This is a genomic window from Halobacillus sp. AWM4_238 (assembly GCF_056158265.1).
The window spans coordinates 122843-180513 of the sequence record NZ_JBSWSY010000002.1 but is presented as its reverse complement, the minus strand read 5'-3'; the positions used below and the strand labels follow the sequence as shown (position 1 = coordinate 180513).

Annotated in this window: 59 protein-coding genes (1 of these 59 cut by a window edge); 19 read left to right on the top strand and 40 right to left on the bottom strand. The window is 42.7% G+C overall.

Annotated features, from left to right (window positions below):
* The 3 genes from addB to ACXACN_RS00950 form a co-directional block, all read right to left on the bottom strand.
* Positions 1-2483, bottom strand: the 5' portion of a protein-coding gene (addB, locus tag ACXACN_RS00960; RefSeq protein WP_474961586.1) for a helicase-exonuclease AddAB subunit AddB. Its footprint begins 1018 nt before the window's first position; 2483 of the gene's 3501 nt are visible here — the first part of the coding sequence; it begins with the start codon at positions 2481-2483; its stop codon lies beyond the left edge, outside the window.
* A 372-nt stretch (positions 2484-2855) separates the two neighbouring features.
* On the bottom strand, positions 2856-3392 hold the full coding sequence (gene lepB, locus ACXACN_RS00955) for a signal peptidase I (RefSeq protein ID WP_474961584.1): 537 nt from the start codon (positions 3390-3392) through the stop codon (positions 2856-2858).
* Positions 3393-3446: 54 nt separating this feature from the next.
* Positions 3447-4094 carry a TVP38/TMEM64 family protein gene (locus tag ACXACN_RS00950; protein ID WP_474961582.1) on the bottom strand — a complete coding sequence of 216 codons (648 nt, stop codon included), beginning with the start codon at positions 4092-4094 and terminating at the stop codon, positions 3447-3449.
* A gap of 212 nt (positions 4095-4306) precedes the next feature.
* On the opposite strand from ACXACN_RS00950, the gene ACXACN_RS00945 reads away from it, so the two are divergent.
* Positions 4307-4723, top strand: a complete 417-nt coding sequence (locus ACXACN_RS00945; protein WP_474961580.1) for a YhjD family protein — start codon at positions 4307-4309, stop codon at positions 4721-4723.
* Here the strand turns inward: ACXACN_RS00945 and ACXACN_RS00940 are convergent.
* On the bottom strand, positions 4644-5171 hold the full coding sequence (locus tag ACXACN_RS00940; RefSeq protein WP_474961578.1) for a competence protein ComK: 528 nt from the start codon (positions 5169-5171) through the stop codon (positions 4644-4646). The two genes, ACXACN_RS00945 and ACXACN_RS00940, sit on opposite strands and share 80 nt — an antisense overlap.
* 306 nt (positions 5172-5477) lie before the next feature.
* On the opposite strand from ACXACN_RS00940, the gene ACXACN_RS00935 reads away from it, so the two are divergent.
* Positions 5478-5924, top strand: a complete 447-nt coding sequence (locus tag ACXACN_RS00935; RefSeq protein WP_474961577.1) for a DUF3939 domain-containing protein — start codon at positions 5478-5480, stop codon at positions 5922-5924.
* Here the strand turns inward: ACXACN_RS00935 and ACXACN_RS00930 are convergent, their stop codons facing one another.
* From ACXACN_RS00930 to ACXACN_RS00910, 5 genes are all read right to left on the bottom strand, one after another.
* Positions 5925-6671, bottom strand: coding sequence for an SDR family NAD(P)-dependent oxidoreductase (locus ACXACN_RS00930; protein WP_474961575.1), 747 nt, complete (start codon positions 6669-6671; stop codon positions 5925-5927). It abuts the gene before it with no gap.
* Positions 6672-7768: 1097 nt separating this feature from the next.
* Positions 7769-8704, bottom strand: a complete 936-nt coding sequence (locus ACXACN_RS00925) for a hypothetical protein (protein WP_474961573.1) — start codon at positions 8702-8704, stop codon at positions 7769-7771.
* A 376-nt stretch (positions 8705-9080) separates the two neighbouring features.
* Positions 9081-10622 (bottom strand): fatty acid--CoA ligase family protein, encoded by a 1542-nt coding sequence (locus ACXACN_RS00920; protein WP_474961572.1) that lies wholly within the window; start codon positions 10620-10622, stop codon positions 9081-9083.
* A gap of 162 nt (positions 10623-10784) precedes the next feature.
* A complete protein-coding gene (locus ACXACN_RS00915; RefSeq protein WP_474961570.1) occupies positions 10785-11786 on the bottom strand; it encodes a lipoate--protein ligase in 1002 nt (333 codons plus the stop codon).
* Between the two features lie 66 nt (positions 11787-11852).
* The gene (locus ACXACN_RS00910; RefSeq protein WP_474961569.1) at positions 11853-12584 is read right to left on the bottom strand and encodes an MBL fold metallo-hydrolase; all 732 of its coding nucleotides are present in this window, start codon (positions 12582-12584) and stop codon (positions 11853-11855) included.
* 118 nt (positions 12585-12702) lie between these two features.
* Here ACXACN_RS00910 and yhfH point away from each other — a divergent pair, with 118 nt between their 5' ends.
* Positions 12703-12831 carry a protein YhfH gene (gene yhfH, locus ACXACN_RS00905; protein WP_474961567.1) on the top strand — a complete coding sequence of 43 codons (129 nt, stop codon included), beginning with the start codon at positions 12703-12705 and terminating at the stop codon, positions 12829-12831.
* Positions 12832-13678: 847 nt separating this feature from the next.
* Here the strand turns inward: yhfH and ACXACN_RS00900 are convergent.
* The gene (locus ACXACN_RS00900; protein ID WP_474961566.1) at positions 13679-14695 is read right to left on the bottom strand and encodes a LacI family DNA-binding transcriptional regulator; all 1017 of its coding nucleotides are present in this window, start codon (positions 14693-14695) and stop codon (positions 13679-13681) included.
* A 195-nt stretch (positions 14696-14890) separates the two neighbouring features.
* Here ACXACN_RS00900 and ACXACN_RS00895 point away from each other — a divergent pair, with 195 nt between their 5' ends.
* Complete coding sequence (locus ACXACN_RS00895; RefSeq protein ID WP_474961564.1) at positions 14891-15829, top strand: nucleoside hydrolase; 939 nt, start codon at positions 14891-14893, stop codon at positions 15827-15829.
* A gap of 216 nt (positions 15830-16045) precedes the next feature.
* On the opposite strand, the gene hemY is transcribed toward ACXACN_RS00895, so the two are convergent.
* From hemY to ACXACN_RS00875, 4 genes are all read right to left on the bottom strand, one after another.
* A complete protein-coding gene (gene hemY, locus ACXACN_RS00890) occupies positions 16046-17452 on the bottom strand; it encodes a protoporphyrinogen oxidase (RefSeq protein ID WP_474961563.1) in 1407 nt (468 codons plus the stop codon).
* 5 nt (positions 17453-17457) lie between these two features.
* Positions 17458-18387 (bottom strand): ferrochelatase, encoded by a 930-nt coding sequence (gene hemH, locus ACXACN_RS00885; protein WP_474961561.1) that lies wholly within the window; start codon positions 18385-18387, stop codon positions 17458-17460.
* A gap of 34 nt (positions 18388-18421) precedes the next feature.
* A complete protein-coding gene (gene hemE, locus ACXACN_RS00880; protein ID WP_474961559.1) occupies positions 18422-19459 on the bottom strand; it encodes a uroporphyrinogen decarboxylase in 1038 nt (345 codons plus the stop codon).
* Positions 19460-19566: 107 nt separating this feature from the next.
* Positions 19567-21717, bottom strand: a complete 2151-nt coding sequence (locus ACXACN_RS00875; RefSeq protein ID WP_474961557.1) for a transglycosylase domain-containing protein — start codon at positions 21715-21717, stop codon at positions 19567-19569.
* A 94-nt stretch (positions 21718-21811) separates the two neighbouring features.
* Here ACXACN_RS00875 and ACXACN_RS00870 point away from each other — a divergent pair, with 94 nt between their 5' ends.
* Complete coding sequence (locus ACXACN_RS00870) at positions 21812-22318, top strand: antibiotic biosynthesis monooxygenase family protein (RefSeq protein WP_474961556.1); 507 nt, start codon at positions 21812-21814, stop codon at positions 22316-22318.
* 35 nt (positions 22319-22353) lie between these two features.
* Here ACXACN_RS00870 and ACXACN_RS00865 read toward each other — a convergent pair whose 3' ends face one another.
* From ACXACN_RS00865 to liaF, 5 genes are all read right to left on the bottom strand, one after another.
* Positions 22354-22851 carry a thioredoxin family protein gene (locus ACXACN_RS00865; RefSeq protein WP_474961555.1) on the bottom strand — a complete coding sequence of 166 codons (498 nt, stop codon included), beginning with the start codon at positions 22849-22851 and terminating at the stop codon, positions 22354-22356.
* Between the two features lie 3 nt (positions 22852-22854).
* Positions 22855-23274 carry a disulfide oxidoreductase gene (locus tag ACXACN_RS00860; RefSeq protein WP_474961553.1) on the bottom strand — a complete coding sequence of 140 codons (420 nt, stop codon included), beginning with the start codon at positions 23272-23274 and terminating at the stop codon, positions 22855-22857.
* 169 nt (positions 23275-23443) lie between these two features.
* Positions 23444-24070 carry a response regulator gene (locus ACXACN_RS00855; protein ID WP_474961552.1) on the bottom strand — a complete coding sequence of 209 codons (627 nt, stop codon included), beginning with the start codon at positions 24068-24070 and terminating at the stop codon, positions 23444-23446.
* Complete coding sequence (locus ACXACN_RS00850) at positions 24067-25131, bottom strand: sensor histidine kinase (RefSeq protein ID WP_474961551.1); 1065 nt, start codon at positions 25129-25131, stop codon at positions 24067-24069. The genes ACXACN_RS00855 and ACXACN_RS00850 overlap by 4 nt, the downstream gene beginning before the upstream one ends.
* A 13-nt stretch (positions 25132-25144) precedes the next feature.
* A complete protein-coding gene (gene liaF / locus ACXACN_RS00845) occupies positions 25145-25900 on the bottom strand; it encodes a cell wall-active antibiotics response protein LiaF (protein WP_474961549.1) in 756 nt (251 codons plus the stop codon).
* 247 nt (positions 25901-26147) lie between these two features.
* Between liaF and ACXACN_RS00840 the strand changes: the two genes are divergently transcribed.
* Together ACXACN_RS00840 and ACXACN_RS00835 are read left to right on the top strand one after the other, a co-directional pair.
* Positions 26148-26585, top strand: a complete 438-nt coding sequence (locus tag ACXACN_RS00840; protein ID WP_474961548.1) for a ferritin-like domain-containing protein — start codon at positions 26148-26150, stop codon at positions 26583-26585.
* A gap of 124 nt (positions 26586-26709) precedes the next feature.
* Positions 26710-27879: a M20 metallopeptidase family protein gene (locus tag ACXACN_RS00835; protein WP_474961546.1), complete on the top strand. Its 1170-nt coding sequence runs from the start codon at positions 26710-26712 to the stop codon at positions 27877-27879.
* On the opposite strand, the gene ACXACN_RS00830 is transcribed toward ACXACN_RS00835, so the two are convergent.
* The 3 genes from ACXACN_RS00830 to ACXACN_RS00820 form a co-directional block, all read right to left on the bottom strand.
* Entirely contained in the window at positions 27876-28577 is a 702-nt protein-coding gene (locus ACXACN_RS00830; RefSeq protein ID WP_474961545.1) for an EcsC family protein, read from the bottom strand. The two genes, ACXACN_RS00835 and ACXACN_RS00830, sit on opposite strands and share 4 nt — an antisense overlap.
* A 151-nt stretch (positions 28578-28728) precedes the next feature.
* The gene (locus tag ACXACN_RS00825) at positions 28729-29943 is read right to left on the bottom strand and encodes an ABC transporter permease (RefSeq protein ID WP_474961544.1); all 1215 of its coding nucleotides are present in this window, start codon (positions 29941-29943) and stop codon (positions 28729-28731) included.
* Entirely contained in the window at positions 29936-30679 is a 744-nt protein-coding gene (locus ACXACN_RS00820) for an ABC transporter ATP-binding protein (RefSeq protein ID WP_474961542.1), read from the bottom strand. Before ACXACN_RS00820 ends, ACXACN_RS00825 begins: the two co-directional genes overlap by 8 nt.
* Positions 30680-30818: 139 nt before the next feature.
* Between ACXACN_RS00820 and ACXACN_RS00815 the strand changes: the two genes are divergently transcribed.
* From ACXACN_RS00815 to ACXACN_RS00805, 3 genes are all read left to right on the top strand, one after another.
* Positions 30819-31256: an HIT family protein gene (locus ACXACN_RS00815; RefSeq protein WP_474961540.1), complete on the top strand. Its 438-nt coding sequence runs from the start codon at positions 30819-30821 to the stop codon at positions 31254-31256.
* Positions 31257-31368: 112 nt separating this feature from the next.
* A complete protein-coding gene (locus ACXACN_RS00810) occupies positions 31369-31902 on the top strand; it encodes a tryptophan transporter (protein ID WP_474961539.1) in 534 nt (177 codons plus the stop codon).
* Positions 31903-32073: 171 nt separating this feature from the next.
* On the top strand, positions 32074-32481 hold the full coding sequence (locus tag ACXACN_RS00805; protein WP_474961537.1) for a YtxH domain-containing protein: 408 nt from the start codon (positions 32074-32076) through the stop codon (positions 32479-32481).
* A gap of 240 nt (positions 32482-32721) precedes the next feature.
* Here the strand turns inward: ACXACN_RS00805 and ACXACN_RS00800 are convergent, their stop codons facing one another.
* The 3 genes from ACXACN_RS00800 to proV all read right to left on the bottom strand — a co-directional run bounded on the left by ACXACN_RS00800 (position 32722) and on the right by proV (position 35759).
* On the bottom strand, positions 32722-33657 hold the full coding sequence (locus tag ACXACN_RS00800; RefSeq protein ID WP_474961536.1) for a glycine betaine ABC transporter substrate-binding protein: 936 nt from the start codon (positions 33655-33657) through the stop codon (positions 32722-32724).
* Positions 33658-33727: 70 nt separating this feature from the next.
* The gene (locus tag ACXACN_RS00795) at positions 33728-34573 is read right to left on the bottom strand and encodes an ABC transporter permease (RefSeq protein ID WP_474961534.1); all 846 of its coding nucleotides are present in this window, start codon (positions 34571-34573) and stop codon (positions 33728-33730) included.
* On the bottom strand, positions 34557-35759 hold the full coding sequence (proV, locus tag ACXACN_RS00790) for a glycine betaine/L-proline ABC transporter ATP-binding protein ProV (protein WP_474961532.1): 1203 nt from the start codon (positions 35757-35759) through the stop codon (positions 34557-34559). The genes ACXACN_RS00795 and proV overlap by 17 nt, the downstream gene beginning before the upstream one ends.
* Before the next feature lie 286 nt (positions 35760-36045).
* Between proV and ACXACN_RS00785 the strand changes: the two genes are divergently transcribed.
* Positions 36046-36567 carry a GbsR/MarR family transcriptional regulator gene (locus ACXACN_RS00785; RefSeq protein ID WP_474961530.1) on the top strand — a complete coding sequence of 174 codons (522 nt, stop codon included), beginning with the start codon at positions 36046-36048 and terminating at the stop codon, positions 36565-36567.
* Between the two features lie 181 nt (positions 36568-36748).
* The gene (locus ACXACN_RS00780) at positions 36749-37321 is read left to right on the top strand and encodes an HTH-type transcriptional regulator Hpr (protein ID WP_474961529.1); all 573 of its coding nucleotides are present in this window, start codon (positions 36749-36751) and stop codon (positions 37319-37321) included.
* Between the two features lie 52 nt (positions 37322-37373).
* Here ACXACN_RS00780 and ACXACN_RS00775 read toward each other — a convergent pair whose 3' ends face one another.
* Positions 37374-37706 carry a DUF1878 family protein gene (locus tag ACXACN_RS00775; protein WP_474961527.1) on the bottom strand — a complete coding sequence of 111 codons (333 nt, stop codon included), beginning with the start codon at positions 37704-37706 and terminating at the stop codon, positions 37374-37376.
* 231 nt (positions 37707-37937) lie between these two features.
* On the opposite strand from ACXACN_RS00775, the gene ACXACN_RS00770 reads away from it, so the two are divergent.
* The 3 genes from ACXACN_RS00770 (at position 37938) to ACXACN_RS00760 (ending at position 40482) form a co-directional block, all read left to right on the top strand.
* The gene (locus ACXACN_RS00770) at positions 37938-38486 is read left to right on the top strand and encodes a DUF3267 domain-containing protein (protein WP_474961526.1); all 549 of its coding nucleotides are present in this window, start codon (positions 37938-37940) and stop codon (positions 38484-38486) included.
* Positions 38487-39194: 708 nt separating this feature from the next.
* Positions 39195-39377, top strand: a complete 183-nt coding sequence (locus ACXACN_RS00765) for a hypothetical protein (protein WP_035510066.1) — start codon at positions 39195-39197, stop codon at positions 39375-39377.
* A gap of 163 nt (positions 39378-39540) precedes the next feature.
* Positions 39541-40482 carry a peptidylprolyl isomerase gene (locus tag ACXACN_RS00760; RefSeq protein ID WP_474961525.1) on the top strand — a complete coding sequence of 314 codons (942 nt, stop codon included), beginning with the start codon at positions 39541-39543 and terminating at the stop codon, positions 40480-40482.
* 34 nt (positions 40483-40516) lie between these two features.
* Here ACXACN_RS00760 and ACXACN_RS00755 read toward each other — a convergent pair whose 3' ends face one another.
* From ACXACN_RS00755 to ACXACN_RS00730, 6 genes are all read right to left on the bottom strand, one after another.
* Positions 40517-40714 carry a sporulation YhaL family protein gene (locus ACXACN_RS00755; protein WP_474961523.1) on the bottom strand — a complete coding sequence of 66 codons (198 nt, stop codon included), beginning with the start codon at positions 40712-40714 and terminating at the stop codon, positions 40517-40519.
* A 143-nt stretch (positions 40715-40857) separates the two neighbouring features.
* The gene (locus tag ACXACN_RS00750; RefSeq protein ID WP_474961522.1) at positions 40858-41418 is read right to left on the bottom strand and encodes a GbsR/MarR family transcriptional regulator; all 561 of its coding nucleotides are present in this window, start codon (positions 41416-41418) and stop codon (positions 40858-40860) included.
* A gap of 84 nt (positions 41419-41502) precedes the next feature.
* The gene (locus tag ACXACN_RS00745) at positions 41503-44385 is read right to left on the bottom strand and encodes an ATP-binding protein (RefSeq protein ID WP_474961521.1); all 2883 of its coding nucleotides are present in this window, start codon (positions 44383-44385) and stop codon (positions 41503-41505) included.
* Positions 44382-45617 (bottom strand): metallophosphoesterase family protein, encoded by a 1236-nt coding sequence (locus tag ACXACN_RS00740; RefSeq protein WP_474961519.1) that lies wholly within the window; start codon positions 45615-45617, stop codon positions 44382-44384. Before ACXACN_RS00740 ends, ACXACN_RS00745 begins: the two co-directional genes overlap by 4 nt.
* 201 nt (positions 45618-45818) lie before the next feature.
* Positions 45819-47072, bottom strand: a complete 1254-nt coding sequence (locus tag ACXACN_RS00735; protein ID WP_474961518.1) for an ABC transporter permease — start codon at positions 47070-47072, stop codon at positions 45819-45821.
* Positions 47065-47964, bottom strand: coding sequence for an ABC transporter ATP-binding protein (locus tag ACXACN_RS00730; protein WP_474961516.1), 900 nt, complete (start codon positions 47962-47964; stop codon positions 47065-47067). The genes ACXACN_RS00735 and ACXACN_RS00730 overlap by 8 nt, the downstream gene beginning before the upstream one ends.
* Before the next feature lie 743 nt (positions 47965-48707).
* Between ACXACN_RS00730 and ACXACN_RS00725 the strand changes: the two genes are divergently transcribed.
* Positions 48708-48893, top strand: coding sequence for a YhzD family protein (locus ACXACN_RS00725; RefSeq protein WP_474961515.1), 186 nt, complete (start codon positions 48708-48710; stop codon positions 48891-48893).
* A 51-nt stretch (positions 48894-48944) separates the two neighbouring features.
* Here ACXACN_RS00725 and ACXACN_RS00720 read toward each other — a convergent pair whose 3' ends face one another.
* The 4 genes from ACXACN_RS00720 to ACXACN_RS00705 all read right to left on the bottom strand — a co-directional run bounded on the left by ACXACN_RS00720 (position 48945) and on the right by ACXACN_RS00705 (position 52186).
* Positions 48945-49715, bottom strand: a complete 771-nt coding sequence (locus ACXACN_RS00720) for an enoyl-CoA hydratase (RefSeq protein ID WP_474961513.1) — start codon at positions 49713-49715, stop codon at positions 48945-48947.
* 196 nt (positions 49716-49911) lie between these two features.
* Positions 49912-50271 carry a YlbF/YmcA family competence regulator gene (locus tag ACXACN_RS00715; RefSeq protein ID WP_474961511.1) on the bottom strand — a complete coding sequence of 120 codons (360 nt, stop codon included), beginning with the start codon at positions 50269-50271 and terminating at the stop codon, positions 49912-49914.
* Between the two features lie 84 nt (positions 50272-50355).
* Positions 50356-51492 carry a DUF445 domain-containing protein gene (locus ACXACN_RS00710; protein ID WP_474961510.1) on the bottom strand — a complete coding sequence of 379 codons (1137 nt, stop codon included), beginning with the start codon at positions 51490-51492 and terminating at the stop codon, positions 50356-50358.
* Between the two features lie 280 nt (positions 51493-51772).
* Positions 51773-52186: a hypothetical protein gene (locus ACXACN_RS00705; protein ID WP_474961508.1), complete on the bottom strand. Its 414-nt coding sequence runs from the start codon at positions 52184-52186 to the stop codon at positions 51773-51775.
* A 109-nt stretch (positions 52187-52295) separates the two neighbouring features.
* Here ACXACN_RS00705 and ACXACN_RS00700 point away from each other — a divergent pair, with 109 nt between their 5' ends.
* Positions 52296-52463, top strand: a complete 168-nt coding sequence (locus ACXACN_RS00700; protein ID WP_474961507.1) for a hypothetical protein — start codon at positions 52296-52298, stop codon at positions 52461-52463.
* Between the two features lie 60 nt (positions 52464-52523).
* Here the strand turns inward: ACXACN_RS00700 and ACXACN_RS00695 are convergent, their stop codons facing one another.
* Positions 52524-52805 carry a metal-sensitive transcriptional regulator gene (locus ACXACN_RS00695; RefSeq protein WP_474961505.1) on the bottom strand — a complete coding sequence of 94 codons (282 nt, stop codon included), beginning with the start codon at positions 52803-52805 and terminating at the stop codon, positions 52524-52526.
* A gap of 109 nt (positions 52806-52914) precedes the next feature.
* Between ACXACN_RS00695 and ACXACN_RS00690 the strand changes: the two genes are divergently transcribed.
* Positions 52915-53808, top strand: a complete 894-nt coding sequence (locus ACXACN_RS00690; RefSeq protein ID WP_474961504.1) for a PucR family transcriptional regulator — start codon at positions 52915-52917, stop codon at positions 53806-53808.
* Between the two features lie 127 nt (positions 53809-53935).
* Complete coding sequence (locus tag ACXACN_RS00685; protein WP_474961503.1) at positions 53936-55033, top strand: ABC transporter ATP-binding protein; 1098 nt, start codon at positions 53936-53938, stop codon at positions 55031-55033.
* Between the two features lie 35 nt (positions 55034-55068).
* Here ACXACN_RS00685 and ACXACN_RS00680 read toward each other — a convergent pair whose 3' ends face one another.
* The 3 genes from ACXACN_RS00680 to fumC form a co-directional block, all read right to left on the bottom strand.
* Entirely contained in the window at positions 55069-55305 is a 237-nt protein-coding gene (locus ACXACN_RS00680) for a hypothetical protein (protein WP_474961501.1), read from the bottom strand.
* 120 nt (positions 55306-55425) lie between these two features.
* Positions 55426-55632, bottom strand: coding sequence for a small, acid-soluble spore protein, alpha/beta type (locus tag ACXACN_RS00675; protein WP_474961500.1), 207 nt, complete (start codon positions 55630-55632; stop codon positions 55426-55428).
* A gap of 124 nt (positions 55633-55756) precedes the next feature.
* Complete coding sequence (gene fumC, locus ACXACN_RS00670; RefSeq protein ID WP_474961498.1) at positions 55757-57148, bottom strand: class II fumarate hydratase; 1392 nt, start codon at positions 57146-57148, stop codon at positions 55757-55759.
* Between the last annotated feature and the right edge of the window lie 523 nt (positions 57149-57671).

Sequence of the window (57671 nt, the reverse complement as noted above, 5' to 3'; positions counted from 1 at the left end):
CCGATGTCAGGGGCATCCAATTTATAAGTCCTGCGTTCTTCAAGCCCTAGACTATGCTGGGCGAAATATTGATACGAACAGCGGTGATACGTTTCCAGTCGTGAAACGCTCGTCTTCACCTGTTGATCAAACAACTGGCCTGTCGTTTCTTTTGAAAGGGAGACCGGCTTGTTTTTGTAAAAAAGACTCTGCAATACCCGGTTCGTCAAACCATGAGACGGCTCGTGGTCGATGTACCAGTTCAGCAATTCCCACCAGACCGGTTGCATCAAGTAACCCTTCAGATACCTTGCAAATTGAGACGTGAGTGCTGACCTTGTCTTTTGCGGGTTCGTAATGAACCGCTCCGCATCGTACAAATCATCAGGATCCTGCAATAGTACATGGTCCTGCGTTGAAGGGAACAATTCCTCGATCCTTTGAATGAGGGTCGCAGGAACCTTAGACTTCCCTTCCTCGTTACTGAGCGGATAGCTGATCCACAGTTTATCTGCCGCCATCGTCAGAGCCAAGTACACATAAAACCGATCATCGAGAAGCTGGCGATTGCTGCCATCGGCAAGTCGAATCCCGTGCTCCGCAAGCAATGAACGTTCCTGTTCAGAAATCATGCCATCGCTCGGCGGCTTCATCGGCCACATCCCATCGGTAACTCCGAGAAGAAATGACGCTTTGATGCCTGTCATCCTTGAACGGTCCACACTCCCTACGATGACGTGGTCCATACTTGGCGGAACGTGGGCAAATGTCAGAGATTCCAAGCCACTGTCTATGGTACTGCGAAACACTTGAAGGGACATCTTTTCATCGCCGGCCATTTCCACCATTTCATCGAGCAATTGAAGGAAATCATCCCACACTTGCGCCTGTTCACGTCCGCGCTCGATGTCCCCCTTTTCATCGTAAAATGTCCGCCAGGCCTCGAGCTGATCCGGAACACGCAATCCTTCCAACCATAAATAAATCACTCGTGCACGCTCTTCAATTGTTTTAGCTGTTCTTAGGTCTTCATCAAACGGCTGGAGCGCTTGGCGCACTTGTTCACGGTACGCATTGATCCGCGTTTGTTTTGCTTTTTCTTCATCCGTCTGTGCAGACTGTTCAAACCCACGAAAACGCTGGTAAACCCAGGGTTCTTCTGAAAACCATTGACTACGCGCACGTATCCCATACTCAAGCACGTAATTTTCCAGTTCATCGATCGCATCTTCGTTCAAGGGATGCTTGCGGTTTGTCGCTGGGATAAAACCGGTTTTCAACAGTCGAAAAACAGCATCATAACGGAAGTTCCCTTCTACGACATCAAGACCTGAGCGGACGAGTTCAATCATCGGATGGTTAAGCATCGTCCTTTTTTCATCGATGAATACCGGAATATCATAGTCATCAAAGAGAGTTTCTATTAGACTATGGTAAACGTCCGGTTCACGCATTAAAATGGCCATATCTTTATAACGGTAGCCTTGATCACGAACGAGATGGAGGATCTCCTGCGCAACCCCTTCGACTTCTGCACGAGGATGAACCGCTTCTGCAATTTGGATCGGCACTTCTCCTTCAAACGGATCCGCCGGTCGTACATCATAGTATTTTTCTAAATGAAGAAAGGCTGGCTTGTCTTTCATTCGTCCTGATGTATGGTCAAGCTCGACGATATCTTCCAGAGAAACACCTGCTTCCTCTGCCACCTTTTTCAAGTCAAGATACGTTTGTTTCGTTTCATGAAACAAATCAAGCTCAGGATTCTCTTCTCCTACCGGTTCCTCTGTCGTCAACGTGACATGAACCCTCTTCACCTTCCTCAACAAGGTTTCAATGACCTGATACTCCTGTGGCGTGAAACTGTGGAATCCGTCAATGTAAACTTCTGCTCCTTCCAAAAAGGAAGCCTCCGGAATTTTGCTGGCAAGGAGTTGGAGCTGATCTTCACTATCTATGTATTGGTCTTTCAGCGCATCCACTAGTCGGTCATAAATGTAGGTCATATCATCCAACTTGTCTCTCAAACCTTGTTCCTGACTCGTGGAATGAACGAACTGATCAAGCGCGTCCATTTGTGCTTGAAGATCCTCCGGTGTAATCCGGTAACGCTTGAATTCGGTAATCATTCCCTCCAGTTGTTCAATGAACCCCTGCTTTTCCACCGCTTTTTGAAAAACACGCCAGTCGGACGTCCGCTCCTCAACAATTTTGCGCAGCATCATCTGAACACCTGTTGATGTGATGAACTTCTTCGTACCACCGCCCGTTTCCTGAAGCACTCTCCAAGCCAGGCGTGAAAAACTGAAGACTTGGGCACGGATTGAGCCCTCCACTCCCTCTCGTTTGAGAAGGCCATATTCCTGTTGGAAAGTCATCTGGTCCGGAACGATGTAGATAATTGACGGCCCTCGTGGGTCATCTTTTAGTTTTGCTTCTATTTCATTTAAGCAACGTGTGCTTTTTCCTGCTCCTGAACGACCGAGCAAAAAACGCAGCCCCATAACGACCGCTCCTTTCTTTCTCATTCTGTTTATATTTTATCATTTTTACACACTTTATGATGCCCTCCCGCACTTACACAATCGCTCCCTTTTCTTGAACACTCAGTTTCGAGATGTTTGTTGAGTGGATGGGGGCTGCGGGGAATAGCTCGCTTTCCGCGGGAATGGATTGGCTGGCGAGACCCCGCAGAGCTTTAGCTCGAGGAGGCTTGCCGTCATCCCCGCAGGAAAGCGAGTAGCTTCCCAACCACCCCTGACGCTTAACGCAGCAAACGAACCCAGGAACATCTCGAAATCGAGTCTTCAACAATCCTGCCATATCGTTGAATAACGTTGGGCACAAAAAAAACCGCCCTTTTAGGACGGTTGGCTTTAAAATTGCACGCCGAGTTGGTTCATGGGCCAGTAGCGTACATCGACTTTACCGACGACGGTATCAGCGGGGACAAACCCGAAATATCTACTATCCAGACTGTCCCGTCTGTTATCACCCATAACGAACAAGTGGCCTTCAGGGACCTTTTGATGCCCCGTTACCTCTTCTAACGTGAAATCTCTCGTAAAAGGCAGACCATCATTTGGACGGAGGGGGTCGAGGTAACGTTCATCGACACGCTCACCGTTAATGTATAACTGATCATTTCGAACGGCAATTTCATCCCCGCCTACCCCGATGACTCGTTTTACATAATCCTCTTGTTCATTTGCATGAAAAACGATGACCTGTTGTCTTTCAACATCCTGCCAATCATAGACTGCTTTATTTACCATCAGTAAATTTCCATCATAGAGCGTCGGTTCCATTGATTCGCCATCAACAATATAGCTTGCGAACAAGTAAGAGCGGAATACGAAAGCCAATAATAGGGCGAGTAATATCGTTCTGATCGCTCTTCGATATTTTTTCATAGTTTGCGCCTCCAGGTGTTGTGCTACAAACATTTTACCCTTGCTGCAACAAACTTAATCCATGCTGTGCTCTTTCTGTTCCGCCTTTAGCTGTATTCTTTTCTCGATATACTTCCCGAGCACCCAGAAAAGCAGAATGCAAACGCCGACGACGATCGACTTCACCGGATTCTGAGCAAACGACGCAATGCTTGAACCGACGTAGGCAATCGTAAAGATCATGACGGCCTTCCCCAAGAGAACAGCCAGGATGAATTGCTGTCGACTAACATTGGATAACCCAGAAACCACATTAATAATCGACGAGGGAGAAAACGGGAAGCACATGAGCAAGAACAATGGTCCAAACCCATGCTCTTCCACCCACTTCGTCACTTTCTTCACTTGCTTTTGCCTTGTAATCGCCTGGAACAAACGCTTGTCCCCTAAACGACGAATAATAAAAAACACGCATAATGATCCAAAAACAGCTCCAAGCCATGAATAAAGAAATCCTTTGAACAACCCATACACAACAGCATTGGCCAAAACAAAGGCGACAAGTGGCAAGATCGGCAAAAAGGCTTCAATAAGAGGAAATAAGATGCCCGGAATTGGTCCAAAGCGCTCCAATCCTTCGAGTTGCCTGATGATGTAATCAAATAATTGGTCATTCTCCGCTAATCTGCGCCATTGGTTGATTTTTTCAAACACTGAATCCATGATGCTACTCCTTATGTACACTAGCGACCAGTGTATGCTTTTCTTTATTTTATCGAAAATCCAGCTCCATGCCTACCAGTATGTGCGTCTTTATCTATCATTTCCCCTTCTTACCACTTTCAACCTTTTTGTAAAACTATCTTGCATACATTGGACCGTTCCGTGGTATAATACAAAACAAGAACATCTGTTCGTATTCGGAGGAGAATGACATGAGGTATCTAAAACAAAACGAATTGGAGCTCGCTTCCCGCTATTTGTTTTTATCTATGGCCATTACTGTAATCAGGCAGGATCGGAAACACATGGAACAAGGGAAATTCAAAATCAAGGAGCCATACATGGAGATGCTCGGAAAAATGGAACTGGAAGCGCGAAAAGAACGAAGAGAACTCAGAAAGCAAATGGATCAGATGAAATTGCAGGTGGTTGAATCTGGAAGAAACGATTCATTTACCTCTTTCCTTTTTTTAGCTCATGGATATGAGGAGAAGCGTAACTATTTCAATCCAGCCATCCGAAAAAAAGTGGAAAATATTTTGTTCGAGCTTATGAGAAGGTCTCAGCGATCCGTTCGGCACGATGATCAGCAGCCACAGGTGTCGAATGGAAGCGGTCCTCCAGAATGACGCGCAAGTGAGCGGTTCGTTGGACTTGATTGGCGAACATGCCGTCAGATACTGGGAGATTGACAGACATGCCGTTGGAGAATTGTACGGTCGTCGTTTTATTAGGTTCTCCACGGTAAGACCGAATATATTTGTGGGCAATCCAGGAGCAGTCTTTTCGTTTAGGGGAGATAATCGGGAAGAAATAAATGCCCATCGCTTCTGATATGACAATCGGTGGTTTGTGTGTATAACCAGTCAATTGCTTTGTACCTGCAATACGGCCATCGAGACTGCTTGCAAAGTAACGACAGGAACGATCGATTAGATCACTTGGACATTTTGAAATGACAAACCGCTCATCCGTCTCTATCACTTCCGTAAAAGCTTGTCCATCCTCACAGTTTCTGGCTATAAGCGCGATGGTTTGAGGATTAATCTCGTATTCTTTTCCATGAACATATGTCATCCACTTCAACACCTCTTTCATTTCAAGTGGCGGCAGCTCTACACTCAGGTCGAACCTACCGCTCATCTTCTTTAATTTACCAAATCACCCAACAAAAGTCTAAACATTCTTAAAAAATGTTTCATTTCGACAATTCTGCTATACTACAATTAAACCTTTTCTTCTTTCTGGCCTTTATTACCTCTCTGCTCTTCACCACGACCAAAGTCAGGATTAAGTAATGTGAAGAAATCGAGTTCAGGCTGAACCGGTTGATCTTTCATTGAAAACACCTCTCAAGCAAAATTTCTTTTAGGAGGAAGATACATGTGGCGTAGAAAAAACAAGAAGCCGAAACTGGAGAAAAAGGATTTATCCATACACGATGTCCGGAAAGCCGTCCATGCCTATGCGGATGCCAAGCCAAGCGATGTTCCTCTAAGCGTAATCATCAAAGAGGATCTTTCCTTGGATTATGAACTTTTAGCCCCCTACTTAAAAGCTGTACCTATTCAAAACTTCTACATGTCCCGGGAAACCTATGAATTATTTGAGGAACATGACCGGGATCTTGCGCTGGATATCGATCTCGTTCAACATGCCGTCGACCAATATATGAGACAGACACAAGAGCTCCCTATCATAGATCATGACCCATACAAGCGGATAAGTTATTATAAGCTCGAGAATCACCGTTTGTTACAACGAAGACCAGAACGTGACTTTTACCTCACAAAGGAAGAATTTATGATTACCTATAAAAAACCTGAATAATTAACGATCAGCCGTCCCTAATGTCATCCCGCCATCCACAACGATTTCTGTTCCCGTACAATAGGAACTATCATCAGAAGCAAGGAATGCAATGGCTTTAGCGATTTCCAGGGGCTGGCCGATCCTCCCGAGCGGGATCGTATCATAAAATTCCGGTACCCCTTTCCCCTCTGTCGCCATTTCGGTCTCCACCCCACCTGGATGCACCATATTCACACGTATCCCTGATGGCCCAAGTTCAATAGCTGCCGCCTTGGACATAGCCACTACCGACGCTTTTGTTGCTGCATAAGCGGACGACTGGCTAATTGGAGCAAAAGAGGAAATGGATAAGTTATTTACGATAGAACCCTTCCCTTTTTCCATCATATAGGGAATGGCAGCCTGCATTCCGAAAAAGACTCCTAGTTGATTCACTTGGATCAATTGCTCATACTCCTCTGTTTTCATTTCTACAAAAGGCTTGCGGATCAAAAGTCCAGCATTATTTACAAGCACGTCCAAACGACCAAATCTCTTGACTACCTCATCCGTTGCAGCGATCCATTCTTCATTCTTTGTAACGTCCAGTTGTACAGCGATTGCTTCTGAAGATCCGGCAGCTGCCACTACCTCTTCAGCAAGTTCGACATTTCGGGCCCCGAACGCAACCGATGCGCCAAGAGACAACAAATATTCTGCAATGACCTTTCCCTGACCACGATTGGCTCCTGTAACCAGTACAACCTGACCCTCTAAATTTTTCATCATCTACACACTCCTTTCCATTCCGTTATTTTAACACGATCAGCAAAGCTCATACTTTTAAATACAGGCCTATACCACACATCAACTATTACAGGATATAGCAGGATTGTGGAAGACTTGATTTCGAGATGTTTGTGTGAGTGGATGGGGGCTGCGGGGAATGACTCGCTTTCCGCGGGAGCGCGGTGAGCCTCCTCGGACTGCGTCCTGTGGGGTCTCACCCTGCACTCTATTCCCGCAGGAGTCTCGCCATTCCCCTCCGCCCCTTTGCCTTAAAAGTATCTCGAAACCACTTCTGGAATTAGGTGCGTTCCATACGTATTAGGAACTGTAACACAAAGCTTCCATTGTATGGATAGAGCTCATAAACGTTTGTTATAGAGCCCTTTCTTACTGTAGGTAGTAGGGGGTGGAAGATGCTCCTTCATGGTAAAGGGGTTCGTTTCTCCTTACTATGAAAGGGGGGGTTGGGAAGCTGCGAGACTCCCGTGGGAGAAAGGAGATCGGCGAGATCCCGCAGGGCGGGTAGCCCGGCTCGCCACTCCCCCACAGGAAAGTGTTCAAATGCGGAATCGCCCTGGTAGACACGACTGGCATAAGCAGAACAGCAACGGAATGTGCTTTTCATTCCTTTGCTGTTCTGCTTATGACGCGAGTGTCTGGGCGATGGAGCTAGACGAGTTGCTTCCCAGCCACCCCTAACACCCAACACGGCAAACGAACCCCGGGAACATCTCGAAACTGAGTCTTCCACAATCGGGAGCTTATGTTTAAGGGGCTAGGTACAAAAAAAGTGCCCATGCTCTGCGTGAGCATGGGCCAAAAGAGACGACTGGTTAACTTTTGAGTGAGGGAATAAATTGTTGGAAAAGTTCTTTTGAGAGGAAAGACTTTTCCGTGACACTCATCAGTAAACAACATTACTGACCTATTTATGACAACCAAATCATAAATAGTAATGAGATAAATAAGCATCACCGCTTATCTGTTTCTATTGTAATACATCCTTGGTCCGGCTTCACCGAAAAAAAATTGCGGAGGTCCGCAAACTGGTGCGAAGTTTCTAGTAAATGACATACGACAACTTAAAATTCCAGTTATATCTGTCGCACAATCCGATCCACCTTCTCTATCAGTACGCCTTCTTCTTTTTCAAATTGACGGTGTAAGGATTCAAGATCAAGAAGAATCTCATGCGTCTTTTTTCTGATTTCTCTCACTTCCTCATGAGAAGATTGGATTTTATTTTGGACAAACCAATCCACAAGTAAGCCATCAAAAAAATGGTCGGCAATCGTCAAACCGCCAGAAATATGGATATTAATATTATAATGATTGCCTAAATCCTCAATTTCATTTGCGAACTTCCGCAAATATCTTTGTGCGGTATGGATGGCGGTATCTGCGTCATCCACTCGTGAATGTTTGACGGCTGTAGTCAGCAGTCCACCACCAAGCATATCCAATGCTCCCCAATTTTCAGCAGAAGTCAACGAAGTCGATGCCTCTTCTAAAGCATTTATTGCGGATTGGCCTGCATCGATCGCCTCAGTTATTTCAACCAACTCCGCCTGAAGCATGGACCGCTTTTCACTAAGCTCAAGAAGGTGCTCGCCTTTCTTATCGCCTTTAGAAATCAGGAATTGCTTCTTTTTTTGATACAGCCTTTCATACTCCTCTTTAGAATTTCCATAAGCAGCAATTCTTTCAGAAAGATCTTTTATTTCTTTCTCAACTTCAAGAGCGGAATGATGTGCTTCTCTCCATTTCAATCGCGCCTCCAAAGCCTCCTGCTTTTCTTGTTCCACTTTCTCAAGTTTATTACCTGTAATTGTTACGAATAGATTTGTAAGGCTCATCCGTTCCAGTTTTTCAACATCTTCTTGTTCTTCCTTGAGCCTTTTTAAGTAGTGCTGTTCTTTAGCACGTAATTCTTTATGTTTTTGTTTCAATTGTTCTTTCTCTCTATGTAGGCGTTCTTTCTCAAGGTATCTTCTTTTTGCTTCCATTAAGGATTCATGTAAATCTTCCATCATTCTTCCCCCTTTCTATCTCTTACGTTTAACAATAGAAAAAGTTCCAACCCTCCCTTGAAAACCTGTTCAACTATTTGGCAGGATTCTTGAAGACTCGATTTCGAGACTTTTGTTGAGTGGATGGGGCTGCGGGGAATAGCTCGCTTTCCGCGGGAGCGCGGTGTGACTCCTATGGGACGTGTGGGACAGGTGAGACCCCGGAAGGCGTAGCCTGAGGAGGCTCACCGCCCGCCCCATGGAAAGCGAACGGTTTCCAGGAGCCCCTAAACGCCCACACGTCTTGAAACTGAGTCTTCAAGAAAAGGGAGCTTTAATGGAAGGGGAAGATTTTAAAAGGCTCAAAGTCTTAGAGACTTTGAGCTTTTATGGTACCTTATTTAGAATTCGTAAGTTGTTCTCGTAAGTTTTTGCGAAGAATCTTCCCTGTCGTGTTCTTAGGAAGCTCAGACATAAATTCAATACGCGTAGGGACCTTATACTTTGCTAAATGATCCCGACAATATTCCATGAGTTGAGACTCTGTCAAAGTTGGATTTTTGGATACGACAAAACTAATGACCGTCTCACCCAACTCAGGATCGGGTGATCCTACGACCGCGACTTCAGTCACGTCTTCATGCTGGTAGAATACTTCTTCGACTTCTCTAGGATAGACGTTATATCCTCCAACGAGGATCATATCTTTTTTACGGTCCACGATGTAAAAATATCCGTCTTCATCCTGACGAGCCATATCACCTGTGTATAACCAACCATCCCTAATTGTAACGGCTGTCTCTTCAGGGAGTTTATAGTATCCCTTCATGACATTCGGACCTTTGACCACCAATTCCCCTACCTCACCGGCAGGCAGCTCTTCCCCTAGTTCATCCACCACTTTATTTTTGACATTTTTTATATTTTGACCGATAGACCCTGCTTTTCTTGGTCGATCTAGAGGATTGAAAGCTGTAACAGGTGAGGCTTCGGAGAGTCCGTAACCTTCTGAAACGCGTACGTTGAACTGTTTTTCGAATGATTCGAGTAAGGCGACTGGCAAAGAGGAACCTCCCGAAATGCAAAGGCGCATGTGGCGGAACGTTGGTGCTTGTTCTTTTCCTGTTTGTAACAAATAGTTATACATAGTCGGGACACCAGCGAACACCGTCGCCTGGTATTCTTCTGCGGTTGCAAATACTTCTTGAGGAGAGAATTTAGGTACAATGAGAACGGTGCCACCATTCATAACTGGAGCGTTTAAGCAGACTGTCAAGCAGAACACATGAAACATAGGTAAGGTAGCAATCACACGATCGTCTGAGGTGATTTCCAGGTATTCGGCCACATCCGTTGCGTTCGAGTATAAGTTTTGGTGTGTGAGCATAGCGCCTTTTGGCTTACCTGTTGTTCCAGATGTGTACAAAATAACTCCCACATCCTGATCATCAAGTGGAGGTGCTTGATAATTTAAACTTCCTTCAGCTACCGTTTTTGTAAACGATTTCATTTTTCTGTTTAGTGAAGAAGCCTCCAAATCCACACCTGTATTGGTATCTGCTACAAAATAGTGCGCGATATCAAGATCATGATCCATTACTTCAAATTTCTCAATCAATACATCCATCGTCATCACAGCCTTGACGTCTCCATTTTTCAAGATGTAACTCATTTCATCCACGGTGTACGTAGGGTTGATTGGGATGACGGTTGCCCCTGTACGTAGTGCTCCGTAAAGTCCAATCATGAACAAAGGACTGTTTCCACTAACAAGCGCTAAATGATCTCCTTTTCCATAACCGAGTTCAGACAACTGAGAAGCGAATTTAGTGACTGTTGCATCAAACTCTTGATAACTTACCCGCTGGCCTTGAAATATGTAGGCATCTTTAGCGGGATAACTCTGAGCCGTAAGCGACAGTTGTTCGCTTAGATTCATGTATGCTCCCCCTTGGCAATGAATGAATAATCACTCATTTTAATAATTTTCATTATAATTATAAAATACTGAAAACTTTTTAGCAACATTTGTCGTCCTGAGGAACTTGGAGAAGCATATATACAAAAAAGAACGACCCTTGGAAAAGGACCGTTCTTTTTGTTAGTACACCATATCGAGGAAGTCTTCTTTACTGATTTTACCAAGGTAATGGGAAACCTCCACCTCACCGAGAGCTTCTGATATTGCCTGGCGTTCATATTTGGTGCCAATTAATATTTCTTCAATCTCATTAATGTCCCCAACTCCAAAGAAGTCGCCAAAGATCTTTGCGTTTTGAATATGTCCTTTGGCTACATCGAGACGAATATCATAGCTTCCGGCACCTTCAATTCGTTTCGTATGCTGGATGTTGAATTTAGGAGACTTGCCGTAATTCCAATCCCAATTTTTATAGCGTTCTTCTGCCAATTCGTAAATGTTATCCCAATCTTCTTTCGTCAACTTATATTGAGGAACATCCTTCACATCTTCAACATCGAAAATGTAGCGAAGAATTAAGTTTTTGAACTCTTCCATAGAAATCTTTTCATCAAGAAATTCAGAAACGTTTGCTACACGACTACGGATGGATTTAATCCCTTTCGATTTAATTTTCTCTGTTTTCACATTCAGGGCAGATACAACGTTTTCAATTTCTGAATCAAGCATCAGAGTCCCGTGGCTAAACATGCGCCCCCGTGTTGAAAATTGAGCGTTCCCTGATATTTTCCGGCCGTCTTCAGCAACAATATCATTACGCCCAGACAACTCTGAGTTGACACCCAATTTCTTCAAGGCTTCTGTTACCGGTTTTGTGAATTTAGCGAAATCATGGAAACTGTCTCCATCATCCTTCGTAATGAAACTAAAGTTCAAGTTTCCGAGATCATGATAAACCGCCCCACCGCCAGAAAGACGACGAACCACGTGGATTCCGTTCTCATCTACATAGCTCGTATTAATTTCTTCCACCGTGTTTTGGTTTTTACCAATGATGATGGAAGGTTCGTTGATATAGAACAGTAAGTATGTGTTGTTGATATCAAGATTTTTCAATGCGTATTCTTCAATGGCCAAGTTGATACGAGGATCATTTATCCCCTCATGGTCAATAAAAAGCATGCTTCTCATCCTTTCAGTCCTTATTGTCCATGTACCATTGTAATCGTTTAATCACTTTGAAACAATTCATTTACTCCAGGTCAGCCCTTCGTCTGCCAGTTGAATGGTTCCGCCGAAAATATCCTCTGCTTCCTGACGCAACCGTGTCAACTGCCCAAAGTGCGGCAAGTGACTGAGCCACAAGGTCTGCACATTCGCCTCTTCAGCGATGGTTGCTGCTTCTGTACTTGTCATATGCCCCGCTTTTTTCCCATCCATATCTTTATAAAAGTTTGTATCTGTGATAAGTAGATCCGCATTTTTTGCAAAAGTCGCCCACTCTTTAAAATAGCTTGTATCGGCTGTGTAAACCGCCGTGTCCGTCCCATCAGAGATCCGCATACCATAACAAGGTACCGGGTGCTTCGTCTCTTGGAATTGTATGGAGAAAGGTCCCACCTCAAGCGTCTTACCAGGATCATAAGCTATTCCCTGTGTATATTGATGTGTTAACGTTTCAAACTTCCCCTTCTCCTTTTTATGTCCATATATGGGTAGCGAATCATTTGAACCGGCCAGAGAGTTTTGAACGAGGCAGGCATATTGAAGAGGCCCGATATCAGCGATGTGGTCATGGTGGTAATGAGAAAGAACCACGGCATCCAATTCATCTACCTTCTTAAATTGTTGCAATCGTGATAACACCCCACTGCCACAATCCACTAGCATCGAAAAACCATCTTTTTCAAATAAATACCCGGAAGTTGCGCTACCTGCTGCTGGATAGGCTCCCCAATACCCGATAATTGTCACTTTCATTTCATCACTCCTAAAACTTTTTGCCTATTTGCACATTGTTTTATAACAGAATGTTGATTTCTGAATATTGTTATAATACAATGGTTTTACATTAAAATTAATTGGAGGCGATTTACAGATGATGAGTATTCTTGAGTTCTTCCGTAACCTTCCGAAAAAGCACTGCTCCAACTGTGGAAACGTGATTCAGGAAAAAGCTGACTGCTACGGCAACATTTGCGACGAATGTGACCACCCAGCCCGCTAAGTCTAGTATTCCACAAAAAACATAACAATGAACATAAGATTTGGAGCAGCTGTAAAAAGCTGCTATTTTTTTGACCTTTTTTCCCTCTTTAATTATAGCTCCCGATTGTGGAAGACTCAGATTCGAGATGTTCCCGGGTTTCGTTTGCCGTGTTGGGCGCCAGGGGTGGTTGGGAAGCAACTTGTCTAGCTCCATCGCCCAGACACTCGTGTCTACCAGGGCGATTCCGCATTTGAACACTTTCCTGTGGGGTCTCGCAGCTTCCCCCCCCCTTTCATATTAAGGAGAAACGAACCCCTATACCTAGAGGGAGTGTCTCCCATTTCCCCTCCTAAGGCAGGCATAAAGCGCTCTATATCAAGCTTATAGATTCTGAATGTCTGCTTGTGGATAGAGGTTATATGATCCACTTTCTTCAGTCTCTCAGTCATTCAAGCTGATTCTTCCAGAAGTGATTTCGAGAATCTTCCATGGCAAAGGGGCGGAGGGGAATGGCGAGACTCCTATCTTAAGTGTGGAGGTGCCTCGATCAGCGGCGTATGGACTGGACTGAGCTGGCGGAGATAAAGGAAACACGAAGAACGGAGTGATTCGATGTTGACTTATCGTACAGAAGCGAGGGAAGTCTCACTAGCCGCTAGGCACCGAAACCGGATATCACGAAGAAAAAAGTGCAGGGTGAGACCCCACAGAACGCAGTCCGAGGAGGCTCACCGCGCTCCCGCGGAAAGCGAGTCATTCCCCGCAGCCCCCATCCACTCAACAAAAGTCTCGAAATCGAGTCTTCCACAATCCTGCCATATAGCGAAATAATCCAACAAAAAAACTATCCATCCGGTAGACCGTGCTACTGGATGGATAGTTTTTTTCGTTTTGTGGAATTTCTCACCAGCAGCTGATGAGGATAAACATATCTGTTCGGTGCAAGAGCACCAGGATGCAAGAGTTGTTGGATCAACACTTCAACTGTTTTATCCGCCATCTGCTTTACAGGTTGTTCAACCGTTGTAACAGAAGGAACCATGAGTAGAGAGATCATTTGGTTATCAAAACCTACGACGGCTAAATCATCAGGAATCACCCAATCTGAAGAGGATGTCGCTTCATAAATTAAACCGGCGGCAACCTCATCGGAGCCAGTAAACACTCCATCTACATGGGGAAACTCATCTTTAATGATATGAAAGACCTTTTGGCCATCACTGACATCTATGGCCCAGTCTATTGCCAAGTCTTCTTGAAAAGAAAGCCCATATTCAGATAGAGCTGTAGTAAAACCTTCTTGCCGTTTTTTTGACAAGTGACTCTCCGGCCCCCCACTCACATAAGAGATATGGGTACAACCCTGTTCTAACAGGTGGATGGTGGCCTCGTACGCGGCTTGCTTATGATCCATATGAACCATTGGAATGCTGGACTCGTCCATATATTCGTTGCAGAAGACAATGGGGCCACATTCTAAGAATGCTTTAACATCTTCCCAATCATTAACAAGGGAGGCCATGATCACTCCGTCCACTTGCTTCGTCTTTAATAATTGTAAATAATCCATTTCTTTTTTCTTTGAATCATGTGTTTGACAGACGATTACTTGATATCCCCACTCAGAAGCTTTTTCCTCCATCGCCTCTATCAAATTACCGAAAAAAGGGTTCGTCAGGCGTGGCAAGAGAACGGCAATGGTCTCCGTTTTTTGACTTCGAAGACGACGGGCGGAAGAATTGGGGACATATCCAAGGTCGTTCATGGCTTGCATGATACGCTGTCTTTTTTCATCTGTCACGTAGGGCTGATCATTGATGACTCGGGAGACCGTTGTCCTCGATAAACCAGCCAGTTTCGCTACATCTTCAATCGTAGCCATACTTACTCCCCCTTGATGCATTCTTGAAAACGTTTCCAATTTTAATCATACTAATCATTCGGTTTTCTTGCAAGCCCTTTCATATATTGCGATATATTTTATTTATCATCTTAATACCTGCAATAACCTTAAATTACATATTCATCTTACACCTTTAATAAGATATAAACAGGAAAAATTAGGGAGATGGTTCATTTGAGAAAAGTTCTGATCATCGCAGATCCTGGTGTAGATGATGCATTTGCCATTATGTACGCTCTTCTCCATCCTGAAATTGAAGTCGTTGGAATCGTTGCCGAGTATGGAAACGTCCCTCAAGAGATTGCCTTAAGAAACACAGCCTATCTCCTAAAGTTGGCTGAAGAAACGGATATACCAATAATAAAAGGAGCAGACAAGCCACTGACAGGCAACCAAGCAGAATTTTTCTTTGATATCCATGGTGCCCACGGGCTTGGTGAAATCATCCCGTCTATTCAAACATCTGACTATTACCAATTTAAAAAAGTATATGAATTGATTCATACATATGGTGAAGATTTGACGATCATAAATCTTTCCCGATTAACTTCTCTCGCTCTTACGTACATTCAATCAGAAAGTAACATTGATAGAACGGGAAATGTCTATGTTATGGGAGGAGCCTTCTTCGTACCTGGCAATCGCACAGCCGTTGCAGAAGCAAATATACACGGCGACCCTCAAGCTGCCAAAATCGTAGCCTCTCATGGAGAAAATGTTACCTTTGTCCCTTTGAATATCAGCAATCGGGCGGTAGTTCCTCTAGATAGAATAAAAAAAGTAGCGGAGGAAAATGACACCCCCTTTTCCCAAATCATTTTTCCTATCATGGATTACTACAGTACACAATACGAGTCGATCATTCCCGGAATTGATGGAGCTCCTCTTCATGACGTCACGTTATTATCCTATTTAATGAATCCTCATGAATATAATGTTGTAGAAAGACAAGTAAGTATAAATGCAACCGGACCTTCTCAAGGTCTAACTTACGCTGACTTCCGTCCTACACCTGAATACATCGAGGGCTATCCTATGCACAACATCATCATTGATTTCAACAGAGAAGCCTTCATCAATGACTTTTTCAAAATCATGACAGGCAAAAACTAATCTACAACTATAGCTTCCGATTGTGGAAGACTCAGTTTCGAGATAACCGTGGTTCGTTTACCGTATTGTGATTCAGGGGTGGTTGGGAAGCTACTCGTCTAGCTCCATCGCCCAGACACTCAAAAAACATCTCGAAATCAAGTCTTCTACAATCCTGCAAATTAGTTGGAGAAAGAGTAATAGAAAAAAGGAAGCATTCCCACGAATGCTTCCTTTTTAGTGATAGAGAAAGTCGATGACGTTTCTTACAGCTGCTTCTCCCTGATCTATGCAATCAGGCAAACCGATTCCTCGGTAAGAACCACCTGCAAGATAAACACCTGGCAGGTCCTTCTCCATTTGTTCTGCAATAGCATTTACCCTCTGCTTATGCCCAACCGTATATTGAGGCATCGCATCATACCAGCGAGTCACAACAGAGAATTCCGGTTTGGCTGTAATATCCATCGTTTTGTTCAAATCATTTAATACGATTTCTTCAATCTCTTCGTCCGATTTACGAACCACTTCTTGGTCGGAAGGTTTTCCGACATAGCACCTTAGAAGAACTTTCCCTTCTGGTGTCGAATGCGGCCATTTTTTATGGGTCCACGTACAAGCTGTAATACGGAAATCGCTGTTTCTTGAAACGACAAAACCAGTACCGTCAATATCTTTTTTAATAGCTGACGCATCGAAGGCCATGGCGACATTAGCTACAGATGTAGCGTTGGTTTCTTTGAACGGTTCCAGAAAGTCATACTGAGACAGCATGCGCTGTACAGCAAAATGGGGAGCCGCTAAAATAACTGCATCGGCTTCTTTTACTGTACCATCACTCAACAGAAGGTGATAGCCATTGACTTTCTTCTCGATATGGTCCACCTTTACACCTTTATGGACAGTACCGGAATCCAATTGATCTTCAATCGCTTCTACAAGTGAACCGATTCCGTTTCTTAAGGTGCGAAACATGCTCGGTTTCTTTTCCCCTTTTTTAGGGTTCTTCATCGGATATGTTGCTCGCAGTCCTTTAATGAGACTTCCGTGCTCCTGCTCAAGTTGATAGAAGTTCGGGAATGTCGATTGCAGACTCAAACGATCAATGTCTCCTGCATAAATACCAGACAAGAGCGGTTCAATTAAGTTTTCAACAACTTGGTTACCAAGCCTTCTGCGGAAGAACAAGCCGAGGGACTGATCGCCATCTACCGTTTTTTTCGACTTGACCAAATCCAAAGCAGCTCTTGCTTTTCCTACAGGGCTGAATAAACCAGAGAATAAGAACGGACGTATTCTTGTCGGAATACCCATAAAAGATCCACTTGGCATTTTATGAAGTTTGCCATCTACTAAAATGTAGGACTGCCCCGTGCCGTTTGGGACCAGTTCGTCTCCTAGCCCGACCTCTTCTGCAAGACGGCCGGCACTTTCTTTACGTGCTAGAAAAGAGTCGGGACCGCGTTCAATCGTGAAGCCATCTTTTTGAATTGTATCAATTTTTCCGCCAAGGTGTTCGCTTGATTCCAATAACTGAACATCCAAGTGTAAACCTTTCTCTCTTGCTTCTTTTTGTAGATAATAGGCGGAGGTTAAACCTGAAATCCCTCCACCTACCACAACGACGCGCTTTTTCTCTTCCATAAAAACTACGCTTTCACTTTATCCAGGACGACATCAGCAAGGGTCTGGATAAACTTTGGATGAGTATTTGGCATTTCTGGGCGATAGTAGTTCGCTCCGACTTTATCACAAACGACTTTACATTCGTAGTCATTATCATAAAGGACTTCCAAGTGATCGGATACGAATCCAACGGGAGCGTACACAAAACTTCGGTATCCTTTTTCATGATAAAGATCTTCTGTTAGATCCTGGACGTCAGGCCCGATCCATGGATCTGGAGTGTTGCCTTCACTTTGCCAGCCAATTTCATATTGTGTAATTCCGGTAGCATCTGAAATTAGTTCGGCTGTTCTTCGCAATTGATCTGGATAAGGGTCTCCCCCTTCCAAAATCTTCAATGGCAAACTATGAGCAGAGACAACCAGGCAAGCTTTTTCCTTTTCTTCTTCCGTCATCTTGGAATATTCGGTGTTGATGACATCTTTCCAATAGTCGATAAAACCAGGAGCGTCATACCAGCTTTCTACGGAACGAATAGAAATTCCGTGCTTTTCTGCTTCCTCTTGGGCGCGGCCGTTGTAAGATTTCACGCTATATGTGGAGTAATGAGGGGCAAGCACGATGGAAACAGCTTCATCCAGTCCATCTTCAGCCATTTGGGCAACCGCATCCTCGACAAATGGTTCAATATGCTTCAGCCCAAGATAGACTTTAAATTCAATATCGTCTTGTTTTTCATTCAAAGCATCTTTCAAAGCTTCCGCCTGATCATCTGTAATTCGCGCAAGCGGAGAAATTCCGCCGATGGCATCATACCGATCACGTAAGTCCTGCAGCATCTCGTCTGAAGGCTTGCGTCCGCGACGGATATGAGTGTAGTACCTCTCTAGATCTTCTTCTTTGTAAGGCGTCCCATAGGCCATTACTAATAATCCCATTTGTTTTTTTGCCATGTTCCTTCACCTCTTCATCTTTTTTTAACCGCGCTTAAGATTTCTTAGAATAATCATGAATCAGTTGAGTCAGTCTCTTCAATGTTTCCGGTTTAATATCCGGGGTTACTCCGTGGCCAAGGTTAAAAATATGAGCAGGATGCTGTCTTCCTTCATCAATGATTTTCTTTGCTCTTTCCTCAATGGTATCCCAATCCGCCAAAAGCATGGATGGATCCAGGTTTCCTTGAAGCGGTTTAGTGATTCCTTCATTTCTTGCTTCAGTAATTGACATGCGCCAATCCAATCCAAGTACATCAACAGGAAGATCATCCCATTCATGAATCAGGTGTCTCGCTCCTACCCCGAAAGTAATTAACGGCACGCCTTCCTCTTTCAGTTCAGAAAAGATCCGCTGCATAACCGGCTTAATGAACGTACGATAATCTTCGACATTTAGAGATCCAACCCATGAATCGAAGATCTGAATGGCACTCGCTCCGGCTGAGACTTGTGCTTTTACATAAGCAATAACCATGTCTGCCAGTTTGTCCATGAGTGCGAACCACGTCATCGGCTCGCTGTACATGAGTGACTTGGTTTTATTGTAATTTTTTGATGGTCCACCTTCAATCATATAGCTCGCAAGGGTGAACGGTGCACCACTGAAACCAATCAATGGCACTGTGAGTTGTTCTTTCGTTAATAGACGAATCGTGTCCATGACGTAAGGTACGTCTTCTTCAGGATCGATAGTCCCAAGCTTTTCAATATCCGCTTTTGTTCTGGTTGGATTGTGGATGACCGGTCCGATCCCTTTTTTAATTTCCACGTCTACACCGATAGCCGGCAGTGGTGACATGATGTCTTTGTATAAGATCGCTGCGTCGACACCATATTGCTCCACTGGAAGACGTGTCACATAAGCACATAGTTCAGGGTCGTGGGTGATTTCAAATAATGAGTACTTTTCTTTCAATTTTCGATATTCCGGCTGAGAGCGCCCTGCCTGACGCATGAACCATACAGGGGTATGGTCTGTTTCTTCTCCACGGAAAGCTTTTAAAATCGTGTCATTTTCAATTTTGTTCATCTTCAGAACTCCTTTTCCCGTTCAACATTTATCCGCTTACAACTATAACGATTTATTGGTCTTCTGTATAGAAATATGAAACATTTGTCATCATTTTGTGCTATTTTTCACAGGTCCCAACTTAAGCTAACAGTATTGGAAGCCTGCCCTTTCTTCCCTGTTAAAGGGTCCACGGGCACGACGTAATAGCTCGTCTGATCGAATATCCCAAAAGCACTGACCTTAAACTCATTCTTTCCCGTCACTTCGCCAACCTTAACATCTTCTCCGTTTTCTACTCTGAAAATACGGTACACGATTCGTTCATCGTCAGAGGCGGACCAACGAATGGTGCCTCTTAATGAAGCAAGCCCGGTTAAATTGAGTCTCCCTGTTACGTCCGTTAATATAGGAAGGTCCACAGGTTCAGGTAAGCTTTCTACCCCTTCTGGTTGTTGGAAAGTAGCGGCCAGGTTTTTCTCCTGATCGATCCTTGTTAATATTTTCTTCATAAGGCGAGTCGGATAAGCACTGCTTCCTTGAATCTCTCCTGATTGATCGTAGCCCATCCATAGCGCCCCGGAATACTCAGGCGTGTATCCGGCAAACCATACATGCTGGTCCTGGTGAGTCCCTGTTTTTCCTGCTAAGGCTTTAGGATAATCACCAGGCTGAGCTGTTCCTTCCCGTACAGCCGTTTGGAGGATTTCTGTTAAATACCAAGCCGTCTGCGCGTTGAATACTTCTGTTTCTTCAGAAGTCTGTTCATGGATGACCTTGTCGTTCCGGTCAAGAATTTTTGCAATGGTATAGCTTTCTTTTCTCTTTCCGTTTTGAGCGAGCGATCCATAAGCTTCCGTCATTTGAAGAGGGGTATATCCATCAGACAAACCTCCAAGTGCAATAGATAAACCGCTATCCTTTGTCGTTAACCCGGCCTTCTCTAAATATCCTTTGGCATATGAAATGCCGATTTGATCAAGGAGCCAAACGGCTGACACATTCTTAGACTCGATCAAAGCCTGGTACAACGAGACTTCGCCTTCATATTGATCATCATAGTTATTGGGAGAATAATCATTTGCGCCAAACGTCTGCTTTTCATCAGATAACAAGCTGTATGGATCATAATCTCCTGTCATCATAGCTGGACCATAAACGGCAAATGGCTTAATGATAGAGGCAGGTGCCTGTTTTGCCCGGACGCGGTTGAAATCCCCATGTTTAAAATCACGTCCTCCAACGACTGCCACAAGCGCACCTGATGAGTGGTCCATAAGAGTGAAAGCTCCTTCAATTGAATCCGAAGAACCAGGGACAAACTCGCCGTTTTTCATTCCTTCTGCAGCGATTTTCTGAATGGAGGGGTCCATTTCCACAACCAACCGGTACCCTCCACGTTTTAACTCATCACGAGATATATGATATTTTTCCGCTGCTTCGTGGATGACGAGGTCAACATAACTATTAGACCATGTTTCATCCGTATCTCCCGCCCGCTCAACAGCAAGCGTCGAACCTTGCATTTGCTTCATTAAGGCTGCATCAATCTTTCCTGTGTCGTACATCCGGGATAAAACGACATTTCTTCTCTGCTTGGCATTGTCCGGATTGTCGAATGGAGAATAAGTATTGGGTGCTTTCGGTAACCCCGCAAGCAAAGCTCCTTGAGCAACCGTCAATTCAGATACCGTTTTTTGAAAATAGTGTTGGGAAGCAGCTTCAATGCCATACGTACCTTCCCCGAAGTAAATCCGATTCAAATACAACTCTAGTATTTCATCTTTTGAATAGTTGCGCTCCAAGTAAAGAGACGCCATGACTTCTTTCGTTTTTCTCATCCACGTCTTTTCATTCGAGAGGAAAATGTTTTTAGCAAGCTGCTGAGTAATCGTACTTGCACCTTCCACCTTTTTCATGGCGATGATATCTTTATATACCGCTCTCATAATCCCTTTAAAATCCACACCGGAATGCTCTCTGAACCGGCTGTCCTCTATACTAATGAACGCATCCTTGACGTGCTCAGGAACATCCTGAATAGATACATTCTTTCTGTTTTTCGTATAGATCCGTTCAATGACTTCTCCTTCGGTTGTCTCCACCGTCGTCATTTCATCTAGAATCAGGTCTTCTTCATTTACAACAAACCGGCCGCCAAACAATATGATGAGGAAACCGATTCCGACGATCATGATAAGGGCCAGAGCAATAAAGGCCGGCCATTTCAATCGTCCGGACCAAGAAGGTAGGCGTTTCTTTACATCTTTGATGTTCAAATTACGTGCATCCTTTCTATTCTATCCTTCAAACTTGCCACCATGGAACCCCGCTTGCTAAACTGAAGATACCGCAGGAAAGGAGACATCGGCAATGAAAGTATCGATGACCAATGGTACATTGAATTACTTATCCAAACTGAGTCAACAACACCCTGAAGCCTCTTTGTTTTTTATGCAGGACCAAGACAAAACGGTTGCCTATTACGAAGGTGATGACACGTCCATCTTTGAAGAAGGACGCAACTACGAAACCGTCGACCATGTCGGTACGATGCAATCCAAGGGTTATGTTGTAATGAACAACATCCCCGTCAGTGATGAAGGTCGTCCTGTTTTTGAGGACCGCTTCAAAAAACGAGCAGGGAATGTAGAAAATCGTGAAGGCTTTCAAGCGATTCGAATCCTTCGACCTTTAAAAGGCAATACGTATGTCGTCCTTACTCAATGGCGCAGTGAACAAGACTTCGAAGACTGGAAAAACTCCAAGTCTTTTGATGAGGCCCATAAAAAATCAGGACCTCAGCACCAGAAGAAGCCGTCATTCATCGATGGCGATGCGTATATCACAAAATATCAAATGATTGAACTCGATGAGTAACATAGGAAAAGTGAGCGGAAAACCGCTCACTTTTTTTATTCCTCTTCTTGTTCTGCTTCACTGTTCATGACTTCCTGTTGGAAGAAGTCATCCAATCCACGAACAGATTGTTCACCTGTAATTCTTGCCTGCTCTTCTCCATTTTCAAAATGGATGAGTGTTGGTGTTCCTTCAATTCCGTACTTATCCCATTGAGTTTCGAATTCCTCAAGGTTCATTTTTTTTACATCGAGGTCATACTCATTCACAATCGGCATCATCCTCGGTGTTGTACGTTGACAATACACACAAGTAGGACTATAAAAGTAAACCGTTGTAGGCTCACCTGATTGAATTTCTTCTTCCAGAGCCTCTGGTTGAATCTGGTTTTGATAGTGCGGGTCATCTAATTGATCAATGGTCGCCTGATCCAAGTTTTCTTTCCCATATGGGTTATCCGCTGATTTTTGTGAGTTTTGATAGTTCACGACAAATACGAGAACGACAACAAGCACCACAAGGGCACTTGCGAAAATGATCATTCCTTTTTTCATAGATTATTCCTTCCTTTCTTTTACAACAACAAATAAATGAACAATAAAAATGATAATGAAGGCAGTGCCTGCTAAAAATGGAATAGTCACGAATCCGAAAACGTTGATATATTGACCATTACAAGGCACGAGACCACATGTGTCTGCTGCTGAAAGGGACGGGATCTTCTGCAACATATAGTGATAAATAGAAACGAACATCCCTATTCCACTCATCACAATACCAGGAAAAGCCACATCCCATTTCTTTTTCCATAATGCTGTCCCATAAATAAGCACAAGCGGGTACATCAGTATTCTCTGATACCAGCACAACTCACAAGGGGCATAGCCGAGAATCTCTGAAAAAAATAAACTCCCGACAGTCGCAACGAGTGATGTAGCCCATAAAAGGAACAGCGCTGCTTCCATACTTTTCTTCATGTTTTGTATCCTTTCTCCCTCTCTCTCATGCCATTATACTAGGTATCCTCTCGAAAACAAAGTAGTTTCATAGTCCCCACACCTTTTGACACCCTTGCGGTAAATGATGCTTCATTACCAACAAAAAAATAGAAAAAGACCGGCTATAAGCGGCCTTCTTCTATTTCTGTTACTCTTTAAACAATCCATTCCGGTGGGCATAGACGGCTGCCTGGGTGCGGTCCTGCACCTCTAATTTGCTTAATATGTTACTCACATGAGTCTTCACCGTTTTGATCCCGATATAAAGGACATCACTGATTTCCTGATTCGTCTTCCCCTCACCGATGCATTTTAATACTTCGAGCTCTCGTTTCGTAAGCTCCTCATGTGGTTTTCGCTCTTGCCGGAACCGGGACATCATTTTCGTTGCTACTTTCGGTTCGATCACATTCTGACCATGAGCGGCTTTACGTATGGCATCTGCAATTTCATCTGCTGAGGATGTCTTGAGCATATAACTAAAGGCACCTGCTTCAAGAGCCGGAAAGACTTTTTCATCATCATAATAACTCGTCAAAATGATAATCTTACAAGATTCGGTTTTCATGATTTCCTCTGTCGCATCAATCCCCGTTCCATTCTCCATCATCAAATCCATAAGAACGACGTCCGGCTTCTTCTCTTTAACAAGCGCTGCACCTTCATACCCACTGCTTGCTTCTCCTACGATGTCCAAGTCTTCTTCTGTACTTAAATAAGCGATTACCCCTTTACGGACGACATCGTGGTCATCAACGACTACTACCCGAATCATACCTCTTCCCCCTTCTCCTTTGCTTTTACAGGAACACGGACATCAATATGAGTTCCTTCCCCTTTCCTCGAGCGTAAAGCATAGGTGCCGCCGATTTCTTCACACCGTTCACGCATCGTTTTCAACCCGTAGGATGCCTTTTTACTTTTCTTGTCGTCTGTATCAAAGCCTACACCATTATCAGCAATATGTAAGAAAATTTCCGTTTGGTCATGAGTGGCTTCAACCTTTACCTCAGAAGCATTGGCATGTCTCAATATATTCGAAAGCGCCTCTTGGACGACTCGGAACAATTGCTCTTCTACAGACGTCGGCAACTCCCCTAAATCTTCCATATTTACATCAAACTCAATTTGACACTTTTGACGCAGTTCTTCTATCAGAGTTTTGATCCCTTCTGTCAATGGCTCTCCCGATAAATGAACAGGCCGCAAATGCAGGAGTAGCGCTCTCATTTCCGTCTGAGCCTGAAGGGCCATCTGGGTGATTTCCTGAAGTTGTTCTTTTGCTTTTTCCGGACGACGATCAAAGATCTTTTCAGTTGCTTGAGCCATCATCGTTAAGGCGAATAACTGCTGACTGACAGCATCATGCAAGTCACGCGCAAGACGTTGGCGCTCTTCGATCGTCGCTGCTTTGTGAGCCGTCCGTGCCAGTTCGCTTTTTTCGTCAGCGAGCTTCACAAGCGAATCCTTCTGCTGCTCAAGCTTCTCTCCAAGAACATTCAATTCATCCCCTACAGCAGCAATTTCATCACGTTCATTAAAGTAGATCCGTTTACTGAAGTTTCCGCGCGAAAGCTGGGTTATCATCATCGATATGTAGTCCAACCGGTGTTTGACATCTCCACTCGATCGAAAGCCCGCATATAGTGAAATCATAAACCCAAGGAGGATATAAAGCAGGACGAACAATAAAATGGCCCCTGCACTTAACCAAACAGGCTGAAACCAAACGTAAACGGATAAGAGGATACTCAGCAGAATAAACGTATTTAGTATGAGTCCATAAAGGTGTGAGCGGATATACATGTAACGAATACTATTCAATTGCTTTAACATGTTCTCCCACCTTTCACACCTGTTCAATTCGAATGGAACCCACTTTTAAATCGACCCCAATAGTCAATCTTCGAGTGGCCATGGAATAATCATCGGTTTCATATTCCACACTTCTGTGCATCCCCTCAGCTTTTTGTCCACCCACACGGATATCACCGGTCTTCACTTTGGCATCTACACGATAAGGGATATGTTTTGGAATCAACATTTTGACATCTCCAACCCACCCGCGCACGATAATCGGCGTATCCCCATCAGGTATAAAGGCACGAGTGAAATCAAAGCGGTAGTCCCCAACTCCGTTCCATAAATCCACTGGTTCCACCTTCCAGTTCTCCTCACTGTAGGAATGGTCTCCAATCATCATGTGCTTAGACTTCTTTTTTTTAGAAGAAGACCCTTCAAAATCATATTCAACATTCAAGATAGAGCTGCTTCTTCTTAAAAAGATGCTAAACCCAAAGTATACGAATAGAAGCGGCCACAGTTTCCACATATCACCAAAGGAGAACTCAATAACACCCAATCGATCCGTCAGTAAAAGGGTGCTGAAAATCGTAAGAAATGACCCAACGATCCAGCTCCCACCCCTTTTTAACAACGCATCCATCCAAATCTTCAAACCGATTACCAATAGTATAATCGGATAAATATTCCCCCATGTCCACCTCATTTCCAGGGAAATAATGTTCAAATTCGACAAAAGAAGAACAGATCCAATTGCGACTAATAAAAATGCTATAACGACTTGTGAAATTTTATTATACATAGTGATCACCCTTTTAACCTTCCGTAATTACATTCGACAAAATTCCTACATTTCCTTTTCATTGATGAATGTTCCAAGGAAATGTTTAGGTCTCCTTTTTATGATCTAGTCTCATCGTACCGAGAAATAGGTATTGGTGAAAGGACCTTGAGAATGGAGTTACCTCCGCCTCTGGACGGAGGTCATGTTTAAACCAAAGAGTCATGGGAATATTTATAGAAGAGTACAAAAGAAAGGATGTTGTTGTATGGATCAAAAAATGCAAAGTTTAATCGATGGACTTAACGAAGACCTAGCTCACGAGTACGCAGCTTCTATTATGTACACCTATAATGCCGCTGTCGTTACGGGGCTTTACCGTTCTGTCCTCAAGCCATTTTTCGAGAGTGAAGTAACCGATGAACAAGGACATGCTCTCTATCTAGCTGAAAAAATCAGTACCTTGGGCGGAACCCCGACGACAACACCTGCTGAAGTGAAGCAAATGACTGAAGTGAGACCGATGTTAGAAGAGGCACGTGAAGCTGAGCGCCAAACAATCAAAAGATACGAGGAACGCAAAACACAAGCAGAAGAACTTGGCCTAACTGAATTATCTGTAAAGCTGGATGATATGATTGCTGATGAAACGGGTCATATGGAAGAAATCGGTCGTTTACTTCAGGATTCCCGTCTACAAGATTAATCATTTCTCCCCCTGTCTTAGACAGGGGTTTTTTATTTTTACCTGGCAAGGAGATCCGTTTGAGAATATTCTGAATGTATATTACAATTTAACGAAAGTTATCGAACCACGAGGAGGAGAAATTATGTGGGAAAACGTTTTTCAAGCGATTGATGAACAATATGAGAAAATGGTTAAGACTCGCCGCCATTTGCATCAATATCCAGAAGTTTCATTCAAAGAAGAAAAGACGGCTCAGTTCATTGCGGATACATATGAGAAACTGGGGATTCCTTACGAAAATAACATCGGAGGAAATGGAGTAATTGCAACATTGGAAGGTGGAAAGCCCGGAAAAAAAGTCGCCCTGAGAGCAGACTTTGATGCCCTGCCGATTCAGGAGGAAAATGATGTTCCTTATAAATCGAAAAACGACGGAGCCATGCATGCGTGTGGGCATGACGGTCATACATCAGCCCTTTTAGGACTTGCGGAATCACTTGTTCCTTTTAAAGAAGAACTTCCGGGTACCATCGTTTTCTTACATCAGCATGCCGAAGAGTACGCACCTGGAGGAGCAAAACCCATTGTTGAATCAGGAGCACTTAATGATGTCGATGCTGTGTTTGGCACTCATTTATGGGTAAATGCACCAACCGGAGTCATCCAAACCTCTAGAGGTCCTTTTATGGCCGGTGCCGATCGATTTGAAATTAAAGTTCAGGGGAAAGGTGGCCACGGCGCCCAGCCTCATCAAACAAAAGATGCTATCGTCATTGCTTCTCAGTTGGTTTCTTCCTTGCAGCAAATTGTCAGCCGTCGGATAGACCCGTTAAAAACAGCTGTCCTTACCGTGGGTACTTTTGAATCCGGAACCACGTTCAATGTCATTGCCGATTCTGCAACCTTAACCGGTACCGTAAGAACATTCGACCCTGAAGTACAAAACTTGATTATCGAAGAGATGGAAAAAATCATCAAAGGAACATGCGAAGCAAACGACGCAGAATACGAGTTCACTTATGAAAAAGGATACCCTCCTGTTGTCAATCATCCAGAAGAAGCGGACTTAGTTTTGCAGCATGCGCACAAGGCTGATGGTTCTTTACGTACAGAAGAAATTGAACCAGTCATGGCTGGAGAGGATTTTGCCTACTACTTATTGGATAAGCCGGGAGCTTTTTATTTTACTGGCGCACAAATTCCTGATCATTATTATCCTCACCACCACCCTAAATTTGATTTCGATGAAAAAGCATTGCCACACGCAGCTAAAACGTTATTCCAATCCTTCATTAGTTACCAAGAAAGTTAAAGTAAGCGGAGGCGACTGCTTTGTATGGTCGTCTCCCCTAAATGTTCAAGAAGTCTCCCATTCACCCAATACCCCACGACGGCTCCGAATCCCGGCCCCATTTGAAGAAGTTTCACAAGATCCAGGGTATCTCTATACTCGATTTGTAACGTCTTCCAATCCACGTTCTTCTCCTTCATTTCTAAATCATTCCATCCTACCACCTTGCCTTTTACATCCGTACGAACCTCGTCGCTTGAAAAAGCGAGCATGAATACATGCAGCAAATACACCCGCTCCTCATATGAATGAACATTCCAGCCATACATTTGTGCAGCATCAAACAAAAACTTCATTTTTATGCTTAATAACAATGGAAAATCAGCTACTCCAAGCCAAAAACCTCCAAGCCCCGTCCCTGCACCTTCCACGGATGCAGTTTTCTTGTATTTTTTAACTAATTCACGGACTTGTCTTTCCCGTTCCTCGAAACTCCAGTCTGGATGTACTCTTACTGGGCGAATATACTCTGAAGTTGTTAAAGCAAGCTCAATCATAGAGCGAACGCTATCGGTCACAACTCCATGAACACGATCAGGGATCTTTTCATTAATCTTAGACTGCACCTGTTTTGAACTCCTCTGGATGACGGACGATCGCTTTTCAAGTGATTTACTCCAACGTAAAGCTTCCTGTTTCGCCTTTTCTTCATAGCTCATATTAAACACCTCCGAATTTTTTACTAGAACAATTAACTTTTCATGATTCTTAAAATCCTCTGAAGACTCATGAAAAAACTCAAGCGTATGTGGACATGCGTACCTATTTCGAGATATGAAACAGGGAAGACTACTAGAGTAGTCTTCCCTGTTACGTCAATTTCTTCTTTACATAGGTTTGTATAAATAGATAACTGAAAATACTTCCGCCTATCCATACGAGAACAAGTCCTAAAAGGTTCCATTGAAATACAAACAATAGGCCAAACAAGAAAGTTTGAAACAACATGATTTGCTGTAACCACTGCAGAATGGCTCTTTCTTTCCACTTTTTCTTCACTGGATAAAGATCGAGCCATGCGACAGTGCGGTGATGGTTCCACAATGTCATCATTTGAAATGCACTCAAATAGAGGAACAATATCGCAAATGCGACTTTCACCCATACATTCGTTACAAACCAAATCGCCAATGCGCCAATTACCATGAGGCGGACGTACATTCCTAGATAATCGCTGCTCCGGATAAAAGTAATTTTGTACAAGTAAGAAAAGGTCTGGTCTTGCCGGTAAGGAACTCGATCAACAATCGCTCGTACGAGCGTGTGGCGTTTTTTAACTGTATTCTTCAGATGAGGAACATCTGTAAACATGTTGGCGATTCTATAAAAGGTCCTCATTCGCTGTTGGTCTTTTTCAACAAGCAGATCCCAAGCAAGTCCGGCTTTTTGTCTGGAGAGAGAATACGTATAAAGAACGACCCCTACCAGCAAAATCGTCACGATGCTGGCATAAACCCACTCTCCTTGAGCGAGAAAATAAAAGATCGTGATGTTCAATACCGCTTTGATGATCTGATCTACAAGTCGTGTTCTCGGGTTTCTCTCTTTCAACATCCACCAGTTGGACATCATGTTCCAAATTTTAATGACTAAAACAACCCCAATCATCATGAGGTAATATTGGGTGCCAAGCTCTGGATATGATGCAAAGTACAAAGGACCGAGTGCTGCTGATATAAGAAAAATCACATACAGTTGAACAACATAGCTGTAGTATACGCACCGCCGGAAGTAATCATCCAGCTGATATTCTGCGGGAAGCAAAAAAACCAAGTCCGGTTCTTTGAGAAGTGTCCGAACTGGACTGTAGCCCGCAATGAAACCAAAAGCGAGCGCTATGATCCAAGCAGTCGGAAAATCTTCTGGCAATTCCTTAAGCCATTGCTGATAGTAATATGCAAGCGCCGAGATAAAAAACAACATAGCAACGGCAATGTGACCATTAAAGATATACTTTAAGTATCGGCTTGTCTCTTTCGTATGTTCAGAGAAGCGCTTCGTCCAAAATTCCTTTGCATTAATCATATTGCTCTTCCTTTGTCAGCTGCACGTAGATATCATCAAGAGAAGCGCCCGGGCGATTAAATGACGTCCGCAGCTCTTCAAGCGTCCCCTGCGCTCTGATTTCTCCTTCATGGAGGATAACAAAACGATCACAATACCTCTCCGCTGTAGCAAGAATATGTGTCGACATCAAAATCCCTGCACCTTTTTCTTTCATATCCTCCATTAACTGCAGGTAGGACTGAATGCCGAGGGGATCCAATCCTACAAATGGTTCGTCAACGATATAGAGATCCGGTTCAATTAAAAAGGCGCACATGATCATTACCTTCTGGCGCATTCCTTTAGAAAAGTGCACAGGGAACCATTTCAGCTTCTTCTCCATTCGAAATTCTTTAAGAAGCGGCTGCAACCTTTTCTTGAATACTTCTTCCGGCACATTATAAGCCATTGCGGTCAAGTGCAGGTGTTCATATAATGTCAGTTCATCATATAAGATGGGCATTTCAGGGATATAACCGAGCTGTTGGCGGTACTCTTCAGGGTTCTCTTCGAAAGAGGTTCCTTTGATGGAAACTTCCCCTTTTTTCGCCTGCATCATTCCGATGATATGTTTGATGGTCGTACTTTTCCCTGCACCATTCAATCCGATGAGTCCGACAATTTCATTCGGGTGAACATCAAAAGAGATCCCATGCAGTACATTTTTATGTGTGTACCCTCCGTGGAGGTCTTTAATATGTAATAACGGTTCCATCTTATCCCTCACTTCATTAATTTTCCTGCACAAATTTTATCATACTTTCCCATCCGTTACACTTTTCACTCGCTGTCTTCATCGAGTTTTCACTCTTTCTTGTGGTACAATGCTAACAAACAGAAAGGAGTGTTTGCATATGGCAGATGAATGCATTTTCTGCAAAATCATTGATGGAGAAATTCCTTCAGCAAAAGTGTATGAGGACGACGAGGTGTACGCTTTCCTTGATATCAGTCAAGTAACGAAAGGGCACACGCTTGTCATACCGAAGAATCATTCCCAAGATATTTATCACACCAACCCGGAAACCGCAGAGAAACTATTCTCAAGAGTTCCTAAAATCGCGAATGCAATTAAACAGACCTATGCTCCTGTAGGGTTGAATGTATTAAACAACAATGAAGAAGCTGCAGGCCAGTCTGTTTTCCATCTACATATCCACCTTATTCCGAGATATGGTGAAGGAGACGGATTCGGAGCCAAATGGGAAGTCCACTCCGACGATTACTCTCCTGAAGATTTACAGAACATTGCTGGAGAGATCAACCAACACATCGCAGATGAAATGAATTGATTTTCCCAAGATAAAACTGCTATAATACTAGCATGCAATCGCAAACGGTCATAAGGACACGTTTGGAGTGCAAATTCAGATGAGATTAGAATAGTTGAGGAGAGATGTTTAAATGAATATTCGTATTTTAGTCATGTTATCTTTATTAGTTGGGATTGGTGCTGTCCTTCATGCCGTCGCACCTCCATTCTTTTTCGGAATGCGTCCGGATATGATGCTCGCTATGATGTTCCTCGGGATCTTATTATTCCCTAAACCATCGTATGTCCTATTGTTATCTTTAGCTACAGGTTTCATTTCAGCGATGACAACGACCGTTCCAGGCGGCCAACTCGCCAATATCATTGATAAGCCGGTCACAGCATTTGCTTTCTTCGGGCTTGTTCTATTGACTAAAAAAATATCACATCAAAAATTTCTACAGCCTGCTTTAGCAGCAATCGGAACGATGATCAGCGGTTCCATCTTCCTAGGGGTTGTCCTTTATATCATTGGACTCATGGAAGCGAGCTTCGGACTCATGTTTGCTACAGTCGTTCTACCTGCAGCCGCGTTTAACGTATTGTTCGTAGCCATCATGTACCCGATTGCACAAAAGATCATGAGACGAACAAACCTTGCTAATGCAGCTCAGCCAGCCTCTTAAGAGGTTATACAATTCAACCTTGACTTAACACCAAAGGCACTACATCAGATGTAGTGCCTTTGGTTTACCTTCTCGTCCAAAGAATATTTTTTTATGTTTTTAAGGTTTCATTCATACATATTAAGAGAAAATATAAAATAGAGAGTGATGGAAAGGAGACGAACAGATATTATGCCAAATGGAAAATCATTAGCACTGGGATTCTTAGTCGGGGGAGTCGTAGGAGCAGCTTATACTTTACTGAATACCCCTTCTTCAGGTCGTGACTTTAGAGAAAATGCCAAACTGAAAAGCGAAAACCTAAAAAATACGGTTCTTAGTTTAAAAGAAGAAGGAATGCAATTAAAAGATCAGATTACCCAAACATCCAAAGAAGGGGCAGAGCTGATCAAAGACCTCTCAGAAGATGTAAAAACATCCATTGAGAGCTGGAAGCGCACCGTTGAACCACACCAGAAGAACATCCAAAAGTATTTAGAACAAATCGAAGCAAGCTTAAAAGAACTAGAAGAAAAAGCAAAGGCTGAGCAAGCGGATCATACAACGCAACCCAGCCATGAAGTGATCAAACACCAGTAACCCACTCCTCCCGCCTCTGGCGGGATTTTTTAGTTTGTCCTTCTCCCCTACTCTATTCATTGTCCTCACTCCCTATGCCAAAAACACCGGTAGACACACATTCATGTATATTCCTAAAGGATCCACAAAACAGATGCCCTCTTGCTGCTTGGAATTCGTTTCATAGTAAGAGTCACAACACACTGAGCCAAAAATAAAAAGCGTGGAGAGGCTAGCCTCTCCACGCTTTTTTTAAGATCATTATTCAGCTGCTTCTAAATCTTCGATTGATTGAACATCCATATATTCTGGAACAACAAGGCCAATCTTGGCACCTTCGAGGTTTGCTCCAAGATCTTCTAGCTTGTCTTTGTTTTGCTCATACTGATCCCCATGCGTTCCTGGCAACCATGCAGCTACCATTCCATCTGCTTCACCAGCAGCAACAGATTCCCACATCGGGCCATTATCAAGTGGGGTGATTGTTACTTCAAAGCCTTGCTCTTTCATTACTTCTGCAACAACGTTCGTTGAAGCAATCTCAGAATCCCAGTTAACAAGAACAAGCTCAACTTCTGTACCATCTACTTCTTCGGTACCCTCTGTCCAAGCCTCTACTTTATCCTGGTTATTAGAAATCCAGTTTTGAGCTGCTTCTTCAGGGCTTGCACCATCAGAAATCTCAAGCATGACCTCTTCCATATCAGCTGCTTTCCAGTTGAATTGGTCTAGGATTTTATAAGCGTTCGGCTTATCATCTTTCAACCCTTGACGAGCCATTGTTTTGATTTGTTCTTCCCCACCGAAAACTTCTTTTGGATCTTCAAGATATTTCAGATCATATTTCGCAAATTTCCAGTGTGGCGTCCAGCCAGTAACAACAATCGGTTCTTCGTTCTCAATAGCTTCCCCTAAAGCAGTTGCCATCGCACCGGAAGAAGAAGTAGAAACTTCCCAATCATTTAGGTTTTCATATCCTTTAACAGCATCTTCTGCAGAACTTACCACACCTGCACCTGCTTCAATTCCGGTGATTTCATAGTCCATTTCTTCTCCGTAATTCATTTCAGAAGCGGCTTCATCACCATTAGAATCTCCCGTTGTTTCTGTACCTTCTTCATCTGAAGATCCACAACCTGCGGCTACAAGTGTTAAAGATAGTCCAGCTACCATGCCGAAACGTTTCCAATTAAACATGTAAATCTCTCCCCTTTTAAAGATTTTTATATAGAGTAATGTCAAACGACACTTTTCTAACTGATTTTTGTTAGTCACCACGCTGGGTGTTCAAATTTTGCGTGAAGCGATCAATGATAATGGCGAGAATAACAATACCAAGACCTGCAACGAAACCAGTTCCAACTTCAGCACGCTGAAGCCCTGTAATAACGGTTTGTCCAAGTCCCTTTGCCCCGATCATGGATGCAATAACCACCATGGATAGCGCTAGCATAACGGTTTGGTTAATTCCTGCCATGATCGTCTTTTTAGCCATAGGCAATTGAACTTTAAATAATTTCTGGGTTCCGGTCGTACCGAAAGCATCGGATGCTTCAATCAATTCATGAGACACCTGTCGAATTCCCAGGTTCGTAAAACGAACCGTTGGTGGTGTTGCAAAAATCACAGAGGCAAATACCCCCGGAACCATACCGATACTGAAGAATGCTACCGCCGGAATCAAATAGACGAAAGCAGGCATCGTCTGCATGAAGTCAAGGACAGGAGTAAGAATCTTCTCTGCCAATTTGCTCTTGGCCATCCAAATTCCAAAAGGTACGCCAATAATAACTGATATCAGACTGGCAAAAATAACGAGAGTAAATGTATTCATCAACTCTTCCCATAACTCCTGGTTAGCAATAAACCATAAGCCAATGACTGAAAAAGCAGTTAACCCAAACTTTTTCCCGGAAGCCATAAAGGCTAAAACACCCACAACAATAATGAATAACCAAGTGGGAATAGCCATTAACCAATCTTCTGCTACGATCTCAATAAAGTCACCAAAGTCTTCTTTTATAAAATCAAATAAGAATTCAAATGTATCAGTTGTCCATTCCGTCGCTGTATCAATCCACTCAGCTACAGGCAGTTTAGGAATCATTCCCATTTAAATTCACCTCACTTCCAGCTAACGCCGCGAGTACGGCTCCTCTCACAATAACTCCTTTTAATTTCCCTTCTTCTATGACAGCTACAGGGACTGGAGAATCATGGATAATATCAAATATTTCCTGCATTGGTGTTTGAAGCTCGACCTTAGGCACATCTGTGCGGAGAATTCCATTCAAGTTATCTGAATCCTGTTTCACCGCATTCGACACATCATCAGCGGTTACGTAACCATGCAGGTTTCTCTTTGCATCTGTTACATAGATGCTTGAAAGTCCTTCTTTTCGCATCCGTTCCAGTGCTGTACGCGGACCATGCTTCTGAATATCTACGGTTTCTGGGCGTTTCATAATATTCTCAGCTGTCAACACTTTGGAACGATCGACATCCTCGACAAACTTCTCAACGTAATCGTTCGCCGGATTCACCAGAATTTCTTCCGGTGTGCCAATTTGTACAATGCGACCATCCTTCATTAGTGCGATGCGGTCACCGATTCTTAATGCCTCATCGAGGTCATGGGTAATGAATAAAATGGTTTTTTTCATGGATTCCTGCAACTCTAATAATTCGTCTTGCATTTCTTTACGAATCAATGGATCCAAAGCAGAAAAAGCTTCATCCATTAATAGAACTTCTGGGTCGTTCGCAAGCGCTCGCGCTAGACCAACACGCTGTTGCATTCCTCCAGATAGTTGACCAGGGAATTGGTGAATATAACCGCCAAGTCCGACCATCTCTAGAGACTTCTTCGCTTTTTCTTTTCGCTCGTTTTTATCAATCCCTTGTACTTCAAGGCCAAATTCCGCATTTTCAAGTACAGTACGATGTGGGAAAAGACCAAATCGCTGGAAGACCATACTTAACTTCTGTCGACGGACTTCCCTAAGATCTTTGCTGTCCATCTTAGCCAAATCCTGGCCATCAATGTATACACTACCTTCTGTCGGTTCGATCAATCGGTTGATCAACCGGACGAGTGTCGACTTACCACTTCCGGACAGTCCCATGATTACGAAGATTTCTCCTTCTTCTACATCAAAGGACGCGCGGTTAACACCAACAGTATTGCCTGTTTTTTCAAGGATATCTTCTTTTGATAATCCCTCATCTAAGTATTTGGTAGCCCTTTTGGCATTCTTACCGAAAATTTTCGATAAGTTTTCTACTTGAATAATCGGCACGTCTCTCACCTCTTCTGTTTTTGTTTATTATGGTACGTTTCATCGTTTTTATTTCCGTACGCAATCAAGCACCTTACATAATGTAACCCATTTGTAATAGAAAGTTCAAACGATAAATTCTTTTAATCAAGTACAAAAATTACGTACAGTTGAAACTGTACAAAGTTTAAAGAGGGATTTACGCCTTTTTTCTTTTGAATTCTTCATTTTTAAGCCCTTTCAGGAATTTTATTAAAAATGGAAATTATAGTAACGTAGGGTTAGATTTTTTTCGAAGGAGGATCTTATGGTAGTAAAAGACCACCATTTCCTTGAAGACATGCATACAAAAGTCACACATGAATTTTCTAAAACATTGGAAATGTTTGGACTCACCCCTGCTGATGCTCGGTTGTTTGTTACTCTTTATTTATATCAGGGGCCAATGACATTAGATGAAATGAGTGAGGCTTTGGGGAAAAGTAAAACTTCTATGAGTACAGGCGTAAGAGGCTTACTCGACCAAGGTCTGGTCGAACGAGTTTGGAAAAAAGGCTTCCGTAAAGATCTCTATCAAGCCAATGAAAACCTTTATCAAAATTTCATGTCTTCCTATATAAAGAAGTGGCAGTCAGCCGCAAATGGACAAAAAGACACGCTGGAAAGTATGGAAGACGAATTGAAAGACAGAACACAGGAATATGCCAGTCAAGAGGAGATGCAACAGGCGGATCAGCTTTACAGACGAATGGAAGATATGGTCCGTTTTCACGAATGGATTGCTGAAGCTTTCAAGGAGTTGGACCCAAACGAATACCCTTCTGATTAACCCCTCATCTCAACCATGCAGAGCTATTTTTTTACAAGCTCTGCATGTAATTTATATTTTTGCACATTATATCTTGATAATTTACTGAAATTTTATATTATAATAAGTGTGAAACTCTTAGAAGCTAATAGCCTATTGAGGATAGATTTGATTTAAAAAATACCTTAAGAGGGTGAGGTAAATGAAGGACAAAATCTCCAAAAGAGAAGCCATATTCTACAGCCATAAAATGGCCCAACTTTCTAAAGCACTTTGGAAAGCAATTGAAAAGGACTGGCAGGAATGGATCAAGCCATTCCAATTGAACATCAATGAGCACCACATTTTGTGGATTGCCTACCATTTAAAAGGGGCAAGCATTTCTGAAATCTCCAAATACGGTGTCATGCATGTATCAACAGCCTTCAATTTCTCTAAGAAAATGGAAGAGCGCGGTCTTCTTCAATTTTCTAAACGTGAAAATGACAAAAGAAACACGTACGTAGAATTAACAGATGCAGGAATTGAACTGCTAGAAGCAACGCTGCATGAGTATAATCCAGAAGATAATTCTGTACTGAGAGGCGTTATGCCAATGACAGAGATGTATGGTAAGCTTCCTGAGTTTTTGGATCTATCTGCTCTGATCAAAGAGATCTATGGAGACGAATATATCGAAATCCTGGAGCGTTCCTTAGAGAACATTGAAGAGGAACCTATGGTCCAACAGCCAACGGATATTGAAGATTATAAGAAGAAATCAAGGTCCTCCTAACGAATAGGAACAAAAATAGCCCCCTTTCCAAACTTGTGTAATGGAAAGGGGGCTATTTGTGATGAAGACGGATAAGTTGGCTCGTCAATTTCAGGAACAGACCTTCCTCTTCAAGTGCTTCCAAAGCTTCTCCTAAAGGCAGCTTATAACAAAGCATGCCTGCAAAGTGAAGCATCAAATTGGAATGATCGATCAAACCGTTTGCTACATCCTCTTCATAACGCTCATTTAATATTTCCAGCAACTGCAACGTTTCCTTATATTCTTTTTTCGTTAGCCTTTTTTCAATGACTAATTTCGTAAATGGATATTTCTTCATCTCTTCGACTTCAAGCAATAAATTCAAGTGGAATGCAAAGGTGTCGCATCGATTTTCTTTCTCCAAAATACTCCCTCCACAACCTGCTGTCACCCTTGTCACGTCAAGGTTTATAAGATCTTACAACAAAAGAGTACAAAGCAAATGTTTTTTTTACAAAAAACCTATTGCTTTTTCTCTTCAAACATACTATTATTCGTCTTGTGCCAAACAAACGAAACATAAAACGTACTACTATCATATCGATATTCATAATAAATTCACAGTATTTTTTGTTGTAAGGGAGGGATTCTTATGATGAACTGCTGGAAATCAGTAAACATCAATAAAGAATTCGGTCTGAACCGTGTTTACCTGATGTCTTTTCTTACAGGACTACTATCATTCTTAATTTTATACCTGCCGTATTCCATGATTCACGGTACACATGAGATGAATGATCACGGTTTTCTACCGTTGTTGGTTATTTTGTTTTTCTTGCCGTCCATGCATCGTCTTATGCACATGCTTCCTTTAATGCTCAGCTATAAGCGGTTGCGTGTGAAGTTCAAATTCAGGAAACGATATGTTCCAACTTTCACCTACCAGTGCAAAACTCGGTTGTCAAAGAATACATCCATCATGATGGCTCTTGCACCGACTTTCTTGATTACAGTTCCTGCACTCATCATGGGATATGTCTTCCCTAACTACTTCGCATATCTCGTACTCTTTGCATCTGTGAATATTGGATTGTCATTTTCAGATTTTCTTTATTTAAATTATTTCGCAAAAGCACCGAAAAAGTGCTTGATCGAAAATGCGAAAGAAGGATACGATATCTTAATTCATCAGCCAAAAGCATAAAAAACAACGTTCACTCAGATGAACGTTGTTTTTTTATGCTCTCTTTCAGTATATGGCAGGTTTTTATAAGACCTGATTTCGAGACTTTTGTGGGAGTTAGGGGCTCCGGGAAAAGGTTCGCTTTCCGTGGGCGAGTGATGAGCCTCCTCGAGCTAAAGCTCTGCGGGGTCTCATCTACCACGCACTTCCCACAGGAGTCTCACCGTTTCCCTCCGCCCCTTTGCTATGGAAGATTCTCGAAATAACTTCTGGAATAGTCAGCTTGAATGACTGAGGAGCCTAAGGAAAGTGGATGATATAACCTCTCTACCGCGAGGTATTCAGGATTTATAAGCTTGATACAGAGCGTTTTATGCCTGCTTAGGAGGTGGAGGAATGGGAGACACTCCCTCTAGGTATAGGGGGTTGTTTCTCCTTACTATGAAAGGGGTGGTTAGGAAACTCGCCACTCCCCCACAGGAAAGCGAGCTATTCCCCGCAGCCCCCATCCACTCAACAAACGTCTCGAAACTGAGTCTTCCACAAACGGGAGCGTTTGGGGAAGAGATTGGGAAGGGGTTATTTTTGGGTATACGCGTCGGATTTTGTCTTTAACGCTTGAGGGGCTGGACTTTTTTGTGCTGACCGGGAAATTCGACCTGCTTTTTTCTGTTCAATCCACCCAAACTTTGATAGAGTAGTTTCATAGGGAATAAAGGAGGTACCAACATGGCATTTGGATTTAGCTTGTACGCGCTCGTCATTTTATTCGTGTTTAACTCACTCACACATTCCTTATGCACAAAGACGAAAATGTCGAACGAAAAACAAACGCGTGTTTTCCGCACGATCAATGTACTGATTACAATATTACTGATCTCTTCTTATGTGGAAGTGCTTAATACACTTTAAAAACAGGCCTCGGCTGGCCTGTTTTTTCTATGTCTTTTTACAATTGCTATATTTTCACAACACAGTATAGAACATTGCCTATGTAATGTGTTATATTTACTGATAGGCTGTGAGCAATCTCTACGTCACGAAATTCACAATAAGTTTTAGGAGTGTCAGGATTATGAAAAAAATAGCCATCACTGCTGCATTAGCAGCGAGCGTATTCACCTTGTCAGCTTGTTCATCAAATGCAGATGAATCAGAAGCTGTTGTTGAAACCAATGGTGGAGAAGTCACGAAAGAAGAATTTTATCAGGAATTAAAATCTCAGTATGGTGAGCAAGTGCTTCAGACTCTTGTCATGAAAGAAGTTCTCGCAAATAATTACGAGGTTTCCGATGAAGAAGTAAACAAGGAACTTGAAACAATCCAAGAACAGTATGGCGATAATTTTGAAACCATTCTTCAACAAAATGGCTTTGCTGATGAACAAGCTTTCAAAGAAACGATCCGTATGAGCTTATTGCAAGAAAAAGCGGCTTCTGAAGGAATCGAAATCTCAGAAGAAGAAATGAAAGATTATTATGACCGTATGAAGACAGAAGTTCAAGCGAGTCATATTCTAGTCTCCGATGAAGAAACAGCAAAAGAAGTGAAAGAAAAGATCGATAACGGAGAAGATTTCGGTACACTAGCTGCTGAATACTCTTCTGATGGTTCAGCTCAACAAGGCGGCAAGCTTGGTTGGTTCGGCCCTGGAGAAATGGTCGCTGAATTTGAAGATAAAGCGTATGAATTGGAGCCAGGTGAAGTAAGTGAACCGGTTCAATCTCAATTTGGTTACCATATCATTAAAGTTACGGACAAGCGCGATAAAGAAGATATCGAGCCGTTTGAAGAAATGAAAGAAGAAATCAAACGTACATTGACGAGTCAGAACGTCGATCAAGCTGAACTTCAGAAGAAGATGGATGAGCTTATGCAGAACTCTGAAATTGATGTGAAGCTTGAAGAATTTGAAGGTCTCTTTGATAAAGAAGAAGCTCCAGCAGAAGAAAGCACAAATCCAGAGGGTAACAACTCTGAAGAAGGTTCTTCCGAAGAAGAGACAACAGAAGAATAAAGAATAAAAGCCAGGTGAATGGATCACCTGGCTTTTATTCTGACATCATGGCGTCCCTTTTCCCTCTACGCTCTTTTTCCTTTTCCATCCGTTTCAAATACACTTGACCTTCCCGTTCAATATACTCCTGTTCCAAATTGTGCTCCGCTCTCATGGCGCGGAGGGCCATATACCCGCTAATGAATATAAAGACAATGCACAAAAAAACCCAAATCGGAAGACCGAATAACATGAATTCATCCTCCCTGCTCCTTTTGTTTCTAGTTTATGAGCGAGTGTGAGCATTTATGATACAAGCTCCTTTCCCTACTTTTGGTATAAAGGGCACAAAAAAACCGATGCGGACAGCTCACTAGCTATCCACACCGGTTCTTTTTACTTTTTATTTCGTTGATCAATTTTCGGTACGTATTGGAAAATTTCTCCGGACTCTACGACGTGAATGAATCTCATCAGCCAGCGATAGTAATTTTGAGCATATTCCAAGCGATCGATATCTTCGGTTATTTTTGCTTGAAGCTCTTCATCCGTCGTGTTCTCCTGAAGCTCTTGAAGTTCTTGAATGGCTTCATCCGCTTCTTCAATATTCGTCTCTGTATGATGTCTCCAACGACTTCCGAACAAGGAAGTAAAAGATTTATACCAGTCTTCTTCTGACTTGTATAGATCTTTACGAACTCCTTTCTTAAAGGAAGGCTCGACCATCTTCATATCTGATAAAGCACGGACCCCTGTCGACATACTCGTCTTACTCATCTCCAAAGCTTCCCGCATGTCATCCAATGTCATGGGTTCCTGTGAAAAGTACAGGACTCCATACAAACGACCGATCGAAGGGGTAACTCCGTAAAGGCTCATATTTTTTGCTATGACTTGGATAAATTGTTCAATCGTTTCTTCGTATTTGTTCCAATCTTTATTGTTTGTTTCTGGCAATGGAAACCCTCCATTTGCTTATTCCTCAGTAATCTTAAAACATTTTATCATTAAAATCCTTACATTGCGAACTTAATATAGATTTTAACTCAATTGCAGGACTTGAGGAGATTGAAACCCTTCTTCTAAATCTTCTCGCCATGTGAAAAGAACAACTTGGTGCTTCTTAGATAACTGCTCAAAAAGTTCAACCATCAAGTTTAACCTATTCTGGTCAAAATGAACAAAAGCATCATCTACTAAGAATGGCAGCGACAACTCATCCGCCATCGTTTCTCCAAGAGCCAAACGAAGAGAAACATAGAGTTGATCCTTCGTACCCCGCGAAAGCTCCATTGGAACAAAAGTAAATCCGTCCTCACTAATAACTTTAATTTGATCATCATCCTGGGAGATTCGCACATCGACATAGTTTCCATCCGTGAGCTTATGGAAATACACTGCAGATGTCCTTAAAATCCGTGGCAAATATTTTTCTTTATACGCATGTTTCGTCTTCTCCAATGCCTTCCAAGCCAGCTGATAAGCCGCCCACTCTTCCGACTGTTTTTGGAGTTTAGCTTTTTCTTGGTGAAGTTTATGTGTAAGGGTTGAGCGTTCATCTGAATGCTCCAACTGACGAATGGCACTCTGATTATCTGCCAAGGCTTGCTGATGCTTTTTTTGTTCTCCTTCTATCTTCTGCTTTTCACTTTTCAATCGTTCTAATCGTGCTGAAAGTTTAGCCTCTTCGGGTACTTCTGTCCATACGAGATAATCCTTCTGCTCTTTTTCTGACAGCATACGGTTCAGCTGATGTTCTAATTCTTGAAGCCGCGCTTGCTGTTCCTCTTGTTTTTCCTTTTGTTTCGCCTTTGCGTAAAATTCTTCTTCTGTATGCACGCTGGCTTCATTGAAAAGCTCTTGTTGTTGCTTCAAACATGTAGAAAGTTTCACTTTATTTTCTTTTGAAAGCTTCTCTAACGATTGCAGTTGCTCCTCGGATTGGGTAATTCCCTGTCTTTTGCGATCCTGTTCCTGTGTCCAATCTTTTAAACGGCTCCATTCTTGTTCCATTTTCTCTTCGTAGAATTCCCAATTGTTTCTGTTACAAAACGCTTCCATGCTTTTTTTGATGTTCTTTATTGTGGAGAGCTGTTTTTCTTTCTCCCGAAGCAGGCGTTTTTGTGTGCGTTTTTTTTCTTTCAATTGTGTCAAAAGGTGATAGAGCTTTTCCCAGTGCTCCACGTGTAAGTAGACAAGGAAAGGGTAAAGATTACGCTGTTCATCCATGGTGGTTTCCAATCTTCGTTTTCGTTGTTGAAGGTGATATTCTTTCTCTTGTAGCCGAAGCTCTTCCTGGTTTAATTGCTTCCACTGGTCACGAAGATGATGATATTCATTTTTTTGTGCATCATATTTTTGCAGCTGTCTTCTTGCTTGTTCCAAGTCTTCCACAGGAATGGCTGAGTTCATATTTTGCTCTGACGCTTTCACTATTTTTTTGTGACACCTGTAACTGTATAAGCCAAGACAAGCGGCTATGGACAAGCTTAGGGTGAAGAAGGTGATTCCATCAAGCAGCCCACCAGCTGTCAAAACAACGACAGCCAAGACAGCCCCAAACAACCGCCTATTCCTTAAGCCTGCATTGTTTTGCTCAGACGTTGCCGCTATTTGATGGCTACGCTGCAACTTGTCTTCGTACTCTCTGGCTGTTTCTTCACTGATCCTTTCGTCTTCTAACGTTTGTTTACTTTCCTCTAGCTTTTGAAACTCCCGGCTAATGTCATCTGATTGTTCCTTTATAAACGTTTCCTCACGTTCCACTTCTTCTTTTTCCTTTTTCAATGCTCGCCATGTTTCTTCTGTGTAAAAAGGCAAAGGATACTCCTCAATTTCATCTATCTCCAAAGGAACATCAATGTGATTAGCATCTTCCTCGAGCTGATCATCAAGTCGGCTGATCTGTTGCAACAGACGTTCGAGCTCATAGGTTGCTTGTTCATACAAGGGCGCCTGGGTTTCTAGGAGCTTCCTTGCTTCCCCCTCCCGAGATGGATCGTATCCATTCTTCCAACGTTGTATAGAACCTTCCAGTTCATCCAAGCGTGTGTTCAAAAGTTTTTGTTCGGATTGAAGAGGCAAAAGCAACTCCTTCACTTGCTGATAACGCTCCACACCAGATTCTGGAAAGGATAATGGGTGCTGTTTTTCTAACTCAGCCTTCAATAAATGGTAATCAACGATAAATGCTCTCACTTTTAACACTTGTTCCGTTATGTAAATGTGATTGATCGTTTCCTCCCATTTCTCTTCTAATGTGCGTAATCGTTTATTCAGTGTTTCTTTTGTACTTTGAAGTTGTAAATAGGATTCCTCTTCTTCATCCAATGTTCTTTTCTTCTGCTGCAACTCTTCAACCACTTGAAGTTGTTCATTGATGAGTGGTTTTTTTCCATTCGGCTTGAAACGTTCCTCCATTTGCTTTTGCAACCATTTTTCTGTTTGATAGATTTGATCAGATCCAGTTAACCCGATATTCAAAAGGACCTCTCCAAGCTCGTGTCCGGATAAATTCTTCAGTTCCATCAAGTCATCTGCATTGAAGCTGTAGGTGGATTCGAAAGCCCTCCGCTCCATGCCATTTAATAAAGTCCGAAGCCAGGATTCTTCCTTTATTTCCCCCGTCTCCAAACGGCAGACCGCTTTTCCATTCTCATATTCGTGTTTTCTCTCAATCGTCACTCGCCCGTAATCTTCTGTTAAAAGGACGAGGCGTCCTCCCATACCCCCTCCGGTTTTAGGTATAAAAGACGCTCTTTGCTTTGGGGGTAGTCCAAATAACATGAACAAGATGAACTCATAGAGCGTTGATTTACCTGCCTCATTTTCCCCTATGATTAAATGAGGAGATGCCTGGCTTAGATCTAAGGAGTATTCCTTCCATTTCCCGAATCCATAGATGGTTAAATGGATGACTTTCATTCTGTTCCACTCCCCTCATGGTTGATCATCCGTTCCAATAACAGTGACTTTGCATGCTCGATAACTTCGGTCGTTTCTTCGTTTTTCATTGGTTTTATATACCTTGATACTTTACGATGAGAAAACAAAGGAGAGAGCCATTTTTCTACTTCTTCTTCATTTAAATCCGCAATGGTCCGCAAAAGTTCACCTGTAAAATGAGTCCCTTTCCTTAATTCCTCTTCATCCCAAGTTGTACGTTTTTCAACCTTAATCTCCTCAATCCAGATCCAATGATCGGAAGACAAATCTTCATTCTCATTTATGACTTCCACCCACTCCAGAATGTCTTCCATGGATCCTGCATGTCCTGCCAACGTAATCGTCAACATTACAGGAGAACCGGTTGCTACGTTGTCTTTCGCCTGTTCCAAAACTCTTTCCAACTCTTCAGACGATGTAATCTCAAGGTCATCCACAACGGTGGAGACGTATGTAATACTCTGTAACGGTACAAAATGATAATTCCAGTTACCGGAATTGTGTTCGACAAGGTAACACCCTTTTTCCCCTGCTTCCTTCCGTGATCTTCCCTGGATATTTCCGGGATACAGAATGGGGGGATCTGTTGAAAGGACCGAACGTTTGTGTATGTGACCTAATGCCCAATAGTCCATACCCTGGCTTTTTAACTCTTGGAGTGAAAAGGGGGCATAAACATCATGGTCTGTATTTGTTTCCAGACTGCCGTGAAGCATTCCGATGTGATAGTCAGCCCCCTCCTCTTTGTTAAAAAACGACGCTTTCCGCTCTCGTACTACCCTAGTCTCATAGCTGAACCCGTAAATATGAGCCACTACCTCCCCATTCTTTTCAAAAGGAAAGCTGTCCACGTTCTGACTCTGGAAAATATGTACATTGTCGGGCATCTCAATAGGAGATTGGGTTCCCTCTATATAATCGTGGTTCCCATAGCTGATATAAACAGGAATATCTTTCTCCTGAAGTCGCTCAAACCCACGCCTCAGGTGCACTTGAGCTTTAATACTACGAATTTCTTCATTGTATAAGTCACCACTAATCAAAAGGAAATCTACCTTATGATCTACACAGGTGTCGATTAAACGGTCAAACGCTTCGAACGTGCTTTTCCGCATTCTTTCTAACAATTCCGCAGGGAAATGTCCCTTTGTTTTAAAAAGGCTGTCGATATGTAAATCTGCGCTGTGTATGAACCGAATGGACGATTTCACCAGGACCAGCCTCCTTTTCTATTATTATTTCCTTCATTTTAACAGAGCCCAAAACCGAATGCACGTTCTCATCCAAGGATCACACTTGTAGATACGAGGAGCAACAACCTGTCCGGAAAAACGTAACTTTTACTCTAATGCTTTCATGAGATTTCCATCTTCTCAAACAAAAACCCCCCTTTAAGAAAAGGGGGGGTATCTCTATTTCTCTTTCTTAGATAGTTGCAAAGCTGTTTTTAAATCTTTTAAAGAAGTGGACTTCCCATACATCAGTACACCGCCGCGATAGACTCGTGCTCCGATCAACGCAAGCAAAAGAATAGATCCTAAGAGAATACCGATCGATAAGGCAACTTCCCAAATAGGGATTTCCAACATTCCCACCCGTAAAAACATAATCAGTGGCGTAAAGAACGGGAAGTATGAACTGATCGTGATGAAGGATGAATCAGGCATACCAAGACCAAACATCGCAATGAGGAAACCAGCTACAATAAGCATTATCATAGGGGCCAATAATTGCTGCGCATCTTCCAAACGACTGACGAGCGATCCCAAAGTCGCTGCTAGAGTAGCATAAAGTAAATAGCCGAGAATGAAGAAAACAACCGCATATACAATGGTCCCAGGATTAATGTCGTTGAAACCGAAAAGCTCCAGCATTGAACCATCACCAAGGGTTTTGCTTTGTTGGATTCCTAAGTACCCAGCCAAAATAAGGATAGCGAATTGGGTCAATCCTAACAAAGCAATGCCGAAAATTTTCGCAAACATTTGTGATACCGGAGATACGCTGGAAACGAGTATTTCCATAACACGGCTTGATTTTTCTGTGGCTACTTCTGTGGAAATCATTTGTCCATACATGATGACAGAGAAGTATAAGAAAAAGAGCATTACATAAACAAGCCCGCGCGTCTGATTTAGTTCTTCTGCTGTTTTTGCACTTTCTTCAAGCGCAACGAGTTCAAAGGTAACGGGTGCATTCATTCGTTGAATGATAGCAGGATCCACGTTGGCCTGCTCAGTCACATATTGAACTTTCAACTGTTGAAGCGCCTGTCTGACTTGATCACTTTCTCCTGTGTTGGCGATCTTATTAGCATAGTAAGTCGCTGCAGGAATCCCCTCTTCTCCTTGGTTTAGTTCAACGACAGATTGATAATCCCCTTCTTCTACCGCTTCTTGAGCTTCCTCAAGACTTCCATCATATTTCTCAAGGCTAAGGTTGTCATTCATGGACACGACCTGACTTAATGACTGATACCATTCCTCATTATCCGTTACAACAGCCACTTTCTTTTCTTCATCCCCATCACTGAAGGTTTCGATGATGGATTGCAAATTCGATAAACCAAAAATGAGTGCAACTGTAATCAGTGTTGTAATTAAAAATGATTTAGATTTGACACGGTTTTTATAGGTCTGAGCAACCATGATAAAGAATTTATTCATAAGAAGCACCCACCTTCTCAATGAAAATGTCATTCAACGTCGGCTCTTCAAGATCGAATTTACGTACGAACCCTTTCCCTTGTAGCTCTTCAAAAATATGTTGAGCGATTTCTTCACGTTCAATCTGAATTTCGCAGCCATCACCTAATGGCTTATATTTTGTTACCCCAGGAATATCCTCGAGGAATGTAAGGTTGAAGTCTGCATTGACTTTCACATTCTTTTTCCCGAATGATTTTTTGATCTCTTTTAATTTCCCATGCACTACCGGTGAACCGTGGTGGAGGATACACAGATTTTCACATAATTCCTCTACATGCTCCATACGGTGAGATGAAAATACAATCGATGTTCCCGCTTCTTTCAAATCAATGACGGCTTTTTTCAGCATTTCAACATTAACAGGGTCCAACCCTGAAAATGGTTCATCCAATATCAATAATTTCGGTTTATGTAATACAGCTGAGATGAATTGAATTTTTTGCTGATTCCCTTTCGATAATTCTTCAACTTTTTTATTTTTATATTCCGGCACTTTGAAACGTTCAAGCCAACTTTCAATCTGCTGAACAGCCTCAGATTTCTTCATCCCTCTTAATTTGGCCAGGTACACCAACTGCTCCTGCACCTTCAGCTTAGGATAAAGCCCTCTTTCCTCGGGTAAGTACCCTATTAAATGGCTCTGATCGTACCCAATATCACCACCGTTCCAAGATATTTCACCTTTTGTTTGATCCAGCAAACCAAGAACCATACGGAAAGTTGTAGTTTTACCTGCACCGTTCGCACCAAGAAATCCAAAAATCTGCTTTTCCGGAATTTCTAATGACAGATCATCAACAGCTGTAAACGAGCCAAATTTCTTCGTCACGTTCTCCAATCGTAAAGTCATCGTTTCTCCCCCTTTTCAACTTCTATACGTAACTTCAAACTTAATGGTTTCAAAAATTCCTTTCCCAATAAAAAATAATTCTACTAAAGAATATGGCAGGATTGTGGAAGACTCAGGTTAGAGATGTTTCGGGGTTCTTTGCTGAATTGAGCGTTAGGGGTGGTTAGGAAGCCACTCGCCTTCCTGTGGGGGAGTGGCTTCCTCGAGCTATCGCCCTGTGGGATCTCGCCGATCTCCTATCTCCCACGGGAGTCTCGCAGCTTCCCAACCACCCCATTCGATATTGTAAGAAACGAACCCCTCTACCAGGAAGGAGCATCTTCCACCATCACTACCTATTGTAAGAAAGCGCTCTATAACAAGCGGTAATGGCCTCTACCCACACGATGGAGGCTTGGTGTTATTGCTCCTAATACGTATAAAGCGCCTAATTCTGGAAGTAATTTCGAGATACTTATATGGCAGAGGGGCGGAGGGGAATGGCGAGACTCATGCGGGAAAAAAGTGCTTGGTGAGACCTCATAGGACGCAGTCCGAGGAGGCTCACCGCGCTCCCGCGGAAAGCGAGCTATTCCCCGCAGCCCCCATCCACTCAACAAACGTCTCGAAACTGAGGCTTCAAGAAAAGGGAGTTATTGTTGAAGACTCAGCTTTTCATATAAATTTTGCTGTTCAGGCAGGAATATCGACGGTGTATGACAAAAGTAATTATTGAATACCTATTCATTCAAGGAGGAACAACGATGAAGACATACTACTTAACTGTATTCGAAAAAGACGGTACCAATGTCCTCGATGAAACGTTTCAAGCAGAAAATGATGATCAAGCAAAAAAAATAGGATCAGAGAAATTGGAGGAAAAAGGGTATAGCCATCAAACCCATCGCTGCGCTGCACCTGAAGGGCATTTGGTCTTGTTTCACAGATAAACACGGAAGAAATTAAACCTAAAAAAGTCGCGCTTCTCAGCGCGACTTTTTTCATTTACCTTGGAACTCTGGCTTTCGCTTTTTTAAAAAGGCTTCTACCCCTTCTTTATGGTCTTCGGTTTGAAGCAACATCCATTGGGTTTCTCGCTCTTTCTTCAAGTATTGAGTTAACCGCTCCAAACCATGCTGATGATAGATTTCTTTTGTAGCAATCATTGATTTTAATGGACTTCTGCTCCATTTTTCCGCCAAACGTGCGGCCTCTTCCTGAACAGGTCCATTGACGACAATATCCACAAGTTTATGGTCGTAAGCCTCTTTTGCTCTCATTTGCTGGCCTTCCCAAGTGAAATGTTTCGCCTGGTGCGTACCTAAGCGTTCCTGCAGCCAAAAATGACCTCCACCATCTGGAGCCAATCCAATACCTATAAAGTTCATAGATAGATGAGCATCAGGTTCTGCTATGACATAATCAGCAGATAACGCGATACTTAACCCCAGACCTACGACAGACCCATGTAAAGCGGATATGACAATTTTCTGCATGGAATAAAAGGTCTTCACAATCGTTTCAATGTTGTCCATCACTGCATCATAGGTATTTCTGTCAGAAACTTCTTTCATCATGCCAAGATCTCCACCTGCGCAGAAACCTTCTCCTTCTCCGTATAAAAGAACAACTTGGGCCTCGGACCGCCTCACTGCTCGAGCGGCTTCAGCAAATTCTTCTAAAAGCTCGGCATTCAAGGCATTGTATTTTTCTCCTCTGGCAATTTTCAAATGAACGACATTTCCCTTTTCCTCTACAACGAAATGCTTCATGATTATCCTCCTATAAATGGAAAAATTCTTCTTGGGTTCTTTTTTCGTTATATCCTCTCCACATTCCTGCATGAGACGACAGAAAATCCAATCAATTAAAGGTGCCTAGTATGCATGAAACATAAACACAACGTTCAGATTTTCAGCCAACAAAAAGAGGAGCTGGATCAACCAGCTCCTCTTTTTTTATACCTATTTATTGTTGTGGTTCTTCAGGGTTGCCATAAAGCTCTTCAAGAGGCTTCGTAATGATACGGCTAATATCATTAATGACTGTATTCAAGCGTTGCTCTTCTTCCATAAGCTTGGAGATTTGAGGGTGTTGTTGTACAAGTTCAACGACTTTACGAGCTTGTTCTACTTCTTCCTCAGAAATTTCTTCTCCTTGCATCTGCTTTTGTTGAAGAGTGATTTGTGTTTGACGGAAATCGTCGAACATTTTTTTAGCAGCTTCGTCTTCCATTACTGCTTCATATGCTTCTTTCAATCCGGTGAACTCTTCGCTGTTACGGATTGCTTTTTCCAGATCATACGCGTAATCATATAGATTTGCCATAAAAATAAGAACCTCCTAAGTTTTCGTTCTGTTACTCCTCCCCCACTATAACAAACTCCTATTCGTCTGTATAGGAATACACCATTATCCGAAAAATAGCACAATAGTGGCTTGCAGCAAGCCGATGATCCCTCCAAGTAAAGCACCCAGGTAGGTAATCATTTTGAATTCCCTCCTTGAAATGCCAAGGACCATTTCTTCAAGACGCTCGACTTGAAAAGCTTCAACTTCCTCCTGAACAATTTCAGATAAACGCAAGTTTGTCATCATGCTTTCTACCTTGGATGATAAAAGCTCACTGATTTGATCTACAGCTGCTGGAATGAAGGTATCCAAAATTTTATCCTCATAAGGACTTGTCCAGTCCGCCACGGTTTTTGCCATCCATTGATCTACAGGCAATGCACCAGCTACCGCTTCCCCAAGCTTTGTAGCTACTGTTTCACGACCGATCTGATCCTCAAACCACGCCACTCGTTTAGATAAAAGTTTATCTTTCTCACCGCGCAACATCGTTTCCAGCCAATCTTTCATTTCTCGATCGGATACATATCTAAGAATCAGTGGATAAATACGCTCGGTAAGTCCATCCGGTCCCATAAACGATGAAATCATGTTACCGAGAAAACCTTGATTATCCAGATAGTTATCAATTAATGCGGCAACTTTTTCTTTCCCTTCGGAACTCCGGAAATAAGCCTCTATACTGGCTTGGATATGATCTGCTGCTTGATCCACCCCTCGTTCTGTCTTTTCTCGTAACGCAGGTGTCAAGAGCTCTTCAATCGTCTTTTCACGATATTCGCTCATGACCGTCTCATAACGGTTTTCCACCCAGTGAGATACATGATTGTGAATGGATTCGGATGTAACCTCGACATGAAAGTTTTGCAGCACTTCTTTTAACGTTGCTTCTTTTTTTAGCATCGATTGAACTTCTTTTCTCGCCCAAGTCGTCATTTGTGCTTTAAAACTTGAATGGGTGAGCTTTCGACGGATGCCTTCCGGAGTTAAGAGGTGATTGACAACCATCTTCCCTAACTGCTGAGCTAATTCCTTTTGCCGTTTAGGGATGAGCCCCGGGGTGAAAGGAAGACGGTACTTACCAATGTAAATCGCCCGGTATGGTCGAAACAACATTTTTATAGCTAAAGAGTTGGTAAGGCCTCCGATCAGAGCACCAATACCAATCATCATCATAATTAATAAAACAGGATTCATGATTCAACCTCTTTCTACACATGGTGTTCCAAGTATAATTCAAATAATACCCAAGTGCCAACGGTAAGAGTTTAGGAACAATAGCTTTAGTTGCGCACATAGATACGGAATCCAGATGAACTGCACAGTCCAGATGATGACCTTCGTTTTCTAAAGACAAAGATCTATTGTTGTTTTCATCTGAAAGCTGTCCACGGCGCAGTCACCCCCTGATATAAAACAGGTGTTTTCCTAAACCAACAAAAAAAGGCCTTGTGCAGACATGGCCTTTGAACGGATGTTATTTCAGCCTTCCATAAATGGTGCCAAACCGTGCGGCATGCTCCATCTCATCCGTCATAGCTGTAAATAACGGATAAAAAGCGACGGGCGTAGGTATCATAAACAGCATATGCCGATACATTTCTGCTGCTTTAAATTCATCTTGTTGAGCCCTGATTACTCCATTCTCAAAAGATCGATAGCTGATTGTTTCGGGTTTGAAATTATTATAATAGGTGCCAGTCAACTGGAAGTGAAGGTGTTGAAACAGTTGATAGTGTTTCCATTCATCATCTTCGGCATGCTGGATATAGTCCCTGAACAATTGATTCCTTGTATCCTCTTTTAATCGGCTGTAAAAATTGTAATCCTTCCACTCTTCTTTAATTGACCTTTGCAGCATTTGGACAAAGGACTCCTGATGCCTTGTCATGCGATCTCCTCCCTTATCACAAGGATATGAATGGATAGGACAAGTTTATGCCGCGCGCTAGGTCATTGAATCTGATATTCAGGGCAAAATGAAAAAGGGAGGTGATAAGATGGAAAAGCATAAACGGCATGATGCTCCAGAAGGCAAAGGAAAATTTGAATTAGACGTGGATCGCATGATTAATGAAGGGATGGCAGGTGGTACGGTTAAACCTGTTTACGGTCATGAACAAATTGGAGAAGCTCACGAAATCCCGAAAGAGAAAGATGAAAAATGAAAAGAAAAAGCTGTCTCCTGTTCGCCTTTCACAAGACGAAACAGGAGACAGCTTCCTTCCTTACCGGCTTTTAACAATCATCTGTACAGCTTCGTTAATTAATTCTTCTGCTGATTCGCCTTCCTCATGAGCATCACGAATGCAACCTTCTAAATTTTTTGCAACGATATATCCAATCGCACGGTCCATAGCTGAACGTGCGGCAGACAATTGGGTAATGACATCTTTACAATCCTTATCTTCATCCATCATTTTGAGGACACCACGAACTTGACCTTCAATTCTTTTCAGACGATTTTTTGTCTCAGGACCGTAAATACTTTTATCCTTCACATGATCCAATCCTTCTCCTCCTCTCAACAGGTAGAAAGTTTTATACCTTCAACGCTTTCCGGATTTTGTCCATTGTATTACTATAATAGTAAATATCCTATCAAAAAGGAAGAGATTCATGTCAGTTGTAGAACAACTTAAACGTTTATACCCTTCAATTATTATAAATAAACTAAGTATGGATAATCATTCCTCATACAAATGGTTCCAAACCGAAGATGGTGAAATTGTAGGAATTAACAAAGATGAATTGAATGAGCAATCATCCGAATTGCTCTCTTTATTTCTCACCTCATTGACTTCAGAAGAATCCACCATGACAGAAAGAGAGAAGCAGTGGTCCTCATATCTTTATAAAAGAGAAGGTTTTCAAGAAATGGTGCGGCCGGTGTCCTATCGTTTTGTCCTTTTTTCCATCGAAGATCCTGAAGTAGAGCAAGATATCGTAAAGGAAGCACTTCAATCCTTATTTCCTCAAGTTATGCCCCTCTTATGGACATCAGAACGCGAGGGATTCATTATAGAGGAGATGTTGTCTAAAGATCAGGAAATCATGGAATTCGAAGGCATGGCTGATGTATTAAGCAGTGACTTTTACACGAATATCCAATTCTTCATTAGTGAATTCACTTCAACACTAGAAGATGCCCCAAAAATTCTGAAATGGTCACAGCACGGAGCGAACATAGCTAAAGAGCATAAACTTGGCTCTCTGATCTCATATAAAGATATTATCCCCTATTTATATATAGATGCACTTCCTATAGAAGAATGGGAACACATCCGTAGGTCCGTCTTCAAAGAGATTGAGAAGGACAAGGAATTATTGCAGACCATCCGGATCTTCCTGGAATCTGGATCTAATACATCTCTCGCTTCTAAAAAGCTGTACATGCACAGAAACAGCTTGCAATACCGTATAGACAAATTTATTGAGAAAACAGGCCTGGATATTAAACAATTTGAAGGGGCGGTCATTACGTACCTTGCATTATTACACATGGAATTCTAATTATCGACAAAGTGCACAAACAACCCTTGGACAGGTTTGTGCACTTTGTCCATTTACCGTTTTCAGAAACTTCGATACACTTTAATCAATCAAGTAAGCGATTTCAACTTTACTAGGGGGATTTACAATGGCAGAAATTAAACTAAGCAATATTGATAAAGTGTATGATAAGAGTGTAAAAGCAGTAGATGACTTCAACTTACACATTAAGGATAAAGAATTTATCGTATTCGTTGGTCCATCCGGTTGCGGAAAATCCACAACACTTCGTATGATTGCAGGTCTTGAAGAGATTACAAACGGTGATTTCTTGATTGATGAAAAACGTATGAATGATGTAGCGCCTAAAGACCGCGATATCGCGATGGTCTTCCAGAACTACGCGTTGTACCCGCACATGAATGTGTATGATAACATGGCATTCGGCCTCAAACTTCGTAAAATGGATAAAAATGAAATTGAGAAGCGTGTAAACAATGCAGCGCAAATCCTTGGTCTGGAAGCTTTACTAGACCGTAAGCCGAAAGCGCTGTCAGGTGGTCAAAGACAGCGTGTTGCCCTTGGGCGTGCGATTGTTCGAGATGCAAAAGTATTCTTGATGGACGAGCCACTTTCCAACCTTGATGCAAAGCTTCGTGTTCAAATGCGTGCTGAAATCCAGAAGTTGCACCAACGTCTACAAACAACGACAATCTACGTTACACACGACCAAACAGAAGCGATGACGATGGCTACACGACTTGTTGTTATGAAAGATGGAATCATCCAACAAGTGGGTGCACCAAAAGATGTTTATGACAAACCTGAAAATGTCTTTGTCGGCGGCTTTATCGGATCACCAGCCATGAACTTCCTTAATGGTACACTTGCCGATGGACACATCGAACTTGGTGATATTAAAATCGCTGTTCCAGAAGGAAAAATGAAGCCTCTTCGTGAGCAAAATTACATCGGTAAAGAAGTCATCCTTGGTGTAAGACCAGAAGACATGCACGATGAGCCTGTATTTATTGATGCAAACCAGGACAAGAAAATCACAGCAGATATCGAAGTAGCAGAATTGATGGGATCTGAGTCTTACTTGTATTCCAAACTGAATGACCAGGACTTTATCGCTCGTGTAGACTCCCGCTCTGACATTCATGGTGGAGATCAGATTACGTTGGCGATTGATATGAACAAAGTTCACTTCTTTGATAAAGACTCTGAATTACGTATCCACTAATAAACGAAAAACGCAGCCATATCGGCTGCGTTTTTTTATGTGGCTTGAATATCATTCAAACCACAATCTTCACATACGAATAAATGGACACATTCCTCAGTGATTGATGAATTCAAATCTCCATCAACGAGGTCTGTGTATTTCTGATCAAGATAAGGACTGTAATCATCTAAGAAATCTGTGACACGTCCTTGATCATGCATCGTTCCTTCACATTTTGGACAGGGCCTCTCTGATGCTGCCCATCCATTGCATACACCACATTCTTGCATCGCTCGCCACTTCTTTCAAAACAAACTGGAGAATAACATCATTCGTACATTGCATGAATGCACCAGGATATCCAAAAAATAAAGAGGAAGGGCGCACCCTTCCTCCTTCGTCACAAGTATTTATTTGTATTGTTGTCCGCCGAACTGTTGCTCAGCCATTTGGACAAGACGCTTAGTGATTTCACCACCTACAGAACCGTTAGCACGGGATGTAGAGTCAGGTCCAAGTTGTACGCCAAATTCTTGTGCGATTTCGTATTTCATTTGGTCTAGAGCTTGTTGTACACCAGGTACAACCAACTCGTTTGAACTGTTGTTGTTAGCCATGTGTCTCACCTCCTGTCTTGTGTAATCGTAGTATGGGTCGGTCTGATTGTTTTTATGTCAAAAAAACAGGTGGTAATTACTGGAGATATACCCCAGGCTCCTACACATGGCTAACAACAGAAAATTAATTCGCGTTCGGTTTTGTCATCGCTTTAGGATCCACATATTCGTCAAACTGCTCTTCGGTAAGAACCCCTAGTTCAACAGCTGTTTCTTTTAAGGTCTGATCTTTTTCAAAGGCTGTTTTCGCGATGTTCGCTGCATTTTCATATCCAATATGAGGGTTGAGAGCAGTGACTAGCATTAAGGAATCGCGTAAATACTTCTCAATTTGTTCATGGTTCGGCTCCAAACCGCTCACGCAACGCTCGTCGAAAGAAACGATGCTGTCTGCAAGCAGTTGTGCTGACTGTAAGAAATTATAAGCGATCACTGGTTTAAATACATTGAGCTCAAAGTTCCCCTGACTAGCAGCAAAACCGATCGTAGCATCATTTCCCATGACCTGAGCTGCAACCATGGTTACGGCTTCGCTCTGTGTTGGATTTACCTTTCCAGGCATAATGGAACTGCCCGGTTCATTCGCGGGAATCGTTATTTCACCGATGCCACAACGTGGTCCACTCGCAAGCCACCTTACATCATTGGCTATTTTCATGAGATCCGCTGCTAAAGCTTTCAAAGCTCCATGCGTGTGGACCAGTTCGTCATGTGAAGTAAGCGCATGGAATTTATTCGGTGCAGATATAAACCCTTTTCCTGTTGCCTCGTTAATTTGAGCAACGACCTGCTCGGAGAAATCCGCATGAGCATTCAATCCTGTACCTACAGCAGTACCTCCAATCGCAAGCTCCTTGACATATTCTGTGCTTTCAATAAGCATTTTTTCAGTTTTTTCGAGCATGCGGTGCCAACCACTGATTTCCTGACCAAGTGTTAGTGGCGTGGCGTCCTGTAAATGGGTCCGTCCAATTTTGACGATGTCGTTAAACGCTTCCATTTTTTCTTTTAACGTATGTTTGAATTGGATCAAGGCTGGAAGAACAATATCCTCGATCTTTCGAACAGATGCAATATGCATCGCTGTCGGATAAGTATCATTTGAACTTTGAGATTTATTTACATCATCATTCGGATGAAGGCGTGCGTCACTGCCTTTTTCCTGCAGCCATTGCGAGCCAACATAGGCGATGACTTCATTTACATTCATATTGGATTGCGTTCCGCTTCCCGTCTGCCAGACGACTAGAGGGAAGTGGTCTTCCAGTTCTCCAGCAATTATAAGATCCGCCGCATAAGCAATAGCATCTGCTTTTTCTTCTTCAAGCAAACCTAGTGACGCATTTGCTTTTGCTGCACTTTTTTTAAGGATCGCAAAGCCCTCTACGACTTCTTTCGGCATTTTTTCATCACCGATCGGGAAATTTTGTTTACTTCTTTGTGTTTGAGCTCCCCAAAACTTTTCGCTCGGTACTTTGATTTCTCCTATGGTATCTTTTTCAATGCGATAATCCATGAATATCCTCCCTTTGCTCAAATCATTGCATGCCCTTACATTGTATCAAGAATCATTTGAACAATCACCAGAAGCCCGCTCTTTTTGACAATTTTCTTCAATTTAAAAGTCAGATTATTTACATTTTTCAAATATTTATGTATAATGAATCCATCAAGTCAAGGTACATATCTTCCATCCTTGCTTGATCTCTCAAGTGGGTAATAAGTGGTGAAAGGAGCCTTTGAACAAAGGCTCCTTTTTTTTGAATTCCCTCTCCCATTAAAGCTCCCGATTGTGGAAGACTCAGTTTCGAGATGTTCCCGGGTTTCGTTTGCCGTGTTGGGCGCCAGGGGTGATTGGGAAGCAACTCGCTTTCCAGCGGGGATGACGGCAAGCCTCCTCGGACTTCGTCCTGTGGGGTCTCGCCAGCCAATCCATTCCCGCGGGAGTCTCGCAGCTTCCCAACCACCCCTTTCATAGTAAGGAGAAACGAACCCCTTTACCTAGAGGGAGTGTCTCCCACTTCCCTTCCTAAGGCAGG

Coding starts and splice junctions, on each gene's coding strand:
- ACXACN_RS00715 (WP_474961511.1), bottom strand. CDS start 50,271: ATGGCAAATCTATATGATTACGCGTATGATCTGGAAAAAGCAATCCGT.
- ACXACN_RS00815 (WP_474961540.1), top strand. CDS start 30,819: ATGGCAGATGAATGCATTTTCTGCAAAATCATTGATGGAGAAATTCCT.
- ACXACN_RS00860 (WP_474961553.1), bottom strand. CDS start 23,274: ATGAAGAAAAGTATGGAAGCAGCGCTGTTCCTTTTATGGGCTACATCA.
- hemH (WP_474961561.1), bottom strand. CDS start 18,387: ATGGCAAAAAAACAAATGGGATTATTAGTAATGGCCTATGGGACGCCT.
- ACXACN_RS00755 (WP_474961523.1), bottom strand. CDS start 40,714: ATGTTATTCGGTCTTCCGATTTGGGTTTTTTTGTGCATTGTCTTTATA.
- ACXACN_RS00855 (WP_474961552.1), bottom strand. CDS start 24,070: ATGATTCGGGTAGTAGTCGTTGATGACCACGATGTCGTCCGTAAAGGG.
- ACXACN_RS00940 (WP_474961578.1), bottom strand. CDS start 5,171: ATGACATATGTTCATGGAAAAGAATACGAGATTAATCCTCAAACCATC.
- ACXACN_RS00705 (WP_474961508.1), bottom strand. CDS start 52,186: ATGACAAGGCATCAGGAGTCCTTTGTCCAAATGCTGCAAAGGTCAATT.
- ACXACN_RS00690 (WP_474961504.1), top strand. CDS start 52,915: ATGTCAGTTGTAGAACAACTTAAACGTTTATACCCTTCAATTATTATA.
- lepB (WP_474961584.1), bottom strand. CDS start 3,392: ATGAAAAAATATCGAAGAGCGATCAGAACGATATTACTCGCCCTATTA.
- ACXACN_RS00900 (WP_474961566.1), bottom strand. CDS start 14,695: ATGGCTACGATTGAAGATGTAGCGAAACTGGCTGGTTTATCGAGGACA.
- ACXACN_RS00840 (WP_474961548.1), top strand. CDS start 26,148: ATGGATCAAAAAATGCAAAGTTTAATCGATGGACTTAACGAAGACCTA.
- hemY (WP_474961563.1), bottom strand. CDS start 17,452: ATGGAAGAGAAAAAGCGCGTCGTTGTGGTAGGTGGAGGGATTTCAGGT.
- ACXACN_RS00685 (WP_474961503.1), top strand. CDS start 53,936: ATGGCAGAAATTAAACTAAGCAATATTGATAAAGTGTATGATAAGAGT.
- fumC (WP_474961498.1), bottom strand. CDS start 57,148: ATGGATTATCGCATTGAAAAAGATACCATAGGAGAAATCAAAGTACCG.
- ACXACN_RS00735 (WP_474961518.1), bottom strand. CDS start 47,072: ATGAATAAATTCTTTATCATGGTTGCTCAGACCTATAAAAACCGTGTC.
- ACXACN_RS00870 (WP_474961556.1), top strand. CDS start 21,812: ATGAAAGTATCGATGACCAATGGTACATTGAATTACTTATCCAAACTG.
- ACXACN_RS00700 (WP_474961507.1), top strand. CDS start 52,296: ATGGAAAAGCATAAACGGCATGATGCTCCAGAAGGCAAAGGAAAATTT.
- ACXACN_RS00920 (WP_474961572.1), bottom strand. CDS start 10,622: ATGAATCTAAGCGAACAACTGTCGCTTACGGCTCAGAGTTATCCCGCT.
- ACXACN_RS00805 (WP_474961537.1), top strand. CDS start 32,074: ATGCCAAATGGAAAATCATTAGCACTGGGATTCTTAGTCGGGGGAGTC.
- ACXACN_RS00835 (WP_474961546.1), top strand. CDS start 26,710: ATGTGGGAAAACGTTTTTCAAGCGATTGATGAACAATATGAGAAAATG.
- ACXACN_RS00765 (WP_035510066.1), top strand. CDS start 39,195: ATGGCATTTGGATTTAGCTTGTACGCGCTCGTCATTTTATTCGTGTTT.
- ACXACN_RS00725 (WP_474961515.1), top strand. CDS start 48,708: ATGAAGACATACTACTTAACTGTATTCGAAAAAGACGGTACCAATGTC.
- ACXACN_RS00675 (WP_474961500.1), bottom strand. CDS start 55,632: ATGGCTAACAACAACAGTTCAAACGAGTTGGTTGTACCTGGTGTACAA.
- ACXACN_RS00780 (WP_474961529.1), top strand. CDS start 36,749: ATGAAGGACAAAATCTCCAAAAGAGAAGCCATATTCTACAGCCATAAA.
- ACXACN_RS00795 (WP_474961534.1), bottom strand. CDS start 34,573: ATGGGAATGATTCCTAAACTGCCTGTAGCTGAGTGGATTGATACAGCG.
- ACXACN_RS00680 (WP_474961501.1), bottom strand. CDS start 55,305: ATGCAAGAATGTGGTGTATGCAATGGATGGGCAGCATCAGAGAGGCCC.
- ACXACN_RS00760 (WP_474961525.1), top strand. CDS start 39,541: ATGAAAAAAATAGCCATCACTGCTGCATTAGCAGCGAGCGTATTCACC.
- ACXACN_RS00770 (WP_474961526.1), top strand. CDS start 37,938: ATGAACTGCTGGAAATCAGTAAACATCAATAAAGAATTCGGTCTGAAC.
- ACXACN_RS00935 (WP_474961577.1), top strand. CDS start 5,478: ATGTGGCGTAGAAAAAACAAGAAGCCGAAACTGGAGAAAAAGGATTTA.
- ACXACN_RS00825 (WP_474961544.1), bottom strand. CDS start 29,943: ATGATTAATGCAAAGGAATTTTGGACGAAGCGCTTCTCTGAACATACG.
- ACXACN_RS00800 (WP_474961536.1), bottom strand. CDS start 33,657: ATGTTTAATTGGAAACGTTTCGGCATGGTAGCTGGACTATCTTTAACA.
- ACXACN_RS00915 (WP_474961570.1), bottom strand. CDS start 11,786: ATGCTTTTTATTGACCATGAGGGGATAAATGATCCTCGTATCAACTTG.
- ACXACN_RS00710 (WP_474961510.1), bottom strand. CDS start 51,492: ATGAATCCTGTTTTATTAATTATGATGATGATTGGTATTGGTGCTCTG.
- ACXACN_RS00910 (WP_474961569.1), bottom strand. CDS start 12,584: ATGAAAGTGACAATTATCGGGTATTGGGGAGCCTATCCAGCAGCAGGT.
- ACXACN_RS00820 (WP_474961542.1), bottom strand. CDS start 30,679: ATGGAACCGTTATTACATATTAAAGACCTCCACGGAGGGTACACACAT.
- liaF (WP_474961549.1), bottom strand. CDS start 25,900: ATGTATAATAAAATTTCACAAGTCGTTATAGCATTTTTATTAGTCGCA.
- ACXACN_RS00745 (WP_474961521.1), bottom strand. CDS start 44,385: ATGAAAGTCATCCATTTAACCATCTATGGATTCGGGAAATGGAAGGAA.
- ACXACN_RS00865 (WP_474961555.1), bottom strand. CDS start 22,851: ATGAAAAAAGGAATGATCATTTTCGCAAGTGCCCTTGTGGTGCTTGTT.
- ACXACN_RS00930 (WP_474961575.1), bottom strand. CDS start 6,671: ATGAAAAATTTAGAGGGTCAGGTTGTACTGGTTACAGGAGCCAATCGT.
- ACXACN_RS00850 (WP_474961551.1), bottom strand. CDS start 25,131: ATGTTAAAGCAATTGAATAGTATTCGTTACATGTATATCCGCTCACAC.
- hemE (WP_474961559.1), bottom strand. CDS start 19,459: ATGAACAAAATTGAAAATGACACGATTTTAAAAGCTTTCCGTGGAGAA.
- yhfH (WP_474961567.1), top strand. CDS start 12,703: ATGATGAGTATTCTTGAGTTCTTCCGTAACCTTCCGAAAAAGCACTGC.
- ACXACN_RS00720 (WP_474961513.1), bottom strand. CDS start 49,715: ATGAAGCATTTCGTTGTAGAGGAAAAGGGAAATGTCGTTCATTTGAAA.
- ACXACN_RS00785 (WP_474961530.1), top strand. CDS start 36,046: ATGGTAGTAAAAGACCACCATTTCCTTGAAGACATGCATACAAAAGTC.
- ACXACN_RS00925 (WP_474961573.1), bottom strand. CDS start 8,704: ATGGAAGATTTACATGAATCCTTAATGGAAGCAAAAAGAAGATACCTT.
- ACXACN_RS00945 (WP_474961580.1), top strand. CDS start 4,307: ATGAGGTATCTAAAACAAAACGAATTGGAGCTCGCTTCCCGCTATTTG.
- ACXACN_RS00730 (WP_474961516.1), bottom strand. CDS start 47,964: ATGACTTTACGATTGGAGAACGTGACGAAGAAATTTGGCTCGTTTACA.
- ACXACN_RS00810 (WP_474961539.1), top strand. CDS start 31,369: ATGAATATTCGTATTTTAGTCATGTTATCTTTATTAGTTGGGATTGGT.
- ACXACN_RS00950 (WP_474961582.1), bottom strand. CDS start 4,094: ATGGATTCAGTGTTTGAAAAAATCAACCAATGGCGCAGATTAGCGGAG.
- ACXACN_RS00830 (WP_474961545.1), bottom strand. CDS start 28,577: ATGAGCTATGAAGAAAAGGCGAAACAGGAAGCTTTACGTTGGAGTAAA.